Source organism: Pseudarthrobacter sp. MOO14 (assembly GCF_058267675.1).
In genome coordinates this window covers 284,160-341,830 of record NZ_CM177849.1, presented here as the reverse complement: position 1 = coordinate 341,830, position 57,671 = coordinate 284,160, and the positions used below count along the sequence as shown (strand labels likewise).

Here is a 57,671-nt window from a genome sequence, read left to right as displayed (position 1 = left end):
TCGGCAACACCGGTGTGAACAGCGAGGACGCCGAGTCCCGGCGGATCTGGGTGGCCGGCTACATTGTCCGGGACGCTGCCCGCCGGCCTTCCAACTGGCGCTCCGAGCGCTCCCTTGACGAGGAGCTGGTGGCCCAGGGCATCGTCGGCATCCAGGGCGTGGACACCCGAGCCATCACCCGCCACCTGCGCGAGCACAAGACCATGCGCGCCGGCATCTTCTCCGGCGGGGCGGCAGAGGCCACGGACAAGGAACTGCTCGACGCCGTCCTGGCCAGTGCGCCCATGGAAGGTTCCCGCCTGGCCGAGGAGGTCAGCGTCGACGAAGCCTACGTCGTAGAACCGAAGGACCACGGCTGGGAAGGTGAACCCCGCTTCACCATCGCGGCGATCGACCTCGGCATCAAAGCCATGACCCCGGTACGGTTCGCCGAGCGGGGCGTCCGCGTCCACGTGCTGCCGGCCACCGCCACCCTTGAGGATGTCAAGGCCGTCAACCCGGACGGTTTCTTCATGTCCAACGGCCCTGGCGACCCAGCGACCGCAGACGCCCAGGTCAAGCTGCTCCGCTCAGTCCTGGACGAAAAGCTGCCGTACTTCGGCATCTGCTTCGGCAACCAGATCCTGGGCCGGGCATTGGGCTTTGGCACGTACAAGCTCCGCTACGGACACCGCGGCATCAACCAGCCCGTGATGGACCGCCGCACCGGGAAGGTCGAAATCACCTCCCAGAACCATGGCTTCGCCGTGGACGCCCCGCTCGACGGCGCCACCCAGGCGCCGGAATCACGGTACGGCCGGGTGGAAGTCAGCCACATCAGCCTGAACGACGATGTTGTGGAAGGCCTCGCCTGCCTGGATATCCCGGCGTTCTCCGTGCAGTACCACCCCGAAGCTGCCGCCGGCCCGCACGACGCCGCGTACCTGTTCGACCGCTTCATCGACCTGATGGCGGACACCAAGGACGCTGAAACCAAGACTGCCAACGACAACAAGACCGAGGACAAGAAGTAATGCCAAAACGTACAGACCTCAAAAGCGTCCTCGTCATTGGTTCCGGCCCGATCGTCATCGGCCAGGCCGCCGAATTCGACTACTCCGGCACGCAGGCCCTGCGCGTCCTCAAGGAGGAGGGCCTTCGCGTCATCCTCGTGAACTCCAACCCGGCCACCATCATGACCGACCCCGAGTTCGCCGACGCCACCTACGTTGAGCCCATCACCCCCGAGGTGGTGGAGAAGATCATCGCCAAGGAACGGCCGGACGCCGTCCTGCCCACCCTGGGCGGCCAGACCGCGCTGAACACCGCCATCGCCCTGGACAAGAACGGCGTGCTCGAGAAGTACAACGTGGAACTGATCGGCGCGAACATCGCCGCCATCGAGCTGGGCGAGGACCGGGAAAAGTTCAAGGGCGTCGTGGAGCGCTGCGGCGCGGAATCCGCCCGCAGCCACATCATCCACAGCATGGATGAAGCCCTCACGGCAGCCGACGACCTGGGCTACCCTATGGTGGTCCGCCCCTCCTTCACCATGGGCGGCCTGGGCTCCGGACTGGCTTACAACGAGGACGACCTGCGCCGCATTGTCGGCCAGGGCCTGCAGTACAGCCCCACCAGCGAGGTGCTGCTCGAGGAGAGCATCCTGGGCTGGAAGGAGTACGAGCTCGAAATGATGCGGGACAAGAACGACAACGTGGTTGTCGTCTGCTCCATCGAGAACTTCGACCCCGTGGGCGTGCACACCGGCGACTCCATCACCGTTGCTCCGGCGCTGACCCTCACTGACCGCGAATACCAGAAGCTGCGCGACGTCGCCATCGCCGTCATCCGCGAGGTGGGCGTCGATACCGGCGGCTGCAACATCCAGTTCGCCATCGACCCCGCCACCGGCCGTGTGGTGGTCATCGAAATGAACCCGCGCGTCTCCCGCTCCTCCGCACTGGCTTCCAAGGCCACCGGCTTCGCGATCGCCAAGATTGCCACCAAGCTCTCGCTGGGCTACACCCTGGACGAGATCCCCAACGACATCACCCAGAAGACCCCGGCGTCCTTCGAACCCACCCTCGACTACGTGGTGGTCAAGGTCCCGCGCTTCGCCTTCGAGAAGTTCCCTGCGGCGGACAACACCCTTACCACCACCATGAAGTCGGTGGGCGAGGCCATGGCGATGGGCCGCAACTTCACCGAAGCACTGCAGAAGGCACTGCGCTCCCTGGAACAGAAGGGCTCGCAGCTGGACTTCAGCAGCGTCCCTGAATGGGAAGTGGCCGAACTCATCGAAAAGGCCAAACGCCCCACCACCGAGCGCCTGCACCAGGTCCAGCGCGCCCTCCTGGGCGGCGCCACCGTGGAGCAGCTTTTCGAGGCCACCAAGATCGATCCCTGGTTCCTTGACCAGCTCCAGCTGCTCAACGAGATCTCCCGCGAAATCCGCCAGGCCGGTGCTCTGACAGCGGACATGCTCAAGCGCGCCAAGCGCCACGGTTTCTCGGACGAGCAGATCGGCTCCCTCACGCACAACCCTGAGGCAGTGGTCCGGGGCGTCCGCCAGGCCCTCGGCATTCGCCCCGTCTACAAGACCGTGGACACCTGCGCCGCCGAATTCGCCGCCTACACGCCGTACCACTACTCGGCCTATGACGAGGAGGACGAGGTCGCGCTGCACTCCAAGCCGTCCATCCTGATCCTCGGCTCAGGCCCCAACCGCATCGGCCAGGGCATCGAGTTCGACTACTCCTGCGTCCACGCGTCCATGGCGCTCCGCAAGGCCGGCTATGAGACCGTCATGGTCAACTGCAACCCGGAAACCGTCTCCACCGACTACGACGTCTCCACCCGGCTGTACTTCGAGCCCCTTACGCTGGAGGACGTCCTCGAGGTCATCGCGGCCGAGGAACGGACGGGCGGCGTCATGGGCGTGTTCGTCCAGCTCGGCGGCCAAACCCCGCTGAAGCTGGCGCAGCAGCTCGCCGACGCAGGCGTGCCCATCCTGGGTACCTCACCGGAGGCCATCGACCTCGCCGAGCACCGTGGCGCCTTCTCCCGCGTGCTGGACAAGGCCGGCTTGGTGGCGCCGAAGAACGGTACGGCCGTCTCCTTCGAGGACGCCAAGAAGATTGCCGATGAGATTGGCTACCCCGTCCTGGTCCGCCCGTCCTACGTGCTGGGCGGCCGCGGCATGGAAATCGTCTACGACGAGCCGAATCTCTCGCGCTACATCGCCAACGCCACCGAGATCACCCCGGACCACCCGGTCCTGATCGACCGGTTCCTGGAAGACGCCGTCGAGATCGACGTCGATGCCCTCTTCGACGGCACCGACATGTACCTGGGCGGCATCATGGAACACATCGAGGAAGCCGGCATCCACTCCGGTGACTCCGCCTGCGTCCTGCCGCCCATCACCCTGGGCAGCAACGTCATTGAACGGGTCCGCGTGGCCACCCGCGCCATCGCCGAGGGCGTGGGGGTGCGCGGACTGATCAACATCCAGTTCGCGCTGGCCTCGGACGTCCTGTACGTCCTGGAAGCCAATCCGCGCGCCTCCCGGACCGTACCGTTCGTGTCCAAGGCCACCGGCGTCCAGATGGCCAAGGCCGCCGCGCTGATCGGTACTGGCGTGACCATCAACCAGCTGCGCAGCGCCTACAAGATGCTGCCCGAAACCGGCGACGGATCCACCCTCCCGCTGGACGCGCCCGTCGCCGTCAAGGAAGCCGTGCTGCCGTTCAGCCGGTTCCGGACGCTCGAGGGCAAGGTGGTGGACTCCCTGCTCGGTCCCGAGATGCGCTCCACCGGTGAAGTCATGGGCATCGACAAGCACTTCGACACCGCGTTCGCCAAGAGCCAGGCGGGCGCGAACAACGCCCTGCCCACCGAAGGCAAGGTCTTCGTGTCCGTGGCCAACCGGGACAAGCGCTCGGTGATCATGGGCGTGAAGCGCCTTTCGGACCTTGGTTTCGAGATCGTCTCCACCGGCGGCACCGCCGATGTCCTGCGCCGCAACGGCATCCAGGCCACCCCGGTCCGCAAGGTTGCCGAGGGCAGCAGCGCTGAAGGGGAAGGCACCATTGCCGACCTCATCGTCGCGGGAGAAATCGACATGGTCTTCAACACCCCGTCCGGCGGCGAAGCCCGCAGCGACGGCTACGAGCTCCGGGCCGCGGCCACGTCCATCGGCATTCCGTGCATCACCACGGTGGCCGAGTTCAACGCCGCCGTCCAGGCCATCGAAGCCATGCGCACCTACGAGTGGTCCGTCACCAGCTTGCAGGAGCACGCGGCCGCCCTTGCCGAGTCGCAGCAGAAGGCGGCCCTGCAGCATGCCTGAGCAGGTACCGGGCGCCGGCCGGGAGTCCTTTGGCTCCCGGCTGGGCGCCGCCATGGCATCCCGCGGTCCGCTCTGCGTGGGCATCGACCCGCACCCGGCGCTGCTGGAAAGCTGGGGCCTGGACGACGACGCCGCCGGGCTGAGGCGGTTTTCGCTGACGGTCCTTGAGGCCGTGGCTCCGCTCGCTGCCGCGGTGAAGCCCCAGGTGGCCCTTTACGAACGGCATGGATCCGCTGGTATTGCCGTGCTGGAAGAGGTCCTGGCCGGGGCCCGCGAGCAGTCGGTGCTCAGCATCGCCGATGCCAAGCGCGGGGACATCGGATCCACCATGGCCGCCTACGCCGACGCGTGGCTCCGTGACGGCTCCCCGCTGGCGGCGGACTCGGTCACCCTCAGCCCCTACCTGGGGTTCGAGTCCTTGCGGCCGGCGCTGGACCTTGCCGCGGACACAGGCCGGGGCGTGTTCGTCCTCGCCCTGACGTCCAACCCGGAAGGCGCCTCCGTCCAGCACGTTGGCGGCAGCGATTCGGTGGCGCGCAGGATCACCACCGCCGCAGCCGCGGAGAACGCCCGCTACGCAGGAAACCTGGGGTCCGTGGGCCTGGTGGTGGGCGCCACCGTTGGCACAGCGCTGACGGACCTCGAGCTGGACCTCGCAGCAGTCCGCGGCCCCATCCTGGCGCCAGGCCTTGGCGCCCAGGGAGCTACCCCTGCCGACCTCCGGGCCACGTTCGGCGCCGCGTACCCGCTGGTCCTGGGAACCTCCAGCCGGGACATCCTCTCGGCGGGACCCCGGCCGGGCGGATTGCGGGAAGCTGCCCAGCGCACCTTGGACGGGCTGCGGGGACAATAGTCCGCCAATTCCCCGGATGCATTGCTTCAGGCTGCACCAAAGGGTATTTTCAGGACAGGTCCAAGGGCGGCCGCCCTTGGATGAAATCCGCCGACTCCGGGGGTGTCCGTGATGGTCCTGCGACCTTTATCTGCGACTGAACGGGCCGAGGCCCTGGGCAAGGCGGCGGCGGCAAGGGCCACCCGGGCAGCGGCCAAGGAAAGCCTTCGAAACGGGGACAGGTCCGCGGCGGACATCATTGGCTCAGCCCTTGAGGACGACGCCCTGGCCCGGATGAAGGTGTCCGAACTCCTCGAAGCCCTTCCCGGCATCGGAAAGGTGCGGGCCGCGGCCATCATGCAGCAGTTGGGCATTGCGGCCTCCCGCCGGGTCCGCGGGCTGGGCGTCCACCAGCGGCGGGCGCTGGTAGATTTTATAGACGAGCATTAGCGCAGGCCGGCCGCCTGCGCTTCCCCACCTCCAGCAAAAGGAATACGTGAGCAAGAAACCCGGACTGACAGTCCTCGCAGGTCCGACGGCTGTTGGCAAAGGCACCGTGTCCACCTACATCCGGGACAACTACCCCGAAGTCTGGCTTTCCGTCTCGGCCACCACCCGCGCCCCCCGGCCCGGGGAAGAGGATGGCGTCCACTACTTCTTCAAGTCCAAGGAAGAATTCGAGCAGCTCATCGCCGACGGTGAACTGCTGGAATGGGCCGTGGTCCACGGCCAGAACACCTACGGTACGTTGAAGAGCACCGTGAACCGGGCGATCGCCGAGGGCCGCTCAGTCCTGCTGGAGATCGACCTGCAGGGCGCCCGCCAGGTCAAGGCGGCAGTCCCGGACGCGCAGTTCGTCTTCCTGGCGCCGCCGACGTGGGACGAGATGGTCCGCCGGCTGGTGGGCCGGGGGACCGAAACCCCCGAGGAACAGCAGCGCCGGCTGGAAACCGCTAAACTGGAACTTGCTGCTGAACCGGAGTTCGACCACACCGTCATCAATGATGACGTCCGCCGGGCAGCGGACGAGCTTGTTTCACTCATGGGGCTGACCCCGCATCCACATCTGCCGGAACCGTCAGCCCGCTAGGAATTTGGAGAAATTCGTGTCTACGAACCTTGAAGGCATCATCAACCCGCCGATCGACGATCTGCTGAAGGTAGCGGATTCCAAGTACGGCCTGGTGATCTTCGGTGCCAAGCGTGCTCGTCAGATCAACGCCTACTACGCCCAGCTGCACGAGGGCCTGTTCGAGTATGTCGGCCCCCTGGTCGATACCAAGCTGAACGAGAAGTCGCTCTCGATCGCCCTGCGCGAGATCAACGAAGGCAAGCTGGTTTCCACGCCGATCGAAGCCGCAGAGTAGTCCTGCAACCGAACTGACTTGCTGTTGACGGAGGTCACGTGCGCATAGTCCTCGGAGTCGGGGGAGGGATTGCCGCCTACAAGGTGGCGTCGCTCCTCCGGCTTTTTACTGAAGCCGGCCATGACGTCACGGTGATCCCCACCGAGGCGTCCACCCGGTTCGTCGGTACGGCCACCTGGGAGGCGCTGTCCGGCAACCCGGTCAGCAACAGCGTTTTCGATGACGTGCACCTGGTCAACCACGTACGGCTGGGCCACGAGGCCGACCTCGTGGTCGTCGCACCCGCCACGGCCGACCTCCTTGCCAAGGCAGCCACCGGCCAGGCCGGCGACCTCCTGACCAACACGCTGCTTATGGCCCACGGCCCGGTGCTCTTTGCCCCGGCCATGCACACGGAGATGTGGCAACATGCCGCCACGCGCGCCAACGTGGAAACTCTCCGCGGGCGTGGTGCTGCAGTCCTTGAACCCGCCTCCGGCAGGCTGACAGGGGCAGACTCGGGACCGGGCAGGCTCCCGGAACCCCAGGCCATCTTCGACGCCGCCATGGCGCTGGTGCAGGGCCGGTCCGATTACCAGCTTCCGCTGGCGGGACGCACCGTCACCATCAGCGTCGGCGGAACCCGGGAACCCCTGGACCCGGTCAGGTTCCTCGGCAACCGGTCCTCCGGCAAGCAGGGCGTCGCGCTGGCCGTTGCCGCGCGGAATGCCGGGGCCACCGTGCGCTTGCTGGCAGCCCACATGGAGGTCCCGGCGCCGGCAGGGGTTGAGGTGCAACGTGTGGAGACGGCCCTGGAGCTCCGTGAGGCCGCACTGGCTGCAGCAGCCGATTCCGACGTGATCATCATGTCCGCTGCCGTGGCCGATTTCCGGCCCGGAGAAGTCTCGGACACCAAAATCAAGAAGCGGGACGACACCGCAGACCCCGTCATCACCCTGGTCCGCAACCCGGACATCCTGCAGGAACTCGTGGAGAAGCGCAACGCATCCCGTGCCGGAAGCGGCCAGCTCGTCGTCGGCTTCGCCGCCGAAACGGGAGACAGCCAGGGCGACGTCCTGGCTTACGCCCAAGCCAAACTGCAGCGCAAGGGCTGCGACCTGCTGGTGGTCAACCACGTGGGGATGGACAAGGTCTTTGGCCAGGACTCCAACGCGGTGGTCATCCTCTCCCGGGCCGGCTCCGAACCACAGGAGGCGTCCGGGACCAAAACCGAGGTTTCGGAAGCCATCATCAGGCGCATCAGCTTTGAACTGAACCACGTTTCGCCCCGCGCCTGAAGTGTTTCAGGCCACGTTTGCTTAGCACGGGGACATCTCCCGCCTGGCAAGCAACACCAACCAGTAAGGTAGTTGAGTGACTTTACCGCTGCACCTTCCCCAGGCCCACGGGGCCACGCCCGCCGCACTCCGGCTCTTCACGTCCGAGTCGGTCACCGAGGGCCATCCGGACAAGATCTGCGACCAGATCAGCGACGCCATCCTGGACGCGCTGCTGGCAGCCGACCCCGAGTCGCGCGTGGCCGTGGAAACCATGGCCACCACCGGTCTGGTGCACGTGGCAGGCGAAGTCACCACCGACGCCTACGTCGAGATCCCGCAGATCGTCCGTGAGACCATCCTGGGAATCGGCTACGATTCCTCGGCCAACGGCTTCGACGGCGCCCGGTGCGGCGTCTCCGTCTCCATCGGACAGCAGTCCAACGACATTGCCGGCGGTGTGTTCAACTCACTCGAGGCGCGCGAGGGCCGCCAGGAGGACGATTACGACCTCCAGGGCGCAGGGGACCAGGGCCTGATGTTCGGCTACGCCAGCGACGAGACCCCTTCCTACATGCCGACGCCGATCTGGCTCGCCCACCGGCTGTCCGAACGACTCACCGAGGTCCGCAAGACGGGCCAGCTGGCCTACCTCCGCCCGGACGGCAAGACCCAGGTGACCGTTGGCTACGACAAAGACGTCCCCGTCTCCGTGGAGACAGTAGTGATCTCCAGCCAGCACGCCGATGGCGCAAGCCTCGAGCAGCTCCGCGCGGACCTCGCCGCCATCGTGATCGAACCCGTTCTTGCCGGCGCCAACCTGGACCTCTCGCGCACCGCCAACATCCTCAACCCGGCCGGTGAGTTCGTTATCGGCGGACCGGTTGGGGACGCCGGACTCACCGGCCGCAAAATCATCGTGGACACCTACGGCGGCATGGCCCGCCACGGCGGTGGCGCCTTCTCCGGCAAGGACCCGTCCAAGGTGGACCGCTCTGCTGCCTACGCCATGCGCTGGGTTGCCAAGAACGTGGTGGCCGCAGGACTGGCCAAGCGCGCCGAGATCCAGATCGCGTACGCGATCGGCCAGGCCCGGCCCGTGGGAACGTACGTGGAGACGTTCGGCACCGAGACCGTGGACCCGGCCAGGATCAGCGCCGCCATCGCCGAGATCTTCGACCTCCGCCCGCGCGCCATCATTGACGCCCTTGACCTGAAGCGGCCCATCTACGCAAAGACTGCCGCGCACGGGCACTTTGGCCGCGACGATCCTGACTTCACCTGGGAACGCCTGGACCGGGTGGATGACCTGAAGGCATTCTTCAACGCCTGACAGTCCCCGTCAGGCGTCCGGAAAACCAATGTCAGTGCCCGGTGCTTGGCTGTCCTTGTCCAACCCGGTAGCTGAACGGAGGTAACCGCCATGGTTGCTGACAGTTCCGTCCAGCCATCGTTGCTGCAGGGATTTCCGGTTCGGACTCCGTCCGCCGGAGCCATGGCAGCACAGCTGCCGGTGGCGCGGGTTCTCGTGGAGTCCTCCCTCCCGCACCTGGACCGGCCTTTCGACTACGCCGTCCCGGCCTCCCTTGACCGGGAGGCCCGGCCCGGGGTGCGGGTCAAGGTCAAGTTCAACGGCCAGGACCTCAACGGCTTCCTCCTCGAACGGATGGCGGAGTCCGACGCCGGACATGCCCTGGTGCCCCTGGCCAAGGTCGTTTCACCGGTTCCGGTCCTCACGCCCGCCGTCCGGGACCTGGCCACCGCAGTCGCCGCCCGGTACGCCGGTACCGTCAGCGATGTCCTCCGCCTCGCCGTTCCACCCCGCGTCGCCAGGCTGGAGAAGGAATACCCGGGCGCCTACGCGGAAGCGGAAGTCGGAACCACTCCCGCCGCCGCCGGCCCCTCAGCCTGGGCGGACTACCGCACCGGTGCGGCCTTCCTGCGGCACCTGGCCGCCGGTGGAGCGCCGCGCGCGGTGGTCAACCCGCTCCAAGGCTACGGACCCGCCGGGTGGCCGCACCTCCTCGCCGAAGCCGCTGCCGCCGCCTACACCTCGGGCCGCGGCGCCCTGCTGGTGGTGCCGGACTACCGCGACCTTGACCGCCTCGAGGCAGCACTCAAGGACGTGCTGCCGGATGACGCCGTGGCACGGCTCACCGCAGACGACGGCCCCACGCCCCGGTACCGCAACTACCTTCGCCTGCTGGCCGGCACCGCCAAAGTGGCCATCGGCACCCGGTCTGCCGCCTTCGCACCGGTACCGGACCTCGGCCTGGTCGCCTGCTGGGACGACGGGGACGACCTCCACATCGAGCAACGCGCACCCTACCCGCACGCCCGGGAAGTCCTGCTCCTGCGGGCGGAACAGGAAGGCGCCGCCTGCCTCCTGGCCGGGCACTCGCGCAGCACGGAGGTCCAGCGGCTGGTGGAGTCCGGGTGGGCCATCCCCGTGAGCACCCCGCGTAACACCCTGCGGGCCACCGTTCCGCGGGTCGTCAGCACCGCCGACACCTTCGAGCAGGCCCGCGACCCGCTCGCAACGGTCGCCCGGCTTCCGCACGCGGCCTGGCAGGCCGCCAAGGAAGGCCTGGAGCGCGGACCTGTCCTGGTGCAGGTGGCCAGGTCCGGCTACGCGCCGTCACTGGTCTGCGAAACGTGCCGCGAGCCGGCACGCTGCGGAACCTGCCAGGGGCCGTTGGCGCTGGCAGGCACGTCGGCGCTTCCCCAGTGCCGCTGGTGTTCGACGCCGGCACCGGACTGGAGCTGCACCCACTGCGGCGGCCGGCGGCTCCGGAAAGGGGCCACCGGGGTCCTGCGTACTGCGGAGGAGCTGGGGAGGGCTTTTCCCGGCAAAACCGTCCTTACCTCCTCCGGTGACCAGGTAAAGGCCAGGGTGGGGGAGGCAAAGGCCCTGGTGGTGGCCACGGTGGGGGCGGAGCCGGTCGCGGCCGGCGGCTATGCAGCGGCCCTGCTCCTGGACGGCGACTCCCTGCTGCGGCGGGAAACCCTCCGCGCCGGCGAGGACACGGTCAGGCGGTGGCTGAACGCCGCGGCACTGGTGCGCCCTGCCCTGGACGGCGGACTGGTGGTGGTGACGGCCACGGACACCGCTGCCACAGGCGCCCTGCTCCGTTGGGATCCTGCCGGCTATGCCCAGCGGGAGCTGGCCCTGAGGATGGAACTCCAGTTGCCCCCGGCGGTCCGGATCGCATCTGTCACCGGGCCGCGACCCGCCGTCGAACACTTCACGGCCGCCGTGGAGGCCGGGCTCGGCAGCGCCGGAATAACGGTGCGCACCGCAGGCCCGGCGCCGCTGGTGCTGACCGCTCCGCCGTCCGGGAGGCGCTCGGCCGAGGACGTCCGGACCCTGCTGTTCTTCCCGTATGGCCAGGCGGCCGCCGTCGTCCGTGTCCTGCGGGCCACCCGGGCAGCCGCGGCCGCCAAGCGGACCGTGGAGCCGGTACAGTTGCGCCTGGACGGCGTGGACGTCCTGTAACGGGTTGGCAGCACGGTGCTTGTTGCCTCGCCTGCGTCACCGGACTGGAGACGCGCTCAGCGCCGCCTGTTCGCCACCACTTCGTGTGCCGCATCCACCAGTTGCCTCGCCGATTCGTCCCAGCTGAATTCGGCGGCCCGCGCCACGGAACGCCGGGACATGTCCTGCCAATGCCCGTCATCCTGCAACTGCGCCACCGCGTGCGCGAACTGTTCGGGGGAGCCCGGGTCCACGTACAGGGCTGCGTCCGCGCCCACCTCGCGGAAGATCGGGATGTCGCTGGCGATCACCGGCGTCCCCACGGCCATGGCTTCCACCAGGGGGAGCCCGTAGCCCTCGGCCCTGGACAGGCTTACCAGTGCGGTGGCCCGCCGCAGCAGCCCGTCATACTCCTCGTCGGTGACGCCGTTGTGGAACACCACGGCGGCGCCCGGCGGCACCAGGCCTTCGAGTTCCGCGCGCCGTTGTGGACTGATCCGGCTCAGCAGGTGCAGGGTGTAGCCGGGCAGCCCGGACATGCCGGCCACCATGGTTTCCACATTCTTGTAGGGCATGAACGAGCCCATGTAGATGAGCGTCTTGTCCGCGCCGTCACCCGGGGTGCGGTGGACCTGGGCCGGCTGGGGGGCGTTGGCGATGATGCGCACCGGCCGGCGGGTCAGGCGGTTCTTGGCGATGAGCGCCTCCGTGGTCCGGCTGATGGTGGCCACCGTGTCGGCCCGGTTCAGCAGCAGCCGCTGGGGCCAGAACGCCTTGTGGTAGAGGCGCCAGAGCAGCCTGACCGGGGCCGGCAGGAATCCCGGGGGAGCGGGGTGCGAGTAGTAGATGAGGTCGTGCAGCGTCAGGATCAGGCCGTACTTCCTGCCCCAGGTGCCCATGGTCTGCATGGGGCACACCACCACATCGGCGCCGAGGCCGTTGACCTTGCGGGCCACGAACAGCTCCAGCGGTGAGAGCGGACTGTTGATCAGCGTGTACGGAACATCCGGCAGGAGGGCGAGCTGGCGGACGTCGGAGACCAGCATGGAGACGTCTGCGATTTTCGCCGTGGCGGCGATCAGGCTGGCCCCGTAGCGGCTGATGCCGTCATGGTGGTCGGTGCGGGTAAAGCGGGCGTCGATAACTATCTTCACGCGGGATGGTCCTTCAGGAAGCTGCGGATGTGGCGGGCGGCGGGCTCCGGCGTTTCGTAATGGATCAGGTGTCCGACGCCGGGAATCACCTTCAGCTCCCCGTCCGGCAGCAGTGCCAGGAGGCGCTGCTGGCTGGGAAGCGTGGCTATTTCGTCCCTTTCGCCGGCCACCAGCAGCACGGGGAGGTCCAGCCGGCCGGCCACCTGGGCCACGTGGTTGCTGACCGACGCCGTGAAGGACTCCAGCAGGCTGTCGCGGTCGGCGAAGGAACTGAAGTACGCGTGGTGCTGGCCGTGGATGAATGCCCGCAGTTCCTTGTCGCGTGTCTTGGCCATGGTCTCGCTCATGACGCGCACAATCAGCCGGTTGCGCAACAGGGCCAGCCCCGGTTTGCGGGGGAGCCTTGCCGCCAGCCGGTAGTACAGGACTGCCAGCCGCGTCATCACGCCTTTGGGCCCCTCCAGCGCCGGGGCAGCAATGGGGTTGATGAGGATCAGGGGACGGACTGCGCCGGGGTGGCCGGCCACAAAGTGCGCTGCCACGATCGAACCGAAAGAGTGGCCCAGCAGGACGGTGTCCGGTCCCAGCCCGCGGGCCGCCATGAAGTCGCTGACGAACTGTCCGTAGCGTTCCACCGAATGCTCGTCCTGCCCGAAGGCGTCGGACCTGCCAAAGCCCGGCAGGTCGGGCATGATGATACGCATGTCCGGCAATTGGTCCGCGACGCGCAGGAGCCCGTGATGGTCGCCCCGGAAACCGTGGATCACCAGGATGGTGCGGGTTTCCGGTGTTTCCTTCAGCGGCTCGTAGGTCCAGAACGCCACGCTGCCGCCGTCGAGGTTTACGGTGCCGGCCGAAGTCCGCGCTGCCAGTGCGGCACTCACGTATGCCGGCGCAGGGGAGGTCCCCGGGTTCACGGTATCCATGCCCGCGCCTAGTTGACGTTGTCCGGATGCGAACCGGTGCGCTGCCCGCGGTCCAACGCAGTAATCGCGGCCAGGTCCCGTTCGGAAAGCTCGAACCCGAAGACGTCCAGGTTCTCCCGGATGCGGGCCTCCGAACTCGCCTTGGGGATGGCAATGTTGCCCAGCTGCATGTGCCAGCGCAGGATTACCTGCGCCGGGGTCCTGCCGTGCTCGGCGGCGCAGGCTTCGATGACCGGATCCGCAAGCACCTGGCCGCGGCCCAGCGGGCTCCATGCTTCGGTCCGGATACCCAGGTCAGCGTGCTTGCTGCGCAGTTCTTCCTGCTGCAGCCAGGGGTGCAGTTCGATCTGGTTCACGGCAGGAACCACTTCGGCGCTTTGCAGGAGCCGGTCAAGGTGGGCGGGCTGGAAGTTGCTGACGCCGATGGCGCGGACGCGGCCTTCGCGGTAGAGGGTCTCCAGTGCGCGGTACGTTTCCGGGAACAGCCCGCGCCGCGGGCATGGCCAATGGATCAGGTACATGTCCACGTAGTCCAGGCCCAGGTTGACCATGGAGTCGTCGAAGGCACGCAGCGTGGAGTCGTAGCCGTGATGGTCGTTCCAGACCTTGGTGGTGATGAAGACGTCCTCCCGGGTCAGGGAAGGGGACAGCTCCCCGGACCCGCCGCTTCCGGTTCCGTCGCCAAGCTGGGAACTGATGCCACGCGCGACGCCGGTCTCGTTTCCGTACATGGCCGCGGTGTCGAAGTGGCGGTAGCCTGCCGCGAGCGCCGTGGCCACCAGGCCTTCTGCGTCCGCCGCCGGCACCTTATACAGCCCAAAGCCAAGCTGGTCGATCAGCACGCCGTTGTTCAGGCTGAGCCGGGGTGAGGTTCTCATGGAAACGACTCTACCCACTTCAGCTTGTCAGGCCCTCGTAATCGACCAGCCGGCGGGCGGTGGCTTCGTCCAGGATCAGGTCCGTGGCCAGCCTCGCGGCCAAGGCCCCGCGGAGGCCGTTGATCTTGGAGACACCTGAGACCACGCAGATCCTCCGGCGCACCTGGCGCAACTGGGCAAGTGCCGGCCCGGTGGAGCGTTCGTTCAGGACGATCCCGTTGGAGGAACCGTCGGCCCGGAAGAACACGGTGGCTACGTCGCCCACCACGTCCGAGTTGGCCAGCGCGTTCAGGTCCTCCTCGTCGAGGTATCCGCCCGCGTAGACGTGGCTGGGGTAGTCGGCGTGCACCGAACCGACACCGAAGATGGCAATGCTCATCTTGGCCTGGAGTTCCAGGACGCGCTGCACGCTGCGTTCATTCCACATGGCCGTCTTGGTGGCGGCGTGGTCGAAGAAGGCCGGGACGGGAAACTGCTCCACCCGTGCGCCGTAGGCGCTGCCAAACCTTCGCATGATGTCGCTGGCGTAGGTAATGCCCGTGGTGTGCATGTTTCCTGCGCCGTTGAGCTGGACGATAACGCTGTCGTGGGTGATCTTCCGGGTGAGGTGCCGGCTGACCGCGCTGAGGGTGGATCCCCAGGCAACGCCGATGATGGCATTGGAGTCCACCAGGGGACCGATGGTGCGTGCGGCCTGCATGGCCACGCGGTCCAGGGTTTCGGCTTCGTTGAGCGTCCCCAGGACCGGTACAACGTGCACGTCAAGGTTGTACCTGCGCCGGATCATGCCTTCCAACTCCGGGCCGGTATCGAGCGGATTGCGGATCTGGATCTGCACCAGCCCCGATTCCCTGGCGGCGGACAGGAGGCGTGAAACGGTGGACCGGGAGGTACGCAGTTCGCGTGCGATCGCATCCATGGTGAGGTCCTGCAGATAGTACATTTGTGCAGCTCGGAGGGCATCTGCGTCCCTGGAGAGAGTCATCTCATTTCCCATCTGCACGTTTGTGCATAGTGCTTGACTCCATTTTCCATATCTCCAAACAATAGAGCAGAACGGCGGCGCGCCACGGTGGCAGCCGCATCACTCAAAGCCCCAAGGGAGTTTGTTTTGGGACCCAAGGAACCAACTGTCCAACTGTCTGCCGGCGCGCCCCGGGCCGGAGCCGAACGCTCATCGGTACACAGCCTCCGGCGCAGGCCGCACGCCAAAGTACTCGTGGTGGGCGGCGGCATTAACGGGGTAGGTACGTTCCGCGACCTGGCTTTGCAGGGCGTCGACGTCGCGCTCGTGGAACGCGGAGATTACTGCCAGGGGGCCAGCGGCGCATCCTCGCACATGATCCACGGCGGGATCCGCTACCTCGAAAACGGCGAGTTCCGCCTGGTGCGCGAATCTGTGGTGGAACGCAACCGGCTGCTGAAGATCGCGCCGCATTACGTCAAGCCGCTGCAGACCACCATTCCCATCTTCAGCACGTTCTCGGGCATCCTGTCCGCGCCTATGCGCTTCCTGACCCACAAGCAGCAGGGCAAGCCGAAGGAGCGCGGTGCGTTCCTTATCAAAGTCGGGCTGAGCCTCTACGATTCGTTCTCCCGCGACGGCGGCACCGTGCCTCGGCACCAGTTCCGCACGCACAAGTCCGCCCTCAAGGAGTTGCCTGCCCTCCGTCCGGACGTCAAATACACTGCCACCTACTTTGATGCCTCCGTGCACAACCCGGAGCGGCTCACCCTCGACGTCCTGCAGGACGGCGTGAAGGCCGGCCGCCCCGCGGGGACGGAGCAGGCCCACAACGCACAGGGCAACACGGCGCGTGCCAGCAACTACCTGTCCCTGCAGTCCATGTCTCCGGCACCCAACCCGGGGACCGGGCGGGGCAGCACCGTCCGGCTCCGTGACGAACTCACCGGCGAGGAGTTCGATTTCACGGCGGACGTCATCGTAAACACCACCGGCGCGTGGGTGGACCTCACCAATGGAGCCATGGGTGCCGCGTCATCCTTCATGGGCGGCACCAAGGGCTCGCACATCGTGCTTGACCACCCGGGCCTCCTTGCCGCGTGCCGGGGCCGCGAAATCTTCTTTGAGCACACTGACGGCCGGATCGTCCTGATCTACCCGATGGGTGACCGGGTCCTGGTGGGTACTACCGACGTCGACGCCGACATGTCCGAAGACGCCGTCTGCACCGACGACGAGATTGCGTATTTCTTCGACCTGATCGGGCACGTTTTTCCCTCGGTCGACGTGACACCTGAACACATCGTGTATACGTTCTCCGGGGTCCGTCCCCTGCCACGCCATGACGCCACCCAGCCCGGCTTCGTCTCCCGCGACTACCGCATCGAACGCCGCACCTCCGGACAGGACGCGGGCTCCGCCGTCGTCCTGAGCCTGGTAGGCGGCAAGTGGACAACGTTCCGCGCCCTCGCAGAGCACCTCGCCAACGACGTCCTCGCTGAACTCGGCATGCAGCGCAAGGTTTCAACCGCGCAGCTGCCCATCGGCGGCGGTGCCGGATTCCCCGCTGACGATAACGGCGTCCAGCAGTGGATCAAGGCGCACATGTCGGCCGGCCGGGACGCGGACCGCACGGCGGGCCTGCTGACCCGCTACGGAACGCGGGCCGAAGAAGTGATCGGGTACCTCGACGCCGCCCCTGACCAGGCGCTGCGTTCCACCCGTGAGCTCAGCGTCCGGGAACTGGAATACATGGCGGCACACGAACAGGTGGGCCATCTGGTGGATGTCCTGATCCGGCGCACCTCCCTGGCCTTCCGGGGACTCGTCACCGGCGAGCTGCTCAACGAGCTCGCCGAGGTGCTCTCCGGACCGCTCAATTGGGACGCTGCGACGCGGACCGCAGAGATCAAGCACGCCCAGGACGTGCTGCAGCGTTTCCACCGGGTGGAAACGCACAGCCTGGTCTCCTGAGGCCGGGCGGGGCCGGGGGAGCGAGTCATCCCGTCCCAACGGCCCTCCACCCGCGGAGGGCCGACAACTAAAAACAGAAGGAGTCAAAGATGTCTCTAGGAATAGTTTTCCTCTCCGAAGTCTTTGGTACCGGCATGCTGACCCTCTTGGGTTGCGGCGTCGTTGCCAACGTGGCTTTGCGGGGAACAAAAGGCAACAACGGCGGGTTCCTCATGGTCACATGGGGGTGGGGAATAGCCGTCTTCGCGGGTGTCTTCGTTGCCGCCAAGTCGGGCGCGCACCTGAATCCCGCCGTCACGCTCGGCCTGTTGCTTAACGGCAAAGCCGAGTACGCTCCGGGAGTCACCGTGGATTTCGCCTCCACCCTGACCTACTTTGGCGGCGAAATGCTGGGCGCGTTCCTCGGCGCCGTGGTCTGCTGGCTGGCATACAAGCAGCACTTCGACGACGAACCTGAGCCCGCCGGCAAGCTCGGCGTGTTTTCCACCGGGCCGGCCATCCGGTCCACGCCCTGGAACGTCATTACCGAGGTCATTGGCACCTTCGTGCTGGTGCTGGTGATCCTGACCCTCGGCGGAACCCCCTCCGGGCTCGGCCCGCTCGCCGTTGCCCTGCTCGTGGTAGGCATCGGTGTTTCCCTCGGCGGCCCGACGGGCTACGCCATCAACCCCGCGAGGGACCTTGGACCCCGCATCGCCCACGCATTGCTTCCCATTAAGGGCAAGGGCTCCAGCGACTGGGCCTACTCCTGGGTGCCCGTCGTCGGACCCTTGATCGGCGGCGCACTCGGTGGCCTCGTGGCCCGCGTTGTCCCCATCATCGTCACAGCAGCATCCTGAACCCACCCGACAGATCAACAAACCGGACAAGGACGTCATCATGAACCAGTACGTAATCGCTATCGATCAGGGCACCACCAGCACCCGCGCCATCATCTTCGACCACAGCGGCGCCATTGTCTCCTCCGGCCAGATGGAACACGAACAGATCTTCCCGCAAGCCGGCTGGGTGGAGCACGACGCCACGGAAATCTGGAACAACACCCGTGAGGTCATCGGCTCCGCGCTTTCCAAGGCGAACCTGACACGGCACGATATTGCCGCCGTCGGCATCACCAACCAGCGCGAAACCGCCGTGGTGTGGGACAAGACCACCGGCAAGCCGGTCTACAACGCCATCGTGTGGCAGGACACGCGCACCCAGGACATCGTCGATGAACTGTCCAAGGACGGCGGCGGAGACCGGTTCAAGCAAAAAGTGGGGCTCCCGCTGGCAACCTACTTCTCCGGGACCAAGATCAAATGGATCCTGGACAACGTCGACGGCGCCCGCGAAAAGGCAGAGGCCGGGGACCTGGTGTTCGGCAACACCGACGCCTGGGTCCTGTGGAACCTGACAGGCGGCGTGGACGGCGGCGTCCACGTCACCGATGTCACCAACGCGTCCCGCACGCTGTTCATGGACCTTGACACCCTCCAGTGGGATGACGAAATCCTTGGCATCTTCGGCGTGCCGCGCAGCATGATGCCGGAAATCAAGTCCTCCTCCGAGGTCTACGGCGAGGTCCACGGATCCCAGCTGCTCCGCGAGACGCCGGTAGCAGGGATCCTGGGCGACCAGCAGGCGGCAACCTTCGGGCAGGCAGCCTTCGACACCGGCGAAGCCAAGAACACCTACGGCACCGGCTGCTTCCTGATCTTCAACACCGGCGAGGAGATCGTCCACTCCAAGAACGGGCTTCTCACCACCGTTGGCTATAAGCTCGGCGACGCCAAGCCGCACTACGCCCTCGAAGGATCCATCGCCGTCACGGGTTCCCTCATCCAGTGGCTGCGGGACAACCTGGGCATGATCAGCAGCGCGCCGGAGGTGGAGACCCTGGCCGCGGCCGTAAAGGACAACGGCGGCGTGTACATCGTCCCCGCGTTTTCCGGTCTCTTCGCTCCCTACTGGCGCTCGGATGCACGTGGCGCGATCGTCGGCCTGACCCGCTTCGTCAACAAGAACCACATCGCCCGGGCTGCCCTGGAAGCCACCGCGTTCCAGACCCGCGAAGTGCTCGACGCCGTCAACGCGGACTCCGGCGTGCCGCTGAGCGAGCTGAAGGTCGACGGCGGCATGGTCGCCAACGATGCCCTCATGCAGTTCCAGGCCGACATCCTGGGCGTGCCGGTGATCCGGCCCAAGGTCGTGGAAACCACGGCGCTGGGCGCCGCCTACGCGGCCGGCCTCGCCGTCGGCTTCTGGAAGGACCTGGGCGAACTGTCCGCCAACTGGTCCGAGGACAAGCGGTGGGAGCCGCAAATGGACAAGGCGGAGCAGGAGCGCCAGCTGCGCCTCTGGAAGAAGGCCGTGACCAAGTCCATGGACTGGGTCGACGAGGACGTGAAGTAGGCCGACGAGCCGATGCCTTCACTGTTGAGGGGGCCCCGCCCGCTTCGCGGACGCCCGAAGCCGCTCCCGGGCCCCCTCAACAGTTCGGCATTTCCGGGCCGGCCGATTCAGCCGCTCGTGGCGACTTACATAACGCTGGCAAGCCGTGCGCTAAAGTGGTGGTATGCGTGCGATCCTCCTTCTTAGCTAGCCGCCCGGCATCCCGGCCAGACTCCCGGATTGTCGAGCGGCAGCCCCTCCGTGTGAGGGGCTTTTGTGTGTCTGGGACGAAGTGCGGGCCCGGAGCAGGGGACCGAAGGATCAGGCGCGACCCGTCCTGATCGGACAAGATCGAAAAGAATAGAAGAGGCCAGCAGTGGGCGTTCAGCCGGAGACAGAGACCGGAACAGCAACAGTATCGGCAGGGCCCGAAGAGGGCACCTACAGTTTCACCGCCATGGAGGCCAAATGGCCCCAGGTGTGGGAGGACCTCAAGGTCTTCACCCCGGTGGACGACGGGTCCCGGGAACGCCGCTACGTGCTTGACATGTTCCCGTACCCCTCGGGCGACCTGCACATGGGTCACGCCGAAGCGTTCGCCATGGGCGATGTGGTGGCCCGCTACCTCCGCCAAAAGGGCTACGACGTCCTGCACCCGATCGGGTGGGACTCGTTCGGCCTGCCCGCGGAGAACGCCGCCATCAAGCGCAACGCCCACCCCAGTGAGTGGACGTACGCCAACATCGACACCCAGGCAGCCTCATTCAAGCGGTACGCGATCTCCGCCGACTGGTCGCGCCGCCTGCATACGTCCGACCCCGAGTATTACCGCTGGACGCAGTGGCTGTTCAAGCGCTTCTACGAGCGCGGCCTGGCCTACCGCAAGGACTCGCCGGTCAACTGGTGCCCCAAGGACCAGACCGTGCTGGCCAACGAACAGGTGGTCAACGGTGCCTGCGAGCGCTGCGGCACCACCGTCACCAAGAAGTCCCTGAACCAGTGGTACTTCAAGATCACCGACTACGCCGACCGGCTGCTGGACGACATGGACGAGCTCCGCGGGCACTGGCCCGAGCGCGTGCTGGCCATGCAGAAGAACTGGATCGGCCGGTCCGAGGGCGCCCACGTCACCTTCGTGATCGAGGCCGACGGCGGCAAGCCCGCCAAGGACGTCACGGTCTTCACCACCCGTCCGGACACGCTGTACGGGGCAACGTTCTTCGTGGTGGCCGCTGACGCGCCGCTCGCCGTCGAACTCGTCACCGACGAACACGCCGCCGCCCTGGAGGACTACCGGGAGAAGGTCAAGGCCCTCTCGGAAATAGAACGGCAGTCAACGGAACGGGAGAAAACCGGTGTCTTCACCGGCCGGTACGCCATCAACCCGCTGAACGGGGAGAAACTCCCGGTCTGGGCCGCAGACTACGTCCTGGCCGACTACGGCACCGGCGCGATCATGGCCGTGCCCGCCCACGACCAGCGCGACCTGGACTTCGCCAAGACCTTTGACCTGCCTGTCCGGGCGGTCCTGGACACCGGCGAGGAGGATCCGGCCGTGTCCGGCACGGCGACTGCCGGCGAGGGCACCCTGATCAATTCCGGGGCTCTGGACGGGCTGCCCAAGGCCGAGGCCATCCCGGCCGCAATCAAGATCCTCGAAGAGCAGGGCACTGGCGAGAAGTTCGTCAACTTCCGGCTCCGCGACTGGCTGCTGAGCCGCCAGCGGTTCTGGGGCACCCCGATCCCCATCATCCACTGCCCGGCCTGCGGGGAAGTGCCCGTTCCGGACGAGCAGCTGCCGGTGACGCTGCCGTCCGACCTCCGTGGCGAGGACCTGTCGCCGAAGGGCACGTCCCCGCTGGCGGCTGCCGAAGCGTGGGTCAATGTCGAGTGCCCCTCCTGCCACGGCCCGGCAAAGCGCGACACGGACACCATGGACACTTTCGTGGACTCGTCCTGGTACTTCCTGCGCTTCGTCTCGCCCCAGTTCACCGAGGGCCCCTTCGACCCGCAGAAGATCAACGACTGGATGCCTGTTGGCCAGTACGTCGGCGGCGTGGAGCACGCCATCCTGCACCTGTTGTATGCCCGGTTCTTCACCAAGGTCATCTACGACCTGGGCATGATCGACGCCGACGAACCGTTCAGTGCCCTCCTCAACCAGGGGCAGGTGCTCAACGGCGGCAAGGCCATGAGCAAGTCCTTGGGCAACGGCGTGGACCTCGGTGAACAGCTGGACAAGTACGGTGTGGACGCCGTCCGCCTGACCATGGTGTTCGCCTCCCCGCCCGAGGACGATGTGGACTGGGCCGACGTGTCGCCGTCGGGTTCGGCCAAGTTCCTGGCCCGCGCCTGGCGCCTCGCACAGGATGTTGCCAGCGACCCCGGGGTGTACGCCGCAGCCGGTGACCGTGCCCTGCGTTCGGTAACGCACCGCACCATTGCCGACGCCGCCGAACTGCTGGATGCCAACAAGTTCAACGTGGTGGTGGCCAAGCTGATGGAACTGGTCAACGCCACCCGCAAGACCATCGATTCCGGGGCCGGCGCCGCGGACCCGGCCGTCCGGGAGGCCGCAGAGGCTGTAGCCGTGATCCTCAGCCTGTTCGCCCCGTACACGGCCGAGGACATGTGGAACCTGCTGGGCCACCCGGCATCGGTGGCCAATGCGGGCTGGCCGGCACACGATCCCGCCCTCCTGGTCCAGGACACGGTCACAGCCGTTGTCCAGGTGCAGGGCAAGGTGCGCGACCGCCTGGAGGTGTCTCCGGACGTTTCCGAGGACCAGTTGCGTGAGCTGGCCCTGGCCTCCGAAAATGTCCAGCGTGCCCTCGACGGCCGCGGCATCCGGACTGTGATTGTCCGTGCGCCTAAGCTGGTCAACATCGTTCCGGCCTGACCGCTGCACCCGCAGTATCCACCGGCCGTCGGATATTTTCCGGCGGCCGGTGCCGCCTGAGCCGGACACCGTATCCAGGAGGCCCCTTGCCTGACAGTAACGCCGCCGCCTGGCCATGGGTACGGTCCCGGCTCTCGGCGCTCAGGCCCTCTGCCCGTCCGGGGACCACGCGGCAGGGCCCCGGCGCCGCGGTCCGCACCGCCGTCGTCACAGACTCTGCAGCCGCCCTGCCGGCCAGCTATCTGGCGGGGCTTCCGCACGACGGAATCCTCACCGTGGTGCCGATGCCCGTCATGGTGGGCGCGGAGATCTATGGCGAAGGCGAAGACGACATCCTGGAAACCATCGCCGTGGCCCTCGCTTCGGGAACCGCCGTCAAAACGTCCCGGCCTTCACCCGGGCAGTTCGAGCAGGCGTACCGCGCGGCCCAACAGCGCGGCTTCGAGGCGGTGGTGTCAGTCCACATCTCCGGTGAACTCTCCGGTACGGCGGACGCCGCAAGGCTCGCTGCGGCACGGGTTGGAATCCCGGTCGAGGTGGTGGACACGGAAACTGTCGGCATGGCCCAGGGAATGGCCGTCCAAGCTGCAGTCGCAGCCGCGGCAGCCGGTGCAGGCTGCGCCGACGTCGCCGCGGCCGCCCACGCCCAGGCAACCCGGACCAGGGTCTACTTCTACGTTCCCAGCCTGGAACAGTTGCGCCGCGGCGGCCGGATCGGCGCCGCAGCGTCGCTGGTGGGCACCATGCTCGCCATCAAACCCATCCTGGCGGTCGACGGCGGCAGGATCGTTCCGCTGGAACGCGTGCGTTCCGCGGCGCGAGCCGTGGCCCGGCTGGAAGAGATCGTTGCGGCAGAAGCGGTGCCCCGCCCGGGAGAAACCGTGCGCCTGGCCGTACACCACTTTGGAAACCAGGCGGAAGCGGACGGCCTGGCTGCCAGGCTGGCAGCGGCTTTGCCCGACTGCCCTCCTGCCCAGATCAGCGCCCTGCCCGCTGTCCTTGCGGCCCACGCCGGGCTCGGAGTGCTTGCCGTCATCGTCGGCAGGGGAACCGGCGGCGCCAGCCTTTCCACATAGGAGCCTCGCTGCCTGTCGACCGGTGGCAGGGCTACCTAGGGTGGAGCTATGTCACGCCGGGATGCTGGAGCAGCAGGTCAGCAGGCGCGGCATGCGAGGGACCGGCTCCAGTCCACGCTGGGCGGGGGACGCCCGGGCCTCCTGCTGGACGGTCCGGGCCCGGGTGGCTTTGAGTACCATGGCCCGGGACAACCGGACGAGGCCGGCATGGGGGCCGCCGCGGATGGCAGGAAAGATGTGGGCCTGCGACTCCGGTGGCGGATGGGACTGCGCGTTGCCGCGCTGCTCACCGCGCTGGCGTTGGCTGCCGGAGCCTGGTTCTGGTGGCAGGCGGGAGCCGGCGCCCCCGAAATCCTGCCACTGGGCGGCACAGGCATTTCCGGTGGCATCCATGCGTCCTCCAAGGACCCGGTTGCCGGTGCAGCAGAGGGCCGCCCGGACTCGCCAGCGGATTCCGGCCAGGCCCAGGGGGAGCCCGTGTCCGGCGGCGGCCAGGTGGTGGTGCATGTGACCGGGGCCGTGGGCAGCCCCGGGGTCATCCGTTTGCGGCAGGGCAGCCGCGTTGACGACGCCATTGTTGCAGCGGGCGGTCCTGCAGCCGATGCTGACGTGGACCGGCTCAATCTCGCACTTGTCCTGGAAGATGGACAGAAGATCCAGGTCCCGAAGGTGGGGGAGCCGCTTCCGTCCGCCCAAGGGACAGGAAGCGCTGGTGGCCCGGACACCGCCGGTCCGGTTGCCGGATCAGGCCAGCCCGGCGGGAAGATCAACCTCAACACCGCAAGTGTGGCGGAACTGGACACCCTTCCCAAGGTCGGCCCCGTGCTCGCGCAGCGGATCGTCGACTGGCGAAAAGACCATGGCCCCTTCAAGAGTGTTGAGGAACTGGACGCGGTGGATGGCGTCGGGCCCAAGATGCTTGAGTCCCTGCTGCCCCTGGTGACGGTCTGAGATGGCGCCGCGTGGTGGTGACACCGGGCCTGGATTGCCTGAGCAGGACCGCCATGCCCGGGGCCCGCAGCAGAACTCATGGAGCAAATTCGTGGAGTCAGCGGTCCGGGGAGAAGCACCCGGGCGGCCAGGGAACGGGCAGGGTCCGGTACCCTCAAGAACCGCGGGACACTCACGAACGGTTCCGCTTGGTTCACGTCAACGCCGGCTCCTCCAGGGCTGCCTGATATGGTGCGCCGGCTTTGTGCGCAAGCACGCGGCGGAAGCGCCGGACGCCCCGGCAGCGGCGGATTCTCCTGTTACTGCGCCCCGGCACCGCACCGATCTCCGTCTCGCCCTTCCGGCAGCACTGGTGTGGGGAGGCGCCGTGGCCGGGATCTGGTTGCCGCCTCCGTCCCTGGGATTGCTGTGCGCCGTCTTGGCGGCCGCCGCGGCAGCGTTCATTTCCGGCGCCGCCAGAGGCAGCCGCCGGGGAACACGTGAACCCGTCCAAGGGCCGCGGGCCACACCAGGCCGGAAGGCCCGGGCCAGGAGTTTCATGGCTGCTGTCGGGGTCTCCCTGATGCTTGCCGCTGCCGCTGCCGCGCAGTCGGCGGCGGGCTCAGCTCAGCGCTTCGACGGACCCCTGGCAGAGGCGATCGCAGCAGGCAGGTCGGTCGTGGCCATCGTGGAGGTAGCCGGAAGTCCACGGGCGGTGACGGGACCAGGGGGAGCGGCGGAACGATGGTCGGTGCCGGTGGTGACCCAGGAAGTCTCGACCGGCGGGGCGCGAGTTCGCACGCATGCCCCGCTGGTTGTCATGGGCGGACAGGACTGGGGCTCGTTGGTCCCGGGACAAACGGTGCGCGCGGCCGGCACGTTGCGGCCGGCCGAACCGGGACGCACGGAAGCGGGAAGCCTCGCGGCCTCCACTGCGCCCGCACGGACAACGGCCGGTCCAGTCCTGCAGGAGGCTGCACGGGAGCTTCGGGACCGGTTCGTATCGGCTGCGTCCTTCCTGGAGCCGGACGCCCGCGGTCTCCTGCCGGGAATGGTCACCGGAGACACCAGCGCCCTGGACCAAGGATTGGGGAACGCCATGAAAGCGGTGGGCATGACACACCTGACCGCGGTGAGCGGGGCAAACTGCAGCCTGGTGCTGGGGGCTTTGCTGGTGTTGTGCCGGCGGTTCCGATTGCCCCGTGCGCCCGCTGCGGGAGTGGCCCTTGCCGGGCTGGCGCTGTTCGTGGTCCTTGTGGGTCCGGATGCCAGCGTCCTGCGTGCGGCCCTGATGGGAGCCATCGGGGTTGCAAGCCTCGCCGGGGGACGCTCGGGACGTGGGCTGAGCTTCCTCTGCCTGGCCGTTATCGGTCTCCTGCTGTCAGATCCAGCACTTGGCACCAGTTTCGGCTTTCTTCTATCAGTGCTGGCTACGCTGGGCATCATCCTCCTGGGCCGGCCGATCATCGACTGGATTCCCGTGGTGGTGCCGAGGTGGCTGGCCGCTTCGGTAGCCGTCCCGCTGTCCGCCCAGCTGCTGTGCGGGCCCGTCATCGTCCTGTTGCAGCCACAGTTCGCCACATATGCCCTGCCGGCCAACGTGGTGGCCGCGCCCCTGGTTGCGCCTGTGACCCTGCTGGGGACCGCCGCAGTGCCCCTGTTGGCCCTCATTCCTTGCGCCGCCACGGTCCTGATTGCCGTGGCGGGAGCCTTCAGTTCAGCGGTTGCCGCCACGGCGAGGTTCGCGGCGCAGCTGCCCGGGTCCGCTTTGCCATGGCCGGAAGGGGTACCCGGCGTGCTCTCCATGCTGCTGCTGTCAGTCCTCACGTTCGCCGTGGTGTGGGCGACTGCCCGGCCAAGGCACCTCCTCCGTCGGATCCAGGAGGCGCACACGGGGACTGAAGCGTTGATCGAACTGCTCGAGATCCGAATGCATCGCCTCCGCCACGTGCAGAGCTTGAAGCGCTGGCGCGACGGCCCCGGCTGCGGCGGCAAATGCAACGGAAGCAATTCATAGGTTGGGCTTCGCAAAAAGTTCAGCAAGTATTCAGGCGATGTCCTGAAAGTGTGCGTGCCAAAGAAATCCACAGAACACAGAGGTTGACCGCGCAACAATATTCAGGCTGTGGCACGATTGAGAAGCACAAGAACAATTGGGGGAATTTGTGACTGAACAGCAGTATCCGCAGGCCGGGTCATCCGGGCAGACCACTGAGACACCTGGCTGGCCGCCTGCCGGCAATGCAGGAAACGCCGGCCATTCCGGGTCGGGCGCGGCCCCGGGCTCCAGTCTCCTGAAGACTTTCGACTATAAAACTTTGATTCCCGGGGCCCTGGTCGGCACCATTTCGTATGTGGTGATTCTCATCACCGCCTTTCTTTTCCTAATTCTGGCACTGATCGGTATTAGCGCCAGCAACGGTGGCAATACCGAATTGCCGTCGAATTCCATGCTTCCCAGTGAAAGCCCGATGCCGTCACCGTGGTCCCTGATAGGACAGCTGGCCGTGCAGCTGGTCGTCATGAGCCAGCTTGGCGCGCTTGGTTCGAGCATCGACGCAACCATTCCCTTCATGGGGAACGTGCACGGATCCGCTTCCGTCTTCGCGGTTCCCTTGCTGCTGACGGCCGTCTCGATCGCAGTGCTGTACTTCGGCGGCCGGTACGCCGCCAAGCGGGCCGCAGCCCAAACAACCGCCGGAACTTGGATCGAGGCAGTAACAACGGGCCTGGTGTTCACTCTGCTGGTCAATATCCTCGGGGCGATCTTCGCCATTTCCATACCGGTGCCGAGCGTGAAGATCAGCCCGATCGGCGCTGTGACCCTCGGGTCCTTCGTATTTGCGCTCGTGATCGGAACGCTCGCCACTTTCGCAGGGCGGGCATCAGTGCGCCCGCGCGCCATTACAGGCGCCGGTATCCGTGCGGCGGTCCGCCGGGCGTTTGAGACTGTCGCGGTGCATTACGTCGTTTTTCTGGCCATCGCCATCCCGGTGGTTGTGATTGTCCTGGGCATCAAGTCCGGGTGGCAGTCCACCCTCTCCTCGCCGCTGTGGGCACCCACGGCAGGCTTCTTCATGTTCGGCCTGGGCCATCTGGGTGCTCTCACCCGCAACTGGAACTTGGGCTCCTCAGTGGCCTCATCGGCGAATTCCTCCGCTTCCGACATCAGCTTCGGCTTCGGGCACGCCTTGGACCAGTACGGCATCCCTGGCTGGGCCGGATGGTTGCTGCTTCTCCTGGCGCTGATCTCAATCGTGGCGACCTCGGTCTTCTGGTACTTGCGCCGGGGGCCCGTGGTGACCAACAAGGTCACTGACTGGGCAGCGCTCCCTGCTGCATTCCTCGTTGCCGGGGCGCTGGTCACGTGGCTGAGCAGCGTGACCGGCACCTTTGACGCCGGGTCACTGGCGTCCGGTGCCGGCAGCATGACGCTGGCATGGTTTACCCCGTTCTTCCTGATGCTCTGGGGCGGCGCTACAGAAGCATCAGCGCGCTATCTCGCGCCCCAGCTGAGCCGGTATGTTCCCCTGGCCCTGGCCTACAAGATTGCTCCTTCCGAATCGGCAGCAGCTGCACCGGCTGGCACGGCCCCTGCACCGGGTGCCGGGGCCCCAGTTGGCCGTGCAGCCCCCGGAGCCCATCCTGCGCTGGCGCCCCGGGAGCCGATGTCCGCCCGCACGAAGCGCAAGCTTGGACTCATGCTGGGCTCCGCCGGTTTGGTGGTCGTACTGGTGGTCGGGGGAGTCATCGCACTCAACGTCATCAAGGGCAACAACGGTCCTGATAAGGCCGTGGGCAGCTACCTACAGGCACTTCAGAACGGCGAGGCTTCCAAGGCGATGGCACTGGCCGATCCCGGCGTGGCCAACGACCAACGGGTCCTGCTGTCCGATCAGGTCTACGCCAAGGCTGCCAAGCGCATCGACGGCTTCGACATTGTGTCCACGAAGGTCGCCGATGACACGGCTACGGTGGTGGCTGAGGTACACCAGGACGGCCGTAAGAAGCAGGAGACGTACAGCCTTCGCAAGTCGAATCCTGAACTCCTGGACGATCACTGGAAGATGGAGTCCACACCTCTTCAGAGCGTCCGCATCACGTCGGACACGCCGCTGAAGAAGGTCCTAATCAACGGTCAAGAGCTCGACGTCGACCTAGCGGGCAGCTCTATGGGCTCATCCGGCCTTAGCTACCCTGCTTTGCCCGGCGAATACACCGTTGAACTGCCCTCCTCGGAAAAATTTCTGGCCGCTCAGAAGTCCACGGCGCTGGTCACCATCGGGGCCGCCCAGGCGCCCGCGACCGCCAGCCTCAAAGTGGACGCCTCTGACGCCCTGAAGTCCGAAGCCATGTCACAGATCGACGCCTATCTTGCCGAGTGTGTGAAGTCCACCGAGGCCCAGCCGGCCAATTGCCCGCTCGACAACTACAGTTCCTCGCGCTACTCCCGGAACTTTCACTGGACACTCACGTCGAAACCCACGTTCACCATAAGCAAGGACCCATATGGGTCTACCCCGTGGCGTATTCGTACACAGACCCCCGGGAAAGCGACAGTCAGCTACGAGAGGGATACCTCATTCGGTTTCGGAACAGCCGAGTGGAAGCCTGCAACAGACACAACCTCGGTTTCCATGAGTGCCAACGTCTCTGTTGAGGACGGCAAGGTAAAGCTGACCTACAGCAGGTATTAAAGGGAGGAACGCGACCTGCCGAGCCGTTCGCAGCGGTGTAGGCCAGTCACACCATCGGCCCTGTCCGGGGTTCCGGGGAGGGCCGCTGGTCGTCTCCACCCGCCGCCTCAGAACCGGCAGCTTGGAGCCCGGGCGCGGACATGGCAGGCTGGGATACTGCACTAAAACCTCCGGAAGGGACCTTCGATGGCCGCTGCGCAAAAGCGTGAAACCCGCTCTCCGGCGTCCAACGCTGCCTCCTGGCGGGACGTGACCCCGGCGCAGATCGTGCTGGTCACCGGGCCGGAGGAATACCTTGGCATCCGGGCCATGGACAGGGTCCGGGCGCAAGTCCGGGTGGCGGCGCCGGACGTCGAACTCAGCCGCATTAACGCCGCCGGTTATGAGCCGGGGGCCCTGACCATGCAGGTCAGCCCCTCGCTGTTCGGCGAGAGCAAACTCATTGAAGTCGAATCTGTGGAAGCCATGAACGAAGCCTTCCTGGCCGACGCGCTGGCTTACGTGCAGCACCCCGAGCCGGATGCCGTCGTCGTGCTTCGACACGCCGGCGGCGCCCGCGGAAAAAAGCTGCTCGACGCCGTCAAGAAGGGCGGCTGGCCAGTCGTTGACTGCCAGCCCTTGAAGAAGGACGCTGACAAAATCTCTTTCGTCACCGCGGAATTCAAGGCAGCGGGACGCCGAATCAACCAGGACGCCGTCCAGGCCCTGGTGAACGCCGTGGGTGCAGACCTGTCCGAACTCGCTGCCGCCTGCAGCCAGCTGATCGCTGACGCCACCACTACCGTCACGTCCGAGACTGTGGACCGGTACTACGGAGGGCGCATCGAAGCCACGGCCTTCAAGGTGGCGGACGCCGCCATGGCGGGAAACGCGCCGCTGGCGCTGTCCACCCTCCGCCACGCCCTCGCCACGGGCGCGGATCCGGTACCCCTGGTTGCCGCCCTCGCCGCAAAGCTGCGGACGGTGGCGCGGGTGGCCGGCGCATCAGGATCGTCCGCCCAGATTGCGGCGGAACTCGGAATGCAGCCGTGGCTGGTTGAACAAGCCCAGCGGGACGTCCGCCGCTGGACCCCCGAGGGCCTGGTGCGCTCCATCCAGGCCACGGCAGAGGCTGATGCCCAAGTGAAGGGCCTGTCACGGGACCCGGTTTACGCCGTCGAACATGCCGTGACGGTGATCGCCATGTCGGTCCAGGGCAGGTAACGCCGGCAGACGCGACTGCCGGCGAGGCGCCCGGGGCATCCTGCTGCCGGCGTCCAGGGTCGGCTGCGTACCACTGTGCCCGCTGCCTGGCAGGCCGCCGCTTAAACGCGTGTGGCCGGCACCTTCCGGTACCGGCCACACCATCAGTTCGCGGGAACTGGAAACCTTAGAGTGCGTTGACCTTCTTGGAGATCGCCGACTTGCGGTTCGCTGCGTTGTTCTTGTGCAGAACACCCTTGCTGACAGCCTTGTCCAGCTTACGGCTGGCAGAAACGAGCGCAGTAGTAGCAGCTTCCTTGTCAGCGGACTCAACGGCGGTGTTGACGGCGCGGATGGCCGTCTTCAGCTCAGACTTGACTGCGTTGTTGCGCAGGCGTGCCTTCTCGTTGGTCAGGATGCGCTTCTTCTGGGACTTGATATTCGCCACGTGTGAACTCTCTTTGTAATGCGGAAATGGTCTAGAGGGCTTTCCGGCTGGCCTTGACTGAGCGGCGTGGGGATACCTATGGCGGCCAACCATCAGTGACCGTCGACCTGCACGGACACACAGCAATAAAGAATAGCAGGTCAGGGACGGGACTGGCCATTTCCGGTGCCTATGTCCAACCGTGCCGCCGGCGCAGCCCGGAGGCAACTTTCTCAAAACGCGCCTTATCCAGGACGGCGCCCTCCCGCCGGACGCTGTCCGGCCTGATCTGCAGGACCCGGTCCAGCCGGACCTCGCTGGCCCTGCCCTGCTTGTCCCAGGCGCCGGAGCCCAGGTCCACGTAGAGGTCGGAGGCCGTACCCGGCGCCACCCGGTCCCTGCTGGTCATCATCAGTCCGAGGAGATATGTCCCATGATGTCCCACCAGCAGCACGGGGCGGTCCTTGCCCCTGCTGTGGTCCTCCTCGTAAGGGACCCAGGTCCACACCACCTCACCGGGGTCCGGATCGCCGTCGGGCCGGGGTGCATACCGCACGGCAGACCGGCCGGTGAAGTCACCCGGATAGGCGGACTTGGGAGCACCCTCGACGGGGCCTCGCAACTGCAGCATGCGCAGGCCGCGGCGGACGGCGTTAGCCACGGAGCGGAGGTCGATAGCCATGCTGAAACCCTATCGCCCTGCGCGGCCGGCGGAACGCCCCCACTGTGGCGCGGCAGGATGCGGTGCCGCGGCCCGGGACGTGGGACACTGGGAGTTCAAGATCTGCGGCCATACCGCCCGGCACCTTCGGGGTTGCCTGCCGGCTGGCTGCGAACAATGCCAACAGTAAGGACCCTGCGTGTCTCCCATGGCCCGCACCGCACCGGTGCCCGCCGCGACAGATCCGGCCATTATTCGGAACTTTTGCATCATCGCGCATATTGACCACGGCAAGTCCACGCTGGCTGACCGGATGCTGCAGTCCACCGGGGTTGTCCAGGCGCGCGACATGAAGGCCCAGTACCTGGACCGGATGGACATCGAGCGTGAGCGGGGCATCACCATCAAGTCCCAGGCCGTGCGCATGCCATGGGAAGTGGACGGGGTCAGCTACGCACTGAACATGATCGATACGCCCGGCCACGTGGACTTCACCTATGAGGTCTCCAGATCGCTGGCCGCCTGCGAGGGGGCAATCCTCCTGGTGGACGCAGCGCAGGGTATCGAGGCGCAGACACTGGCAAACCTGTACCTGGCCATGGAGAACAACCTCACCATCATCCCGGTGCTGAACAAGATCGACCTTCCGGCAGCGCAGCCGGAGAAATACGCAGCCGAACTCGCCAACCTCATCGGCGGCGATCCGGAGGACGTCCTGCGCGTGTCCGGCAAGACCGGCGTCGGTGTGGAGGCGCTCTTGGACAAGATTGTCCGCGACCTCCCCGCCCCGACGGGCGACCCGGATGCACCGGCCCGTGCCATGATCTTCGATTCCGTCTATGACACCTACCGTGGCGTCGTCACCTACGTCCGCGTCGTGGACGGCATGCTCCACCCCCGTGAGCGCATCCAGATGATGTCCACCAGGGCATCGCACGAGCTGCTGGAAATCGGGGTCAGCTCCCCGGAACCCACGCCGTCAAAGGGCCTCGGCGTCGGTGAAGTGGGTTACCTCATCACCGGCGTTAAGGACGTGCGCCAGTCCAAGGTGGGCGACACCGTCACCAACCTGGCCAAGCCGGCCGCAAAGTCACTGCCCGGCTACGCCGACGCCAAGCCCATGGTGTTCTCCGGCCTGTATCCGCTGGACGGGGCCGACTATCCGGTACTCCGCGACGCCCTTGAGAAACTCATGCTCAACGACGCAGCCCTGGTGTACGAACCGGAAACCTCCGCAGCCCTTGGTTTCGGTTTCCGTGTCGGATTCCTCGGCCTGCTCCACCTTGAGATCACCCGCGAACGCCTGGAACGCGAATACAACCTGGCACTCATCTCCACCGCACCGAACGTTGAGTACGAGGTCACCCTGGAGGACAAGAAGGTGGTCCAGGTGACCAACCCCAGCGAGTACCCCACAGGCAAGGTAGCGGAGGTGCGCGAACCCATGGTGTCCGCCACCATCCTGGCCCCCAACGAGTTCGTCGGCGCCATCATGGAACTCTGCCAGGCCCGCCGCGGCGTGCTGGGCGGGATGGACTACCTGTCCGAGGACCGGGTGGAGATCAGGTACCGCCTCCCGCTGGCCGAGATCGTGTTCGACTTCTTCGACATCCTGAAGTCCAAGACCCGCGGCTACGGGTCCCTGGACTGGAAGGCCGACGGTGACCAGGCAGCCGACCTGGTCAAGGTCGACATCATGCTCCAGGGCGAACAGGTGGACGCGTTCAGTGCCATCACGCACAGGGACAAGGCGTACGCGTACGGCGTGATGATGACCGGCAAGCTGCGCGAACTCATCCCGCGGCAGCAGTTCGAGGTGCCCATCCAGGCGGCCATCGGCTCCAGGATCATCGCCCGTGAAAGCATCCGCGCCATCCGCAAGGACGTCCTGGCCAAGTGCTACGGCGGCGACATCTCCCGTAAGCGCAAGCTGCTGGAAAAGCAAAAAGAAGGCAAGAAGCGCATGAAGATGGTGGGCACGGTGGAAGTTCCGCAGGAAGCGTTCATCGCCGCCCTCACCACTGACGATTCAAAGGACAAGGCCAAGAAGAAGTGACCACCGCGCAGCGGGGGACCCGCTGATGCCCAGCGTTCTTCCCCTTGGCGACCCGGCGCCGTCGGACGGCCTGCTGCCTGCTCAGGCAGCGGACGGTGCGGCGGCCCGGGCTTTCGGCTTGTACGTCCACATCCCGTTCTGTGCCGTGCGCTGCGGGTACTGCGACTTCAACACGTACACGGCCACGGAACTCGGCGGCGGAGCTTCCCAGGATGCCTATGCGGGCACGGCCGTCTCGGAAGTGGGGCTGGCCGCGCGGGTACTGCAGCGTTCAGGCGTCCCGGCACGCAAGCTCAGCACCGTTTTCTTCGGCGGTGGCACGCCTACGCTCCTGCCGGCCGGCGACCTCGCCATGATTCTTCGTGCCGCCATCGACCAGTGGGGAATCGAAGAGGACGCGGAAGTCACCACGGAGGCCAATCCCGACTCCGTCACGCCCGAATCCCTGGCCATCCTCAAGGAAGCCGGTTTCACCCGGGTGTCGTTCGGCATGCAATCCGCTGTCCCGCACGTCTTGAAGGTCCTGGACCGCACCCACACCCCGAGCCGGGTTCCGCAGGTGGTCCGGTGGGCCCGGGAGGCGGGACTTGCCGTCAGCCTGGACCTGATATACGGCACGCCCGGTGAATCCCTTGCCGACTGGCGGTACTCGCTCGAAACAGCCTTGTCCTACGAGCCCGATCACATCAGCGCCTATGCGCTGATCGTCGAGGAGGGCACCAAGCTCGCCGCACAGATGCGGCGCGGCGAGGTCCCGGGAATCGACGACGACGACCACGCCGACAAGTACGAGCTCGCAGACCAGCTGATCACCGAAGCCGGGCTGGGCTGGTACGAGGTCAGCAATTGGGCCCGGACCCCGGACCAGGCCTGCCGGCACAACCTGGCCTACTGGCGGGGCGACGACTGGTGGGGGATAGGGCCTGGCGCACACTCACACGTGGGCGGCGTGCGCTGGTGGAACGTCAAGCACCCTGTGGCCTACGCCAACCGGCTCGCGCAGGGCTATTCGCCGGCTGCGGGCCGCGAAACCCTGGATTCGGACACCAGGCGACTGGAGCGGGTGATGCTTGAGGCGCGGCTTCAGTCAGGGCTCGACGTCTCGACGCTCAGCACCTTGGGCCGCCATGAGGTGGCGGGCCTGATCGCGGACGAACTGGTGGAACCGGCCGCGGCGTTCCACGGACGGCTGGTCCTCACCCTAAAGGGCCGGCTCCTGGCGGACGCCGTGGTCCGCAGGATCCTGCCCGACTAACCGCAGCACGAACCCGGCCGGGCTTGCGGGGGCTTGATTGCGCTGGGAGCCGCTGGGTGGGCCCACAGCGGCGAGGGCCCCGGCCTGAGCTTGCGAGGGCTGGGAGCCGCTGGGGACTATTTGATCCAGCGCAGGTTGTACGGGTAGCGGTGCGGCTGGCCCCGGTTGACGTGGATCCCTGCGGCCACCGAGAAGCAGGTCAGCGCCACCCAGATCAGCGTGGCGATCACGGCGAAGATGTTGCCCACGTAGGGAATGAACACCAGGATGTTGGCCAGGACCGCGGCGATGGTGGGCGGCAGGCTGAAGTTCAGCGCTTCCTTCGACTCCTGCGCGGTGAACGGTCCGCGGTCCCGGAAGATCAGGTAGATCAGCAGGGACGGAATGCACCCCAGGATCCCGCCGAAGTGGGCCAGCGTGGCCCATTGGCGGTCTTCGCTGGCCGTGAGCGGCAGCGCATTGGCGGGGACGCCATGGTACTCGGAACGGCCTTGGCCATCCCTGTGATCACGTGCGTTTTCTGCCACAGTCTGTTTTCCTTCTGGGGTGCAAGTGGTGCTGACGACTAATAAGGACTCGGTGCCATGCTGTGAAAAGCAAGGCATCGCAGTATCCAGAATACTGGGTCGCGGGGCGGGAGCGGCTTTCAGGGCACGGTGAGGAAGTCGATCACTTCCTCAACCCGCCCCAGCAGCGACGGTTCCAGGTCGGCGTACGTGCGGACGGCGCCGAGGAGCTTTTGCCACCCCAGCCCGATATCTTCCTTGGTGGAGTGCGGCCAGCCAAAGGCCTTCAGGATGCCGGTCTTCCAGTCCTGGCCGCGGGGAATCGCCGGCCATTGCTGGATGCCCAGCACCGCGGGGCGGATGGCCTGCCACACGTCCACGTAGGGGTGGCCGACGATCAGGACATTTCCGGCGGCACCAGGGGAGGCCATCACAGCCTCGGCGATGCGCGATTCCTTTGAATCGGGCACCAGGTGGTCCACGAGGACCCCAAGGCGGCGCCCAGGTCCCGGCCTGAAGTCCGCCACGGCGGCCGTGAGGTCGTCGATGCCGTGCAGGGGTTCGACGACGATGCCTTCCACCCGAAGGTCGTCTCCCCACACCTTCTCCACCAGTTCAGCGTCATGCTTGCCTTCCACCCAGATGCGGCTCGCCTTTGCGACCTGGGCGCGCTGCCCTGCCACCCGAACCGACCCGGACGCGGTCCGCCCTGCGGCGGGACCGGCCCCAGCGCGGGCGGGCGCCGGCGGCATCAGGCGGATCGGCTGTCCTTCCAGGAGGAAGCCGAAGCCCAGCCGGAAGGACCGCGATTTTCCGCGCCGGTCCTCGAGGGCAACCACGTGCATTCCGCCGGACTTCTCCACCCGGGTGACAGCCCCAACCCAGCCGGACTGGACTTCCTCAAGCACCATGCCGCGCTCCACGGGAACCTCCGGCAGTTCGGTCCGGGCAGGGGCGGAAATCCCGCGGGGGCCCCAGTTCTGGTAGTCCATGGATTCGATCCGCCTCGCATTAGGTCCTCACCCCCGGAGTTTCGCCCGGAGCGGTACCAATGCTAACAACGGGCCGAGGCATAATAGACTGTTAGCACTGAGGCATGTCGAGTGCTAACCCCTGGGCGGCACCGGACGGGGCACGCGCCCCGGACCGTGGATGGAGGTGGAGAGTGAGCGAGCCACGCAAACTGGAAGTGCTGCGGGCGATCGTGGAGGACTACGTCCACTCCCGCGAGCCGGTCGGCTCAAAGGCGCTGGTGGAGCGCCATCATCTCGGTGTGTCCAGCGCCACGATCCGCAACGACATGGCGGCGCTGGAGGATGAGGGCCTGATCACCGCGCCGCACACCAGCGCAGGGCGGATACCCACGGACAAGGGCTACCGCCTGTTCGTGGACCAGATCTCGGCGGTCAAGCCACTGTCGGCCGCAGAGCGGCGGGCCATCCAATCACTCCTGGAAGGAGCGGACGACCTCGACGACGTCCTGGACCGCACGGTCCGCCTCCTGTCCCAGCTGACCAACCAGGTGGCAGTGGTCCAGTACCCGCACTTGAGCAGGGCCCTGGTCCGCCACATCGAATTCGTGCTGCTGGCACCGCGCAAAGTACTCGTGGTGCTGATTGCCAACAGCGGCAAAGTCGAGCAGCGCGTGATCGACGTCGGCCAGGACCTCGGTGACGAGGCGCTGGCGGAGTTGCGGACCCGGTTCCTCGGGGCCTTGGGCGGCACGTCGCTGAGCCACCTCGCGCAGGCCTTGCCCGCCGTCGTCGCCGCCGCGCCGCACCCTCAGCGCCAGGCCGCGCACGCACTCGCGCTTGGGCTGGAGGTTTTGGCCCAGAGCAGCCGGGAAGACCGGATGGTCATGGCCGGAACGGCCAACCTGGCCCGGTCCAACGTAGACTTTCCACTCAGCATCGGCCCGGTGCTCGAAGCACTCGAGGAGCAGGTGGTGATGCTGCGGCTGCTGAGCGAAATGGCACAGGACCACCGCGGCGTGGCCGTCAGCATCGGACGGGAGAACCCTTACGACGGCCTCGCGGAGGCATCGGTGGTGGCCACAGGCTACGGCCCTGACAGCGCCGCGAAGGTAGGGATCCTTGGCCCGACACGGATGGACTACCCCACCACCATGGCCGCCGTCAGGGCCGTGGCCCGCTACCTTTCCAGGATTTTGGGGCCCTGATCCTCCGTTGCCGGACCACGTCCGGCAACGGGACCGGACACCGGGCCCAACGGCACGCAGTACAACAAGGAAGAGATACGAACTTTGAGCAGCCACTATGACGTCCTTGGAGTCTCCCCCGAAGCTACGGGCGAAGAAATCAAAAAGGCCTACCGCAAACTGGCCCGCACCCTCCACCCGGACGTAAACCCCGGGGCGGACGCGTCGGAACGCTTCAAGGCAGTCACTCACGCCTACGAGGTCCTCTCCGACCCCCAGAAGCGCCGCATCTACGACACCACCGGCAATGAGAACGGAACGGACAACGGCTTCGGCGGTGCGGGCTACGCGGGCCAAGGGTTCGCGTTCCAGGACATCTTCGACACCTTCTTCGGCGCCGGCGGCACGTCCGGTCCGGCGTCCCGGGTGCGCAGGGGCCAGGACGCGCTCATCAGCGTCCGGATCGACCTCCGCGACGCCGTCTTTGGCGTCAACAAGAAGCTCGAAGTGGACACCGCCGTCGTCTGCCCCACCTGCGACGGATCGTGCTGCCGTCCCGGCACGCACCCCGAGCGCTGCGATATCTGCGGCGGCAGCGGCCAGGTCCAGCGTGCTGTCCGCTCCATTCTTGGCCAGGTCATGACGGCGGCCCCCTGCGGCACCTGCGAAGGCTTCGGCACGGTCATCAAGGATCCCTGCAACGAATGCAGCGGCCAGGGCCGCATCCGCAGCCGCCGCTCACTGACCATCAAGGTCCCTGCCGGTGTTGCCACCGGAACCCGCATCCAGCTCTCCGGGCAAGGCGAAGCCGGCCCCGCCGGTGGCCCCGCAGGCGACCTCTACGTGGAGATCCGGGTCAACAACGACGCCACCTATGTCCGCGAAGGCGATGACCTGCACGCCACTTTGCACATCCCCATGACAGCGGCTGCCCTCGGCACGGACGTCAGCCTGGAAACCTTCGACGGCAGCCAGGAGATCGACGTCAAGCCCGGCACCCAGTCCGGCGAGGTCATTACCCTCCGCGGTCTGGGCGTCACCCACCTGAGGGGCTACGGGCGCGGAGACCTGAAGGTCCACCTCCAAGTGGACACTCCCGCCAAACTCGACGCCGCGCAAGAGGACCTGCTGCGCCAGCTGGCCAAGCTCCGTGGGGAACAGATCACCGAGGGTAAGCTCGCTGCCAGCGGCGGGATGTTCGCCAAGCTCCGGGACCGGCTCGGTAACCTGTAGCGGTGAGCAACCCCGTATTCTTTGCCAGCCCCGGCTCGCTGGACGGCCTGGCGCCCGGCCAGGTCTTTGTCCTGGAAGGCCCTGAAGCCCGGCACGCAGTCACCGTGAAGCGCTTGTCGCCGGGGGAGGCCGTGGACATCGTGGACGGCGCCGGCGCGCGCATGACCGGCAAGGTGGCATCAGCGTCGTCCTCCGCACTGGAAGTGGAGTGCGGGACCGTGGTGGCCGAAGACAGGCCCGAGGTCCGGCTGGTGCTGGCGCAAGCGCTGGCCAAGGGCGACAGGGACGAACTGGCCATTGAGACGGCAACGGAACTGGGCATCGATGCCGTCATACCCTGGCAGTCGGAACGGTCCATCGTCCGCTGGAAGGGGGACCGGGCCGCCAAGGCCCATGCCAAGTGGCGGTCGGCGGTTGCCGCTGCCGCCAAGCAGGCCCGCCGCGCCTGGATTCCCGAGGTCCGGGACGCCGTTGAAACGTCCGGGCTCTGCAACGCCGTGGCCGCCGCGGACCTGGCCGTGATCTTGCACGAAGACGCTGTCAGGCCCCTGCGCACCGTCCTGGAAGGATGGCAGGGGAGCGCGGGCACCGGGCCCCGCGAGATCCTGCTGATTGTTGGCCCCGAAGGCGGCATCAGTCCCCGCGAGGTGACGAAGCTCTGTGACAACGGCGCGGTGACGGCCCTGCTGGGGCACCACGTCCTGCGGTCCTCCACTGCAGGCCCGGCCGCCGTCGTGCTGGCCAGCGATATCCTGGGACGCTGGGCTACCGCACCCTAAAGGACCGGGTGTCCTCGTTCCGGTCCGGTTCTCCACCGGATCCGGCCTGCGCCACGTGGAGTTCATAGTCACCGGCCGGCAGGTTAAGGGCCAGTGTGAAGACCCCCGCCTGGCCCTGCTCCGCGGCCGCCGTCGTTTCGCCGCTCAGGAAAGGCGTCTTGCCGCCACCGTTGTCCGCAACCTGCAGGATTTGCCAGTGGAGCTTGGCTCCCGGCGACGTGCTGCGGCCCGTGATCTTCACGGTTCCTGCCGGGACTTCGGTATTTTCCTGCGGATCAATGATCCAGACCGGCGCCACCAGGCCGGCAGCACGGGTCATCAGGGCGCCCAGCTGGACCTTCCCGAAAGCGACGTAGTCGGTGTGCCCGTCCACGAGGATCCGGACCCGGACCTGCTGGCTGGTGTCGATCAGCCCCGAACTGGCGGCCGCCGCGGTGGCCGTATAAATCAGTTGCTGGATGGCGCGGGCAGCCATGTCGGCGTCGAGGTTGCTGTTGAACGCGTCGGCCGAAACGTCCACCGTGATGACGTCTTTGCCTGAAATCGAGGTGGCCAACTTATCCGGATTCTGCCATGGCGTGAAGAAATCGGGGTCGAGCGGCTTCTCCGACATCATGGCCCGCAACGCACGCGTTACCGGGTTGTCTTGCTCCGGGACGTCGCGGAATTCGCGGTACAGGAAAATGTTGCCGCCGCTGCGGCCGATCCAGTACACGGGCGCCTTGTTGGAGGATTGGGTGGTCTCCAGCGGAGCGCTGGTGGACGGTGCGTCCGGCATGGTCCCGCCGGACGCCGGGACAGAGGCGAGGGTGCCGGTGGGCGATGGGCCGCCCTCAGCGGTGCAGCCGGCCAGTATGGGAACGAGCACCAGGACGCCTGCCAGGACCGCCGGGCGCAAGGGGCCCATCGTTCGGCCTGCCCTTTTGGGCACAGAGGTATCCGGCACTGTCCTGCCCTTGTCCTTTCGTGGCGTGGCGGGCCGATCCCCTGGCGGCCTGGAGTCCCAGCAGTTGCTGGATTTCCAGCATTGCACAGCGGTGCAGCCCAGCAGCGGTTCTGTGGCCCTCACGCCCCAACTGCAACGGGAACGATATGAGGCCGATATGAAGTTGATACCAAACGGCCGTGCCTGTGTGATGGGCAGCAGCCGGCCGTGGCCGCAGACGCCTGCTGCTGGCGTAAGATGATGGGATCGCTGGGCAAGGAGCACCGTGCAACGGGCGCCCCTTTCCGGCACGGAAAATTGGATTGAAGAACTTCGAGGGGACCACAGGCCTGCGGGCCAGCACCATGACTGAATCAGCGAATGGTAAGCGCCGGCTCAACATAGGCGACGGCAGCCCGGGGGAGTTTCCCCACTCACTGCCGGGCACCAGGACCGAAGTTGTCCTGTTTGAGAACTCGGACCAGATGGTTCAATCACTTGGCAGCCACGATGAGGCGTTGCGGTTCATCGAAGTCCAGTTCCCGGACGTCAACTTCCACGTGCGCGGCAACGAGCTCTCCATCAGCGGACCGGCCAGCGACGTCCCCCGGATCATGCGGCTCCTCCAGGAGGTCCGTGGCCTCGTGGCCCGCGGCACGGTGATCACCCCTGCTGTGCTGCAGCAGCTCGTGGCGCTCCTGCGCACCCAGTCACTGCAGAACCCGGTGGACGTCCTCACCCATGACATCCTCTCCAGCCGCGGCAGGACCATCCGGCCCAAAACGCTGAACCAGAAGAACTACGTCGACGCGATCGACGCCAATACGGTGATTTTCGGGATCGGGCCCGCGGGCACCGGCAAGACCTACCTGGCGATGGCCAAAGCCGTCCAGGCCCTGCAGCAAAAAGAGGTCAGCCGCATCATCCTCACCCGCCCTGCGGTTGAGGCAGGGGAGCGCCTTGGCTTCCTGCCCGGAACGCTGAGCGACAAGATCGACCCGTACCTTCGGCCGCTTTACGATGCGTTGCACGACATGATGGATCCCGAGTCCATCCCTCGGCTGATGGCCGCCGGGACCATCGAGGTGGCACCACTGGCTTACATGCGCGGCCGGACACTCAACGACGCCTTCATCATCCTCGACGAGGCGCAGAACACCACGCCGGAACAGATGAAGATGTTCCTCACCCGTCTCGGGTTCGGCTCCAAGATGGTGGTCACCGGAGACGTCACCCAGGTGGACCTGCCGTTTGGAACGCGTTCGGGGCTGCGGATCGTGGAGGAAATTCTGCAGGGCATCGAGGACGTGAACTTCTCCGTCCTTGACGCCGCGGACGTGGTCCGTCACCGCTTGGTCGGCGACATCGTCAACGCCTACAGCGTCTGGGACGAAGCCCAGCGGAACCGCGTCAAGCACTCAGTCAACAGGGAAAAGCGGGGGGAACACGCGTGAGCATCGAGGTGAACAACGAGTCCGGCGTCCACGTCGAAGAAGCCGAACTCGTTGCATTATCGCGGTACATCTTTGAACAGCTCTACATCCATCCCCAGGCCGAGCTGTCCATCCTCCTGGTGGACGAACCGGCCATGGAAAAGCTGCACATTGAACTGATGGACGAACCCGGCGCCACGGATGTGCTCTCGGTCCCCATGGACGAACTCACGCCCGGAACCCCGGGTCGGCCCACGCCCCAGGGCATGCTGGGCGATATCGCAATTTGCCCGCAGGTGGCGAAGGTCCAGGCCAGGAACGCCGGCCACTCGCTGCAGGACGAAATGCTGCTCCTGACCACCCACGGAATCCTCCACCTGCTGGGCTACGACCATGCGGAACCGGAGGAAAAAGCGGAGATGTTCGGCCTGCAGCGCGAACTCCTGACCGGATTCACCGGCAAAGAAGCACCCGCCGAGACGACCCAGTGACGCAACTGCTCCTCGTCGCGGTGGCACTGGTCTTCCTTGCCGTCGCGGCCCTGCTGACAGCGGCCGAAGCCGCCTTCAGTTTCCTTCCCCGGCACGACGCGGAAGCGGCACTGCACAAAAGCCGCGGCACGGCCATGCGCCGCATCCTCGCGGAGCCGGTGGCACATACCCGGGCCCTCCGGTTCTGGCGTGTCTGGTTCGAGATGGCCTCGGCCGTGGCAGTGGCCGTCCTGGCGGCCAGCCTCCTGGACAACGTCTGGCTGGCAGGCCTCGTAGCCACCGGCATCATGGCCGTTCTCGGGTTCGTGATCGTAGGTGTCTCACCCCGACAGCTCGGGAGACTGCACTCCACGACCGTGGTGCGGTTCACCGCCCCGATGGTCCGTTTCCTCACCAGTGTGCTGGGCCCCATTCCCGGCTGGCTCGTGGCCCTCGGCAGTTCCGCTGCCCCGGGAGCCCCGGGCGGGGACGACGCATTCTTCAGTGAGCAGGAATTCCGTGAGCTCTTGGACCGGGCCAGTGAATCGGACATGATCGAGGACACCGAGGCGGAGATGATCCAGTCGGTCTTCGACTTCGGCGACACCCTGGTCAGGGCCGTGATGGTGCCGCGGACCGACATCGTCAGCATCGACGCCGGTTCCAGCCTTCACCAGGCGATGTCACTGTTCCTCCGCTCCGGATATTCACGGATCCCGGTGATCAGCGAAAACACCGACCACATCCTGGGCATCATCTACCTCAAGGACGTTGCCGCGGTCATCCACCAGCTGGAAACCGGTGAGGAGCCACCCGTCGTTGAGGCGTTGGCCCGGGAAGTGCGCTACGTGCCCGAGTCCAAACCCGTCAGTGACCTCCTGCGCGAATTGCAGAAGGAATCCACCCACGTGGCAATCGTGATCGACGAGTACGGCGGTACCGCAGGCCTGGTCACGCTGGAAGACCTGATCGAGGAAATCGTCGGCGAGATCGTGGACGAATACGACACCGAAAGTGCCGAGGCTGTGGCGCTGGGTGACGGCTCCTACCGGGTCAGCGCCAGGATGGGCATCGACGATCTCGGCGAACTTTTCGACCTGGAGCTCGACGACGACGAGGTGGACACCGTCGGTGGCTTGCTGGCCAAGGCACTTGGCCGGGTCCCGATCGTGGGCAGCAGCGTGGAAGTACAGGGAGTGTCCCTTCGCGCTGAGCGGCTGGAAGGCCGGCGCAACAGGGTCAGCCACATCATTGCGGCGCCCGTACCAAGAGTAGAGACTGACTTTGAAGGCCTCCTGGAAGAGGCCGAAACAACCCAGCAGGGAGTTCCACGTGAGCAAGAAAAATAAGGACGCGGCGCCGGACGATTTCGGCGGCTTCCGCGCAGGGTTTTCGATCCTCGTCGGCAGGCCGAACGCCGGCAAGTCCACCCTGACCAACGCGCTGGTGGGCAAGAAGGTGGCCATCACCTCGGCCAAACCGCAGACCACGCGGCACACCATCAGGGGCATCGTCCACCGTGAAGACGCCCAGCTGATCCTTGTGGACACCCCTGGACTGCACCGGCCACGCACGCTGCTGGGCAAGCGCCTCAACGACCTCGTCGCCGACACCCTGTCCGAAGTTGACGCCATCGGATTCTGCCTGCCGGCCAACGAGAAGATCGGACCCGGTGACAAGTTCATCGCCACACAGCTTGCCGCCGTCGGGCGCAAACCCGTCATCGCCATCGTCACCAAGGCTGACCTGGTGGACAAGCAGGCTCTGACTGAGCAGCTCCTCGCCGTTGCGGCCCTGGGCCGCGAGGTGATGGGGGAGGACGGCTGGAAAGACATCGTGCCCGTCTCAGCCGCTGACGGTTTCCAGGTGGAAACCGTGGCCGACGTGCTGATCAGCCACATGCCGCCGTCGCCTCCGCTGTACCCGGACGGTGAGCTCACGGACGAGCCCGAGGCCGTCATGGTGGCCGAACTGATCCGCGAGGCGGCGCTGGAAGGCGTCCGGGATGAGCTTCCACACTCCCTGGCTGTCGTCGTCGAGGAGATCGTCCCCCGGGAAGACCGTCCCGATGACAACCCGCTGTTGGACGTCCGGGTCAACCTTTACGTGGAACGGCCGTCGCAGAAGGCCATCATTATCGGCAAGGGCGGCAGCCGATTGCGTGAAGTGGGCACCAACGCCCGAAAGGGTATCGAAGCGCTCCTGGGAACCCGCATCTACCTCGACCTCCATGTCAAGGTAGCCAAGGACTGGCAGCGCGACCCGAAGCAACTGGTCAAACTGGGTTTCTGAGCAGCTCACAGGGCGCCCAATGAAGCCGTCCTGCCGCATCTCCAGACTGGACCACTAAAATGGACCGGACTTTGTACTAAGAGGAAGGTTCACCACGTGGGTCGAGGCCGCGACGAACGCGACAACGAGGCTGACCTCTCAGCCGGACCGGGACCGGTATCCCGGCACGCGGACGGCGGTGCCGCAGGGGCGGCGCGCCACCTGGGGCCGCTGCGCACCATGCCCCTCTGGCTGAAGATCCTCACCGGCGTGGTGGCCGCAGTCCTGGTGGGCGGGATCGCTTTTGCCGGCTTCTGGTTCTTCCGGCTGCAGGGCAACATTTCCAAGGCCCCACTGAACGCCGGCGGTGGCAGTACCGAATCGCCTGCCAATGATGCCACAGGCCGGATGCAGATCCTGATTCTCGGCTCGGACACCCGGGACGGGAAGAACTCCCAGTACGGGTCCGCTGACGATTCCACCGGCTATGGCAAGTCGGACGTGATGATGCTGATGGACATTTCCGAGGACAACAAGCGCGTCAACGTCATCAGCTTCCCGCGTGACCTCCTGGTCGACATCCCGCAGTGCACCGACCAGAAGACCAAAAAGGTCTACCCTGCCCGCAGTGGCGTGATGATCAATGAGGCCATGGGTGAGGCCGGCATCGGATGTGCCGTGGATACCGTCAACAAACTCACCGGCATGCAGGTGGACCACTTTATGATGGCCGACTTCAACGCCGTCAAGGAACTCTCCAACGCCGTCGGTGGCGTGGAGGTATGCATCAGCGACGCCGTCTTCGACCCCGACTCGGGGCTTCGCCTCCCCGCCGGGACATCGTCCGTCCAGGGCGAGATGGCCCTTTCCTACCTCCGGACCCGGCACGCGTTCGCCGACGGCGGCGATCTGGGCCGGATCAAGGCCCAGCAGGGGTTCCTGTCGTCGCTGACCCGCAAGATCAAGGACGAGGGGACGCTGTCCGACCCCGCCAGGATGCTCAAGATCGCTGACGTCGTCACCCAGAACCTGACAGTGGACGATGGCCTGGCCTCCGTTCCGGCCCTCCTCACCATCGGCAACCGGTTGAAGAACATCGACATCGGCAAGGTTGCGTTCGTGGCCGTGCCCACCACGCCGGCACCCACCGACCCCAACCGCCTGGTGATCGCCGAACCTGCGGGCGCCCAGCTTTTCTCCGCGCTCCGGAAGAACGTCGACCTGACCGACCCGACGGCACCCACCACCACAGCACCGGCCCCTGGCGAGTCTGCCACGCCAACGCCCTCGCCGACGGAGACAGCGGCGCCGGTACCCCCGTACAACAAGGCGATCCAGCCCGTCACCGTTGCCAATGGCAGTGGCGTCCCCGGCAGGGCGCAGGAACTTGTGCAGGCCCTGGTCAGCGGCGGCTTCGCCGCAACGTCGCAGTTCCAGGCGCAGCCGGTGGCCAAGACGGCCGTTTACTACGGCCCCAACTTCGCCGACGTGGCCACCGACGTCGCCGCCCTGCTGGGCATTCCAGCCGAACAGGTAATTCCGCTGCCGGCCATCCAGGGCGTCCAGGTGTACGTGGGCAGTGACTTCACCACCGGCACTGCCTTCGGTTCCGGCGCGCCCGCGCTGCCGTCTGACATCGTCAACCAGACCGCAGGGGACAAGGTCTGCCAGCAGGCCAACCCTGCACTGATCGTCCGGCAGTAGCAGGCAGCGCTTTGCCCGGAGCAGGCGAAGGCGCCCGCAGACGAACAGCAGGCCCCGCCGGTACCGACGGGGCCTGCTGTTTGCCCGGAATCCCGCGCGGCCGCTACCAGATGCTGACGCGGTCAGCGGCGGGCATCCACATGCCATCAGCCTCCGTCACGTCGAACGCCTCATGGAATGCGTCAAGGTTCTTGGCGATCGCGTTGGTGCGGAATTCGTTCGGGGAATGCGGGTCCGTGGCCAGGCGACGGACGGCTTCCTCCTGGCGGATGACCTGGCGCCAGCCCGCGGCCCAGGAGGCGAAGAAGCGCTGTTGCCCGGTGAAGCCGTCCAGGACCTCGGGTTCCTTACCGTCCAGGCTGATCAGGTAAGCCTTGTAGGCGATGGTGAGCCCCGCCAGGTCGCCGATGTTCTCGCCCAGCGTGAGCCTGCCGTTGACGTGGTGGCCAGGTGCCGCGGTGGGGGACAGGGCGTCATACTGCGCCACGAGCCGGGCCGTCAGGGCCTCGAATGCTTGGCGGTCCTCGTCCGTCCACCAGTTGCGGAGCGCCCCGCCGCCGTCGAACTGGGAACCCTGGTCATCGAAACCGTGGCCAATCTCGTGCCCGATCACCGCACCAATGCCGCCATAGTTGACGGCGTCGTCGGCGTCGGCCGTGAAGAAGGGCGGCTGCAGGATGGCTGCCGGGAACACAATTTCGTTCATCATCGGGTGGTAGTAGGCGTTGACCGTCTGCGGCGTCATCAGCCACTTGTTGCGGTCCACGGGTTTGCCCACTTCATCCAGGTGCCGGTCCACATCGGCGTTGTGGGCGCGCTCCACGTTGCCCAGCAGGTCATCGGGCTTGATTTCGACGGCTGAGTAGTCGATCCACTCGTCCGGGAAGCCGATCTTGGCACGGAAGGCCGAAAGCTTGCGGAGGGCCTCCGCCTTGGTGTCCTCACCCATCCAGGCGACATCGTTGATGCTCCGGCGGTAGGCCTCGGTCAGGTTTGCCACCAGGGTCTGCATCCGGGCCTTGTGGGTTTCGGGGAAATGCCGTGCCACATAAATCTGGCCCACGGCCTCGCCCAGACCGGATTCGACCACCGCGACCCCCCGCTTCCAACGGTCCTTGTTCCGCGGGGTGCCGCTGAGCGTGGTGCCGTAGAACGCGAAGTTGGCGTCCACGAAAGGCGAGGACAAGTAGGGTGCGGCGGCGCTGACGACGCGCATCGCCAGCCATTCCTGCCACGTGGAAAGCGGCACTTCGTCCAGGAGCGCGGTGGCCCCCGAAAAGAAGTCAGGCGTGCTCACCACGATTTCGGCCCGTTTGGCCGGCTCAATCCCGGCTGCCTCAAACCAGGTACCCAAAAGCGGGAAGAGCGCAGTGGCTTCATCTGCCGTTTTCAGGTTGTAGGTCTTCTGCGGATCCCGCAGGGTGACGTTGTCCCAGTGGTGGGCGGCGAGTTTCGTTTCCAGCTGGACCACCCGGTCCGCCGCACCATTCGGATCAGCCACGCCGGCCAGTTCGAACATCTTCCCAACGTGTCCGGTGTATGCCGAGACAATGGGAGCGAACTTCTCTTCGCGGTAGTAGGACTCGTCGGGCAGGCCCAGGCCGCCCTGGCCGGTGTAGAGCAGGACCCGGTCCGGATTACCCGCGTCCGGTGCCGGGTAGATGTAGAAGAGGCCGCCGACGTCGGCGCGGAAGAGCCGGCCTGCCAGCGCCATGAGCTCTTCGACTGACGCGGTGGCGAAGACTTCGGCCAGCCGGGCCCGGATGGGTTCCAGGCCTTTGCCCTCAACAGTTGCCTCGTCCATGAAGCTGTTGTAGAGGTCGCCGATCTTCCGTTCGATCCCCGTGGCATCCGCGCCCTTGGCCGCCGCTTCCTCGATAATGTCCCGGACGGCGATCTCGGACCCGTCACGGAGGGCAGTGAACGTACCTTCCAGGGGCCGGTCGTCGGGAATCTCGGTGGCTTTCAACCAGGCGCCGTTCACATGTTGGTACAGGTCATCCTGCGGCCGGACTGTGTGATCAATGGTGGACAGATCGATCCCCGAAATGGGCACTGAAACTCCTTTTTGCTGCGACGCCGCTGCCGGGCGAACACGGAGGCGTCTGCATGCTGGACTTTACGGACGGTAGTGCCCTTTCATCTTACGCACCCGTGTTACGCTCAAAGTGTGCGTGCAGAGCTCCTTCTCCTTAGCTGCCGCGGCGAGGCCACAGACGCTATCTAGCGCACGGCCCACCCTCGCTGCGGAGTTTGTGTTGCCCGGCCACCCTTTCACTGAAGATCGATAGAAAAGGCCACGAACATCATGCGTAACGCACAAAAGCCCTCCGGAATGCCTGCCCACCGGTACACCCCGTTCCAGGACCAGATCAAGGTCGAACTGCCGGACCGCACCTGGCCGGACAAGGTCATCACCAAAGCCCCGCGCTGGTGCGCGGTGGACCTGCGCGACGGCAACCAGGCCCTGATCGATCCCATGAGCCCGGCGCGCAAGATGAAGATGTTCGACCTGTTGGTCCGCATGGGCTACAAGGAAATCGAGGTCGGTTTCCCGTCCGCGTCGCAGACGGACTTCGACTTTGTCCGCCAGCTCATTGAGGGAAACCATATTCCTGACGATGTCACCATCCAGGTCCTGACCCAGGCCCGCGAGCACCTGATCGAGCGGACCTACGAGTCCCTGGTGGGCGCCAAGCAGGCCATCGTGCACCTGTACAACTCCACGTCGGTCCTGCAGCGCCGTGTGGTGTTCAACCAGGACGAGGACGGAATCCTGGACATCGCCCTGCAGGGTGCAAGGCTCTGCAAAAAGTATGAGGAAACGCTCGTTGACACGCACGTGACCTACGAGTATTCGCCGGAGTCTTTCACCGGCACGGAACTTGAGTACGCCGTCCGCGTCTGCAACGCCGTCGCCGATGTGTTCGAGGCGTCCGCCGACCGCCAGGTCATTATCAACCTCCCCGCCACGGTGGAAATGGCGACGCCCAACGTCTACGCCGACTCCATTGAGTGGATGAGCCGCCACCTGCACCCGCGCGAGGGAATCATCCTGTCCCTGCACCCGCACAACGACCGCGGCACCGGTGTCGCCGCCGCGGAGCTGGGATACATGGCCGGCGCCGACCGCATCGAAGGCTGCCTCTTCGGCAACGGCGAGCGGACCGGCAACGTGGACCTGGTGACGCTGGGCTTGAACCTGTTCGTCCAGGGGATCGATCCCATGATCGATTTCTCCAATATTGACGACGTCCGCCGGACCGTGGAGTACTGCAACCAGCTGCCCGTCCCGGAGCGGTCCCCCTACGGCGGCGACCTGGTGTTCACCGCCTTCTCCGGCTCCCACCAGGACGCCATCAAGAAGGGTTTCGAAGCCCTGGAGCGCGATGCCGCTGCGGCCGGCAAGGCCGTGGACGACTTCACCTGGCAGGTGCCGTACCTGCCGGTGGATCCCAAGGACCTGGGCCGCAGCTACGAAGCCGTGATCCGGGTCAATTCCCAGTCCGGCAAGGGTGGCGTTGCGTACCTGCTCAAGAACGAGCACAGCCTGGACCTGCCGCGCCGTGCCCAGATCGAGTTCTCCGGCGTCATCCAGCGGCGCACCGACACTGTCGGCGGGGAGGTCAGCGGGGCCCAGCTCTGGCAGATCTTCCAGGACGAGTACCTGCCCTCCGGCCAGGCGGACGGGCAGTGGGGCCGCTACTCGCTGGGTGCCGTCAAGACGGAAACAGATGACGACGGCGGCATGACGCTTCACGCCTCGCTCACCATTGATGGCGCGCAGGTCCGGCGCACCGGTACCGGCAACGGTCCGATCGCCGCGCTGCTGAGCATCCTGCACGACGACGGCGTGGACGTCCGGGTGCTGGACTACAGCGAACATGCCTTGTCCGAAGGCGGCAACGCCATGGCCGCCGCGTACGTCGAGTGCGCAGTGGGGGAGCGGGTCCTGTGGGGTGTCGGCATCGACGCCAATACCAGCATGTCGTCGCTGAAGGCCGTCATTTCGGCCGTCAACCGCGCCATCCGCGACGCCCAGGCCTGACACCTGGGAGGTTTGTGCCGCCGGTTCCGCCGGCGGCACAACCGCGTCCTGGCGACCTACGGCCGGGCAGGATGGGAAGATAGAGCGTGGTCCAACAGTCTTTTGCCTCCCGGGCGTACCGGGACGACGCCGTGGTGCTCCGCACCCACAAGCTGGGCGAGGCAGACCGGATTATCACGCTCCTCACGAAGCACCACGGCCAGGTCCGGGCAGTCGCCAAAGGCGTACGCCGCACCAGCAGCCGGTTCGGTGCCCGGCTTGAACCGTTCATGGTCGCTGACCTGCAACTGGTTTCCGGGCGAACCCTTGATATCGTCACCCAGGCGGTGGCAAAGGGTGCCTACGGCGGCAGCATCGCAGCGGACTACGGTCGGTACACGGTGGCCGCCGCCATGACCGAGACTGCGGAGAAGCTGACGGACGTCGACGGCGAGGCCGGCACGGCGCAGTACAACCTGCTCGTGGGTGCCCTGGCTGCGTTGAGCCGGGATGAACATGCTGCCGGCCTGATCCTGGACTCCTACCTCCTGCGTGCGTTGTCCACTGGCGGATGGGCGCCGAGCTTCACTGATTGTTCCCGCTGCGGCGCGCCGGGGCCGCATTCGGCATTTTCGGCACCCCTTGGCGGCATGGTGTGTGCCCAGTGCCGGCCCCCCGGGTCCCCGGCCCCGGCGCCCGAGACCGTCAGCCTGCTCGCTGCCCTGCTGACCGGGGACTGGACGACGGCGGACGCATCGTTGGCCCAGCACCGCAAGGAAGCGGCGGGCCTGGTGGCGGCGTACCTGCAATGGCATTTGGAACGAGTCCTGAAATCCCTCAAACACGTGGAGCGTACCTGACAGTGGCCATGGGTAAGAAGAACAATGCAGCCCGCAGGCGGACCCATCCGGTAACGGCACCCTACCCGCATCCTTCAGGCGAGGTGGCGCCCACCATCCCGGCGGAATTCATTCCCCGGCACGTGGCTATCGTGATGGACGGCAACGGCCGCTGGGCCAACCAGCGGGGCCTTCCCCGGATCGAAGGGCACAAGGCGGGGGAACCGGCCCTCCTTGACGTCATGGCCGGTGCCATCGAACTCGGGATCGAGTACGTCAGTGTTTACGCATTCTCTACGGAAAACTGGCGCAGGTCTCCGGAAGAAGTCCGCTTCCTGATGGGATTTAACAAGGATGTGCTGCGCAGGCAGCGTAACCAGCTGGACGAGTGGGGCGTTCGGATCCGCTGGGCAGGCCGGCGGCCCCGGCTGTGGGGGTCCGTGATCCGCGAACTGGAGGAAGCCGAGGAGTTCACGGCGGCCAACAGCACCTGTAATTTGACCATGTGTGTTAATTACGGCGGCCGTGCTGAGATCACGGACGCGGTGTCGGCGATAGCCGCGGATGTGGCCGCGGGACGGCTCAAACCGGGTTCCATCACTGAACGGACCATCCAGAAGTACCTCGACGAGCCGGACCTGCCGGACGTGGATCTCTTCCTGCGCAGCTCGGGTGAGCAAAGGCTGTCCAACTTCCTGCTCTGGCAGTCCGCCTACGCCGAGTTCGTCTTCATGGACACGCTCTGGCCGGACGTGGACCGGCGCACCCTGTGGGCCGCCGTCGAAGAATATGCGCGCCGGGACCGCCGCTACGGTGGGGCTGTCGACGCCGCCGCACCGGCCGGGTCAGAAGCGGAACGGCCTCAGCCGTAAGCCCGCAGCCAGCGTGCCAGCCGCGCGTAGGCATCGGTTCGAATCGGCTCAGGGGACAGGAAGACGTCGTGCAGGGCGCCGTCAATTCGTTCCACGGTCACTGTGGTGCCCAGGGTCAGGGCACGCGCGCCGATGATCGCCACGTCCAGCACCGCATCGGTCCGCCGCATGTCCTCCGACCAGAAGAGCCCGTTGGCGCTTCCCGCGGACAGCAGCACCAGGATGGGCACCTGGATCCCGAGTCCCTGTGCCACCCGGGCGTGGCCGGCGAGCACGGCCCTCAACCAGCCCGCACGCACCGGGAATGCCATGCGCGGGCGGTACCGCTCGTCAAGCGGCCACTCGCCGTCGGCCGCACTGCTGATGGTGCGCCAGTAGTGGCCCCGCGGTGGAAGCCGGAGCACCGCCTGGGGCCGGAAGCGGGCCACCGGCCCCACCATGCCTGACGCGGCGCGGCGCACCAGTGCGCTCCCGTGCATCTCCAGCCAAGGACTGTTGAGGATCAGTTGCGACACGGCCCCGGGGTGGCGGCTCGTCCACAGCGCCGCCACCAGACCGCCGGTGGAGTGTCCCATCAGTGCCGCAGGCCCTGGCCCGCCGGCAAGGGCGATGAGCCGGAACGCCTGCTGTATTTCCGCGTCATAGGCGGCCAGGTCGCCAACGTAGCCGCCCGGGAAATCCGGCCGCAGGCTGCGCCCGTGGTTGTGCATGTCCAGCGCATAGAAGTCGTACCCGGCCCGCGCCCAAAAATAGGCCAGGTCTGCGTTGAAGAAGTAGTCGCTCCACCCGTGAAGGAACAGCACTGACCGGCGGGGGCCATCCGGAGCGCCCACATCCTTGGCCGGCCGGAGCCGGACCAAGGTTGCCGTCCGCTCCACGCCGTCGGCACCGGTGGCCACGAAGGAACACGACTCGAAGTCCCCACCCAGGATGTCCTGCTGCCAGTGCATGCCCTCATGCTAATCCGGCGTGGCGGGTACGGCCGCCTGCCAGGGCGCTTCTCCGTTTTGGTGTGGGACGCCACCAGACGGGAAACTGGAGGCATGCGCGTTTATCCCACTTTCTTCAAGCTGGCCTTTTCATGGATGGACGCCGAGCGCGCCCACAAAATCGGATTCAAGGGGATCCGGCTCGCGCATGCCACCGGCGCGGGAAGGGTACTGCAGAAGCTGACGGCTCCCGCGCCGTCGCTGCGGACCACCGCTTTTGGCGTAACTTTCCCCTCCCCATTCGGCCTTGCTGCGGGGTTCGATAAAGAAGGGCTTGGCATCGAAGCCCTCAGCGAGCTTGGATTCGGCCACGTGGAGGTGGGGACCATCACCGGCCAGGCGCAGCCCGGCAATGAGAAGCCCCGGCTTTTCCGGCTGGTCCAGGACAGGGCCGTGATCAACCGGATGGGATTCAACAACGACGGCGCCGCAGCTGTCGCGCCCCGGCTCAAGGCCGCGCGCGCAGCACTTCAGCGCCGGTACCCGGACGTTCGTCCCGTCATCGGTGTGAATATCGGCAAGACGAAGGTGGTGGAGCTGGCCGACGCCGTGGACGACTACCTGGTCAGCGCCCGCAGCCTGGCCCCCGCCGCCGACTATCTGGTGGTGAACGTCAGTTCCCCCAATACTCCGGGGTTGCGGCTGCTCCAGGACGTGGAAACGCTCCGCCCGCTCCTGGTTGCCGTGGGGCAGGAAGCCGACCGCGCCGCCGGGCGGCACGTCCCGCTGCTGGTGAAGATCGCCCCGGACCTGAGCGATGAAGACATCGACGACGTTGCCCGGCTGGCACTGGACCTGAAGTTGGACGGCATCATCGCCACCAATACGACGATCGCCAGGACGGGGCTCTCCTCGGCCGCCGGCGACGTGGAAAAGTGCGGAGCCGGCGGACTGTCCGGGGCCCCCCTGAAGCAGCGCTCACTGGAGGTGTTGAAGCGGCTCAAAGACGCCACTGATGATGCGCTGGCCTTGGTGTCGGTCGGTGGCGTGGAGTCCGCCCAAGACGTTCAGGACAGGCTTGACGCAGGAGCCACCCTGGTGCAGGGATACACCGCGTTCCTGTACGAAGGACCGTTCTGGGCCGCACGGATCAACAGGCAGCTGGCGAAGCGCCGCCGCCGCTGACCCTCAACGTTAAACGCAGGAACCCCGGTGGGCTGACCACCGGGGTTCCTGCGTTTAAGTGGTCCCGCGCGTCAGGACGGGTACTGTCCGCGGCCAACCTGCGGTTTGGGCAGGCGCAGCTTGCGGAACTGCAGGGAGCGCATGGAGCCGTACCAGACCGTTCCGCGTTCCACCTCACCAAACTTCTGGGCCAGGGTCTTCCGGAGCTTGCGGGAGAGGATGAAAACGTCAACGAAGACCGCCAGGAACATTACCCAGAACGCGCCGAGCACGTAGACCATCATGTCGCTGGAGGCCGGAACCACCAAGGACACCAGGACAAAGAGCAGCGCGCCGAACATCAGGTATTCGCCGAGATTGAAGCGCGCGTCCACATAGTCGCGGGCAAAGCGCTTTTGCGGCCCCTTGTCACGCAGCGGGAGGAACTTCTCGTCTCCGGTGTCCAGCGCGCGGCGCATCTTCAAGCGCTGGTCCTGGACCGCCTGGCGTTCGGCGGCCTTGGACGCCTTGCGGTCCTCCGGCACCAGCGGACGCTTGCGGGCAGCTTCCTGGGCCTTCCGGGTGGGGGTCGGGGCACCCTTGCCCACCACGCTGTTCTGCCGGGCCGCCGCTTCCGCTGCCTGCTGGTCTACTGTTTCCTGCGCCGAGGGCGCTTCTTTTCTACGTCCGAACACCTGACCAGAATACCTTGCGGGAACCCACCCGCCGCCTGTCCGCCCGGCTGCCGGCGGCCTGCGGCCGAATGTGACGGGGGTAATGTTTTGGCCATGACTTCATCACCTGCGGCCACCCCGCACAGCACTTCAGAAACATCGGGACAGGGCGCTGCCGGCTGGACGGACGATCTCCGTTCGGCGGTAGACCGGTCCTTTGACCAGACCCTGGCCCGGCTCAAGGATCTGGTGGCCATTCCAGGCATTGCCTGGCCCAGTTTTGACCGTACCCCGCTTGAACGCAGCGCGGACGCTGTCGCCGCCCTTGTCCGTGAAGCAGGATTGCCCGAGGTCCAGGTCCTGACCGTCAACAAGGAGGACGGCGCCCCCGGCGGCCCCGCCGTCGTCGCCCGGCGCCCTGCGGCGGAAGGGAAGCCGACCATCCTGCTCTACGCCCACCACGACGTCCAGCCTGTTGGTGACGAAGCCCTGTGGGAGACCGCACCGTTCACCGCCGTCGAAAAGGACGGCCGGCTGTACGGGCGCGGCGCCGCCGACGACAAAGCCGGCATCATGGCGCACATTGCCGCGTATGCCGCCGTCTCCGAGGTCTTTTCCGACTCCCTCGGACTCGGCGTGACCTTCTTCATCGAAGGCGAGGAGGAAGCCGGTTCGCCAACGTTCCGTTCCTTCTTGGAGGCCAACCGCGAACTGCTGCGCGCTGACGTCATCGTGGTTGCGGATTCCAGCAACTGGAAAGTCGGGATACCTGCCCTGACCACCAGCCTCCGCGGACTGGTTGACGGCGTCATCGAAGTTCAGGTCCTCGAACATGCCGTGCATTCGGGCATGTTCGGCGGCCCTGTCCTCGACGCACCGACCCTGCTGTCCCGCCTGATCGCCACCCTCCACGACGACGACGGGAACGTCGCGATCGAGGGGCTGGTCGCCACCGACACGGCGTCCGTCGAGATGCCCGAGGCCGACTACCGCGCCGATGCGTCGGTCCTGGACGGAGTGCGCCTGGCCGGCACCGGAAGCATCGCCTCACGGCTGTGGACCAAACCTGCGTTGTCGATCATCGGGTTCGACGCGCCCGCCGTCGATGTTGCCTCGAACACCCTGATTCCGCGGGCACGGGCCAAGTTCAGCCTCCGGCTGGCGCCGGGGCAGGTGCCGTCGGACGCCATGGAAGCGGTGCGCCGCCATGTGGAAGCGAACGCCCCGTTCGGCGCGAAGGTGGTCTTCACGCCGGGGGAGGCCGGGAATCCATTCCGCACCGACACCTCTTCGGCCGCCGCTTCGCTGGCCATATGGGCCCTGGGCGAGGCCTGGGGAGTTCCCGCCGTCGAAACCGGGATAGGCGGTTCCATCCCGTTCATCGCCGACCTGACGGAGGTCTACCCCGACGTGCAGATCCTGGTCACGGGTGTGGAGGACCCTGATTCCCGCGCCCACAGCGCCAACGAATCCCTGCACATCGGGGACTTCCGCAACGCCGTCCTGGCTGAAGCCTTGATGCTGGCCCGGCTCAACAGCGAAGGCCTCGCCTAGGCGGCGCTCCCAGGGAACAACCGGCAGGTTTTGACGGTTACGTCAGGAGTTAGAGCTACAGGACTGCCGCGCGTAGCATGTAGCTATAGCCCATACCGTATCCGTAGGGGCAGGCGCCGTCAGGCGGCGCCGCCAGACCGTCCTAAGAAGGTAGGCCAATGAGCACCGCAACCAACGAAAACAGCACCGCGACCACCGCTGCGGCCAGTGAAGAACTGCCCGTTCACGAGGTTGACCTGACCGACGTCGCTGCAGGCAAGGTACGCAGCCTCCTCGAGCAGGAAGGCCGCACGGACCTGCGGCTCCGCGTGGCTGTGCAGCCCGGCGGCTGCTCGGGGCTGATCTACCAGCTCTACTTCGACGAGCGGCTCCTCGACGGCGACGCCGTCCGTGACTTCGACGGAGTTGAGGTCGTCGTGGACAAGATGAGCGTTCCGTACCTCAGCGGAGCCAGCATCGACTTCGAGGACACCATCTCGAAGCAGGGCTTCACCATCGACAACCCGAACGCCGGAGGCTCCTGCGCCTGCGGTGATTCGTTCCACTAACCCGGTTATTTCGCCCGATGTCCGCGCCGAGCCTCCCGCCGTCCAAAACGGCACGGAGGCTCGGCGCTGACATGTGGGCGAAACGCCCGGCAGAGCGGTAAGCTCTACACCGAGTAGTAAAACTTTTAGTGTGCCCGGAGCGCCCATGGCAGCCCGGACAACAGCAACAAGTAGGAAGGGCCGTCTGTGAGTTCGCAGAACCGAACCGGCAGCCGACGCAAAACGATCACAACGATCTCAAGCTTGGCTATTGCCGGCGCGTTGGTTTTGACCGGATGTTCGCCAGAGGTAGAGAAAGGGTGGATGCCCACTGAACGTGGCACCACCAGCAACACCGACCGCATCATGGACCTCTGGGTCAACTCATGGATTGCTGCGCTCGTGGTGGGCACCATTACCTGGGGCCTGATCATCTGGTGCCTGGTGGCCTACCGCCGCCGCAAGGGAACCGTGGGCTTCCCGCGGCAGACCAGCTTCAACCTTCCCCTCGAGGTCTTCTACCTCACCATCCCGATCTTCATGGTCCTGGTGTTCTTCTACTTCACCGACCGTGACCAGCAGGCGATCGATGACCGTTCGCAGCCTGCCGACGTCGTCGTCGACGTCCGCGGCAAGCAGTGGGCGTGGGACTTCAACTACAAGTCCGGCGACGTCATCCAGGAAGACCTCCACGAGGCCGGTGTCCAGGCCCACCTGACCGGCAACAACATCGACATGGAACAGCTTCCGACGCTGTACCTGCCGGTCAACAAGTCCGTTGACCTCGAACTAAATTCCCGCGATGTCATCCACTCCTTCTGGGTTCCCGCCTTCCTGCAGAAGCGCGACATGATCCCCGGCAAGACCAACTACATCCGGTTCACCCCCACTAAA

48 protein-coding genes (2 of these 48 cut by a window edge) are annotated in these 57,671 nt (G+C 66.2%); 36 read left to right on the top strand and 12 right to left on the bottom strand.

Annotated elements, in window-relative coordinates; translation table 11 throughout:
• The 9 genes from carA to AC4EEV_RS01500 all read left to right on the top strand — a co-directional run.
• Nucleotides 1–1,013, top strand: partial view of a glutamine-hydrolyzing carbamoyl-phosphate synthase small subunit gene (gene carA, locus AC4EEV_RS01540; protein WP_109044550.1) — the 3' portion only. 241 nt of this gene lie to the left of the window's left edge; the window shows 1,013 of its 1,254 coding nt (coding positions 242–1,254); the start codon falls outside the window, past its left edge; the stop codon is at nucleotides 1,011–1,013.
• Nucleotides 1,013–4,330: a carbamoyl-phosphate synthase large subunit gene (gene carB / locus AC4EEV_RS01535; RefSeq protein WP_285318025.1), complete on the top strand. Its 3,318-nt coding sequence runs from the start codon at nucleotides 1,013–1,015 to the stop codon at nucleotides 4,328–4,330. Before carA ends, carB begins: the two co-directional genes overlap by 1 nt.
• Nucleotides 4,323–5,183, top strand: coding sequence for an orotidine-5'-phosphate decarboxylase (gene pyrF / locus AC4EEV_RS01530; protein WP_018761419.1), 861 nt, complete (start codon nucleotides 4,323–4,325; stop codon nucleotides 5,181–5,183). The genes carB and pyrF overlap by 8 nt, the downstream gene beginning before the upstream one ends.
• Before the next feature lie 111 nt (nucleotides 5,184–5,294).
• Entirely contained in the window at nucleotides 5,295–5,612 is a 318-nt protein-coding gene (gene mihF, locus AC4EEV_RS01525) for an integration host factor, actinobacterial type (protein ID WP_026264488.1), read from the top strand.
• A 46-nt stretch (nucleotides 5,613–5,658) separates the two neighbouring features.
• Complete coding sequence (gene gmk / locus AC4EEV_RS01520) at nucleotides 5,659–6,252, top strand: guanylate kinase (protein ID WP_018761417.1); 594 nt, start codon at nucleotides 5,659–5,661, stop codon at nucleotides 6,250–6,252.
• A gap of 16 nt (nucleotides 6,253–6,268) precedes the next feature.
• Nucleotides 6,269–6,529: a DNA-directed RNA polymerase subunit omega gene (gene rpoZ, locus AC4EEV_RS01515; protein ID WP_026264487.1), complete on the top strand. Its 261-nt coding sequence runs from the start codon at nucleotides 6,269–6,271 to the stop codon at nucleotides 6,527–6,529.
• A gap of 38 nt (nucleotides 6,530–6,567) precedes the next feature.
• Nucleotides 6,568–7,806 (top strand): bifunctional phosphopantothenoylcysteine decarboxylase/phosphopantothenate--cysteine ligase CoaBC, encoded by a 1,239-nt coding sequence (gene coaBC / locus AC4EEV_RS01510; RefSeq protein ID WP_491329990.1) that lies wholly within the window; start codon nucleotides 6,568–6,570, stop codon nucleotides 7,804–7,806.
• 76 nt (nucleotides 7,807–7,882) lie between these two features.
• Entirely contained in the window at nucleotides 7,883–9,118 is a 1,236-nt protein-coding gene (gene metK, locus AC4EEV_RS01505; protein WP_018761414.1) for a methionine adenosyltransferase, read from the top strand.
• A gap of 90 nt (nucleotides 9,119–9,208) precedes the next feature.
• Nucleotides 9,209–11,281 (top strand): primosomal protein N', encoded by a 2,073-nt coding sequence (locus AC4EEV_RS01500; RefSeq protein ID WP_491329989.1) that lies wholly within the window; start codon nucleotides 9,209–9,211, stop codon nucleotides 11,279–11,281.
• A gap of 56 nt (nucleotides 11,282–11,337) precedes the next feature.
• Here AC4EEV_RS01500 and AC4EEV_RS01495 read toward each other — a convergent pair whose 3' ends face one another.
• From AC4EEV_RS01495 to AC4EEV_RS01480, 4 genes are read right to left on the bottom strand one after another with little or no spacing between them, the layout of a single operon-like run.
• Nucleotides 11,338–12,414, bottom strand: coding sequence for a glycosyltransferase family 4 protein (locus AC4EEV_RS01495; RefSeq protein WP_491329988.1), 1,077 nt, complete (start codon nucleotides 12,412–12,414; stop codon nucleotides 11,338–11,340).
• Nucleotides 12,411–13,340 (bottom strand): alpha/beta fold hydrolase, encoded by a 930-nt coding sequence (locus tag AC4EEV_RS01490; RefSeq protein WP_491329987.1) that lies wholly within the window; start codon nucleotides 13,338–13,340, stop codon nucleotides 12,411–12,413. The genes AC4EEV_RS01495 and AC4EEV_RS01490 overlap by 4 nt, the downstream gene beginning before the upstream one ends.
• A gap of 8 nt (nucleotides 13,341–13,348) precedes the next feature.
• The gene (locus AC4EEV_RS01485; protein ID WP_109044556.1) at nucleotides 13,349–14,218 is read right to left on the bottom strand and encodes an aldo/keto reductase; all 870 of its coding nucleotides are present in this window, start codon (nucleotides 14,216–14,218) and stop codon (nucleotides 13,349–13,351) included.
• 19 nt (nucleotides 14,219–14,237) lie between these two features.
• Nucleotides 14,238–15,203, bottom strand: coding sequence for a sugar-binding transcriptional regulator (locus tag AC4EEV_RS01480; protein ID WP_026264485.1), 966 nt, complete (start codon nucleotides 15,201–15,203; stop codon nucleotides 14,238–14,240).
• 126 nt (nucleotides 15,204–15,329) lie between these two features.
• Here AC4EEV_RS01480 and AC4EEV_RS01475 point away from each other — a divergent pair, with 126 nt between their 5' ends.
• The 10 genes from AC4EEV_RS01475 (at nucleotide 15,330) to holA (ending at nucleotide 30,334) form a co-directional block, all read left to right on the top strand.
• Nucleotides 15,330–17,156, top strand: coding sequence for a glycerol-3-phosphate dehydrogenase/oxidase (locus AC4EEV_RS01475; RefSeq protein WP_491329986.1), 1,827 nt, complete (start codon nucleotides 15,330–15,332; stop codon nucleotides 17,154–17,156).
• An 89-nt stretch (nucleotides 17,157–17,245) separates the two neighbouring features.
• A complete protein-coding gene (locus AC4EEV_RS01470) occupies nucleotides 17,246–17,995 on the top strand; it encodes an MIP/aquaporin family protein (RefSeq protein ID WP_026264481.1) in 750 nt (249 codons plus the stop codon).
• 40 nt (nucleotides 17,996–18,035) lie between these two features.
• Nucleotides 18,036–19,550, top strand: coding sequence for a glycerol kinase GlpK (glpK, locus tag AC4EEV_RS01465; protein ID WP_109044557.1), 1,515 nt, complete (start codon nucleotides 18,036–18,038; stop codon nucleotides 19,548–19,550).
• A gap of 355 nt (nucleotides 19,551–19,905) precedes the next feature.
• Nucleotides 19,906–22,428: a leucine--tRNA ligase gene (gene leuS / locus AC4EEV_RS01460; RefSeq protein ID WP_491329985.1), complete on the top strand. Its 2,523-nt coding sequence runs from the start codon at nucleotides 19,906–19,908 to the stop codon at nucleotides 22,426–22,428.
• Between the two features lie 86 nt (nucleotides 22,429–22,514).
• A complete protein-coding gene (locus AC4EEV_RS01455; RefSeq protein ID WP_018761404.1) occupies nucleotides 22,515–23,504 on the top strand; it encodes a DegV family protein in 990 nt (329 codons plus the stop codon).
• A 48-nt stretch (nucleotides 23,505–23,552) separates the two neighbouring features.
• Nucleotides 23,553–24,455 carry a helix-hairpin-helix domain-containing protein gene (locus AC4EEV_RS01450; protein WP_491329984.1) on the top strand — a complete coding sequence of 301 codons (903 nt, stop codon included), beginning with the start codon at nucleotides 23,553–23,555 and terminating at the stop codon, nucleotides 24,453–24,455.
• 538 nt (nucleotides 24,456–24,993) lie between these two features.
• Nucleotides 24,994–26,451, top strand: coding sequence for a ComEC/Rec2 family competence protein (locus tag AC4EEV_RS01445; protein WP_491329983.1), 1,458 nt, complete (start codon nucleotides 24,994–24,996; stop codon nucleotides 26,449–26,451).
• On the top strand, nucleotides 26,400–26,603 hold the full coding sequence (locus AC4EEV_RS01440) for a hypothetical protein (RefSeq protein ID WP_491330926.1): 204 nt from the start codon (nucleotides 26,400–26,402) through the stop codon (nucleotides 26,601–26,603). Before AC4EEV_RS01445 ends, AC4EEV_RS01440 begins: the two co-directional genes overlap by 52 nt.
• Nucleotides 26,600–29,131 (top strand): hypothetical protein, encoded by a 2,532-nt coding sequence (locus AC4EEV_RS01435; protein WP_491329982.1) that lies wholly within the window; start codon nucleotides 26,600–26,602, stop codon nucleotides 29,129–29,131. The genes AC4EEV_RS01440 and AC4EEV_RS01435 overlap by 4 nt, the downstream gene beginning before the upstream one ends.
• A 186-nt stretch (nucleotides 29,132–29,317) precedes the next feature.
• On the top strand, nucleotides 29,318–30,334 hold the full coding sequence (holA, locus tag AC4EEV_RS01430; RefSeq protein WP_491329981.1) for a DNA polymerase III subunit delta: 1,017 nt from the start codon (nucleotides 29,318–29,320) through the stop codon (nucleotides 30,332–30,334).
• Nucleotides 30,335–30,500: 166 nt separating this feature from the next.
• On the opposite strand, the gene rpsT is transcribed toward holA, so the two are convergent.
• Nucleotides 30,501–30,761 carry a 30S ribosomal protein S20 gene (gene rpsT, locus AC4EEV_RS01425; protein WP_018761400.1) on the bottom strand — a complete coding sequence of 87 codons (261 nt, stop codon included), beginning with the start codon at nucleotides 30,759–30,761 and terminating at the stop codon, nucleotides 30,501–30,503.
• Nucleotides 30,762–30,930: 169 nt separating this feature from the next.
• Complete coding sequence (locus AC4EEV_RS01420) at nucleotides 30,931–31,422, bottom strand: type II toxin-antitoxin system PemK/MazF family toxin (protein WP_018761399.1); 492 nt, start codon at nucleotides 31,420–31,422, stop codon at nucleotides 30,931–30,933.
• A 178-nt stretch (nucleotides 31,423–31,600) separates the two neighbouring features.
• Between AC4EEV_RS01420 and lepA the strand changes: the two genes are divergently transcribed.
• Together lepA and hemW are read left to right on the top strand one after the other, a co-directional pair.
• Nucleotides 31,601–33,457 carry a translation elongation factor 4 gene (gene lepA, locus AC4EEV_RS01415; protein ID WP_026264477.1) on the top strand — a complete coding sequence of 619 codons (1,857 nt, stop codon included), beginning with the start codon at nucleotides 31,601–31,603 and terminating at the stop codon, nucleotides 33,455–33,457.
• A 25-nt stretch (nucleotides 33,458–33,482) separates the two neighbouring features.
• Nucleotides 33,483–34,712, top strand: coding sequence for a radical SAM family heme chaperone HemW (gene hemW / locus AC4EEV_RS01410; protein WP_018761397.1), 1,230 nt, complete (start codon nucleotides 33,483–33,485; stop codon nucleotides 34,710–34,712).
• Between the two features lie 116 nt (nucleotides 34,713–34,828).
• Here the strand turns inward: hemW and AC4EEV_RS01405 are convergent, their stop codons facing one another.
• Nucleotides 34,829–35,239, bottom strand: a complete 411-nt coding sequence (locus tag AC4EEV_RS01405; protein ID WP_018761396.1) for a DUF4870 domain-containing protein — start codon at nucleotides 35,237–35,239, stop codon at nucleotides 34,829–34,831.
• Between the two features lie 119 nt (nucleotides 35,240–35,358).
• Nucleotides 35,359–36,210: a DUF3097 domain-containing protein gene (locus tag AC4EEV_RS01400; RefSeq protein ID WP_018761395.1), complete on the bottom strand. Its 852-nt coding sequence runs from the start codon at nucleotides 36,208–36,210 to the stop codon at nucleotides 35,359–35,361.
• A gap of 173 nt (nucleotides 36,211–36,383) precedes the next feature.
• Between AC4EEV_RS01400 and hrcA the strand changes: the two genes are divergently transcribed.
• The 3 genes from hrcA (at nucleotide 36,384) to AC4EEV_RS01385 (ending at nucleotide 39,388) form a co-directional block, all read left to right on the top strand.
• On the top strand, nucleotides 36,384–37,397 hold the full coding sequence (gene hrcA / locus AC4EEV_RS01395; protein WP_109044563.1) for a heat-inducible transcriptional repressor HrcA: 1,014 nt from the start codon (nucleotides 36,384–36,386) through the stop codon (nucleotides 37,395–37,397).
• A gap of 84 nt (nucleotides 37,398–37,481) precedes the next feature.
• The gene (dnaJ, locus tag AC4EEV_RS01390) at nucleotides 37,482–38,609 is read left to right on the top strand and encodes a molecular chaperone DnaJ (RefSeq protein WP_109044564.1); all 1,128 of its coding nucleotides are present in this window, start codon (nucleotides 37,482–37,484) and stop codon (nucleotides 38,607–38,609) included.
• Nucleotides 38,610–38,611: 2 nt separating this feature from the next.
• The gene (locus AC4EEV_RS01385) at nucleotides 38,612–39,388 is read left to right on the top strand and encodes a 16S rRNA (uracil(1498)-N(3))-methyltransferase (RefSeq protein ID WP_491329980.1); all 777 of its coding nucleotides are present in this window, start codon (nucleotides 38,612–38,614) and stop codon (nucleotides 39,386–39,388) included.
• Here AC4EEV_RS01385 and AC4EEV_RS01380 read toward each other — a convergent pair.
• Nucleotides 39,375–40,295 carry a GerMN domain-containing protein gene (locus AC4EEV_RS01380; protein ID WP_285318050.1) on the bottom strand — a complete coding sequence of 307 codons (921 nt, stop codon included), beginning with the start codon at nucleotides 40,293–40,295 and terminating at the stop codon, nucleotides 39,375–39,377. The genes AC4EEV_RS01385 and AC4EEV_RS01380 overlap by 14 nt on opposite strands.
• A 383-nt stretch (nucleotides 40,296–40,678) precedes the next feature.
• Between AC4EEV_RS01380 and AC4EEV_RS01375 the strand changes: the two genes are divergently transcribed.
• From AC4EEV_RS01375 to AC4EEV_RS01355, 5 genes are all read left to right on the top strand, one after another.
• Nucleotides 40,679–41,767 carry a PhoH family protein gene (locus tag AC4EEV_RS01375; protein WP_491329979.1) on the top strand — a complete coding sequence of 363 codons (1,089 nt, stop codon included), beginning with the start codon at nucleotides 40,679–40,681 and terminating at the stop codon, nucleotides 41,765–41,767.
• Nucleotides 41,764–42,237, top strand: coding sequence for an rRNA maturation RNase YbeY (gene ybeY / locus AC4EEV_RS01370; RefSeq protein ID WP_285318052.1), 474 nt, complete (start codon nucleotides 41,764–41,766; stop codon nucleotides 42,235–42,237). The genes AC4EEV_RS01375 and ybeY overlap by 4 nt, the downstream gene beginning before the upstream one ends.
• Nucleotides 42,234–43,565 carry a hemolysin family protein gene (locus tag AC4EEV_RS01365; protein ID WP_491329978.1) on the top strand — a complete coding sequence of 444 codons (1,332 nt, stop codon included), beginning with the start codon at nucleotides 42,234–42,236 and terminating at the stop codon, nucleotides 43,563–43,565. Before ybeY ends, AC4EEV_RS01365 begins: the two co-directional genes overlap by 4 nt.
• Complete coding sequence (gene era / locus AC4EEV_RS01360) at nucleotides 43,549–44,508, top strand: GTPase Era (protein ID WP_018761387.1); 960 nt, start codon at nucleotides 43,549–43,551, stop codon at nucleotides 44,506–44,508. The genes AC4EEV_RS01365 and era overlap by 17 nt, the downstream gene beginning before the upstream one ends.
• 96 nt (nucleotides 44,509–44,604) lie before the next feature.
• Nucleotides 44,605–46,191, top strand: a complete 1,587-nt coding sequence (locus AC4EEV_RS01355; protein ID WP_133831577.1) for an LCP family protein — start codon at nucleotides 44,605–44,607, stop codon at nucleotides 46,189–46,191.
• A gap of 103 nt (nucleotides 46,192–46,294) precedes the next feature.
• Here the strand turns inward: AC4EEV_RS01355 and AC4EEV_RS01350 are convergent, their stop codons facing one another.
• Nucleotides 46,295–48,247, bottom strand: a complete 1,953-nt coding sequence (locus tag AC4EEV_RS01350; RefSeq protein ID WP_491329977.1) for a M13 family metallopeptidase — start codon at nucleotides 48,245–48,247, stop codon at nucleotides 46,295–46,297.
• A gap of 252 nt (nucleotides 48,248–48,499) precedes the next feature.
• Here AC4EEV_RS01350 and leuA point away from each other — a divergent pair, with 252 nt between their 5' ends.
• The 3 genes from leuA to AC4EEV_RS01335 all read left to right on the top strand — a co-directional run bounded on the left by leuA (nucleotide 48,500) and on the right by AC4EEV_RS01335 (nucleotide 51,929).
• Nucleotides 48,500–50,239, top strand: coding sequence for a 2-isopropylmalate synthase (gene leuA, locus AC4EEV_RS01345; RefSeq protein ID WP_018761384.1), 1,740 nt, complete (start codon nucleotides 48,500–48,502; stop codon nucleotides 50,237–50,239).
• An 86-nt stretch (nucleotides 50,240–50,325) separates the two neighbouring features.
• The gene (gene recO, locus AC4EEV_RS01340; protein WP_285246128.1) at nucleotides 50,326–51,078 is read left to right on the top strand and encodes a DNA repair protein RecO; all 753 of its coding nucleotides are present in this window, start codon (nucleotides 50,326–50,328) and stop codon (nucleotides 51,076–51,078) included.
• A gap of 2 nt (nucleotides 51,079–51,080) precedes the next feature.
• Nucleotides 51,081–51,929, top strand: a complete 849-nt coding sequence (locus AC4EEV_RS01335; protein WP_491329976.1) for an isoprenyl transferase — start codon at nucleotides 51,081–51,083, stop codon at nucleotides 51,927–51,929.
• Here the strand turns inward: AC4EEV_RS01335 and AC4EEV_RS01330 are convergent.
• Entirely contained in the window at nucleotides 51,920–52,879 is a 960-nt protein-coding gene (locus AC4EEV_RS01330) for an alpha/beta hydrolase (RefSeq protein WP_491329975.1), read from the bottom strand. The genes AC4EEV_RS01335 and AC4EEV_RS01330 overlap by 10 nt on opposite strands.
• Nucleotides 52,880–52,972: 93 nt before the next feature.
• Here AC4EEV_RS01330 and AC4EEV_RS01325 point away from each other — a divergent pair, with 93 nt between their 5' ends.
• Complete coding sequence (locus AC4EEV_RS01325; protein WP_491329974.1) at nucleotides 52,973–54,043, top strand: quinone-dependent dihydroorotate dehydrogenase; 1,071 nt, start codon at nucleotides 52,973–52,975, stop codon at nucleotides 54,041–54,043.
• 71 nt (nucleotides 54,044–54,114) lie between these two features.
• On the opposite strand, the gene AC4EEV_RS01320 is transcribed toward AC4EEV_RS01325, so the two are convergent.
• Nucleotides 54,115–54,717 carry a DUF3043 domain-containing protein gene (locus tag AC4EEV_RS01320; RefSeq protein ID WP_461840956.1) on the bottom strand — a complete coding sequence of 201 codons (603 nt, stop codon included), beginning with the start codon at nucleotides 54,715–54,717 and terminating at the stop codon, nucleotides 54,115–54,117.
• A gap of 93 nt (nucleotides 54,718–54,810) precedes the next feature.
• On the opposite strand from AC4EEV_RS01320, the gene AC4EEV_RS01315 reads away from it, so the two are divergent.
• The 3 genes from AC4EEV_RS01315 to ctaC all read left to right on the top strand — a co-directional run.
• On the top strand, nucleotides 54,811–56,250 hold the full coding sequence (locus AC4EEV_RS01315; RefSeq protein WP_491329973.1) for a dipeptidase: 1,440 nt from the start codon (nucleotides 54,811–54,813) through the stop codon (nucleotides 56,248–56,250).
• Between the two features lie 158 nt (nucleotides 56,251–56,408).
• Entirely contained in the window at nucleotides 56,409–56,798 is a 390-nt protein-coding gene (locus AC4EEV_RS01310; RefSeq protein WP_133831571.1) for a HesB/IscA family protein, read from the top strand.
• A 186-nt stretch (nucleotides 56,799–56,984) separates the two neighbouring features.
• A protein-coding gene (gene ctaC, locus AC4EEV_RS01305; RefSeq protein ID WP_026264471.1) for an aa3-type cytochrome oxidase subunit II crosses the window boundary here: on the top strand, nucleotides 56,985–57,671 show its 5' portion. 186 nt of this gene lie beyond the right edge of the window; 687 of the gene's 873 nt are visible here — the first part of the coding sequence; the start codon lies at nucleotides 56,985–56,987; its stop codon lies off the right edge, out of view.

Coding starts and splice junctions, on each gene's coding strand:
- AC4EEV_RS01380 (WP_285318050.1), bottom strand. CDS start 40,295: ATGGGCCCCTTGCGCCCGGCGGTCCTGGCAGGCGTCCTGGTGCTCGTT.
- AC4EEV_RS01330 (WP_491329975.1), bottom strand. CDS start 52,879: ATGCACTGGCAGCAGGACATCCTGGGTGGGGACTTCGAGTCGTGTTCC.
- glpK (WP_109044557.1), top strand. CDS start 18,036: ATGAACCAGTACGTAATCGCTATCGATCAGGGCACCACCAGCACCCGC.
- AC4EEV_RS01485 (WP_109044556.1), bottom strand. CDS start 14,218: ATGAGAACCTCACCCCGGCTCAGCCTGAACAACGGCGTGCTGATCGAC.
- AC4EEV_RS01400 (WP_018761395.1), bottom strand. CDS start 36,210: ATGGACTACCAGAACTGGGGCCCCCGCGGGATTTCCGCCCCTGCCCGG.
- AC4EEV_RS01450 (WP_491329984.1), top strand. CDS start 23,553: ATGTCACGCCGGGATGCTGGAGCAGCAGGTCAGCAGGCGCGGCATGCG.
- AC4EEV_RS01445 (WP_491329983.1), top strand. CDS start 24,994: ATGGCTGCTGTCGGGGTCTCCCTGATGCTTGCCGCTGCCGCTGCCGCG.
- AC4EEV_RS01310 (WP_133831571.1), top strand. CDS start 56,409: ATGAGCACCGCAACCAACGAAAACAGCACCGCGACCACCGCTGCGGCC.
- AC4EEV_RS01490 (WP_491329987.1), bottom strand. CDS start 13,340: ATGGATACCGTGAACCCGGGGACCTCCCCTGCGCCGGCATACGTGAGT.
- carB (WP_285318025.1), top strand. CDS start 1,013: ATGCCAAAACGTACAGACCTCAAAAGCGTCCTCGTCATTGGTTCCGGC.
- AC4EEV_RS01470 (WP_026264481.1), top strand. CDS start 17,246: ATGTCTCTAGGAATAGTTTTCCTCTCCGAAGTCTTTGGTACCGGCATG.
- AC4EEV_RS01375 (WP_491329979.1), top strand. CDS start 40,679: ATGACTGAATCAGCGAATGGTAAGCGCCGGCTCAACATAGGCGACGGC.
- AC4EEV_RS01500 (WP_491329989.1), top strand. CDS start 9,209: ATGGTTGCTGACAGTTCCGTCCAGCCATCGTTGCTGCAGGGATTTCCG.
- AC4EEV_RS01480 (WP_026264485.1), bottom strand. CDS start 15,203: ATGACTCTCTCCAGGGACGCAGATGCCCTCCGAGCTGCACAAATGTAC.
- mihF (WP_026264488.1), top strand. CDS start 5,295: ATGGTCCTGCGACCTTTATCTGCGACTGAACGGGCCGAGGCCCTGGGC.
- AC4EEV_RS01325 (WP_491329974.1), top strand. CDS start 52,973: ATGCGCGTTTATCCCACTTTCTTCAAGCTGGCCTTTTCATGGATGGAC.
- AC4EEV_RS01420 (WP_018761399.1), bottom strand. CDS start 31,422: ATGGCTATCGACCTCCGCTCCGTGGCTAACGCCGTCCGCCGCGGCCTG.
- AC4EEV_RS01315 (WP_491329973.1), top strand. CDS start 54,811: ATGACTTCATCACCTGCGGCCACCCCGCACAGCACTTCAGAAACATCG.
- leuA (WP_018761384.1), top strand. CDS start 48,500: ATGCGTAACGCACAAAAGCCCTCCGGAATGCCTGCCCACCGGTACACC.
- hemW (WP_018761397.1), top strand. CDS start 33,483: ATGCCCAGCGTTCTTCCCCTTGGCGACCCGGCGCCGTCGGACGGCCTG.
- holA (WP_491329981.1), top strand. CDS start 29,318: ATGGCCGCTGCGCAAAAGCGTGAAACCCGCTCTCCGGCGTCCAACGCT.
- pyrF (WP_018761419.1), top strand. CDS start 4,323: ATGCCTGAGCAGGTACCGGGCGCCGGCCGGGAGTCCTTTGGCTCCCGG.